The organism is Clostridium ragsdalei P11, assembly GCF_001675165.1.
Lineage (GTDB): Bacteria > Bacillota > Clostridia > Clostridiales > Clostridiaceae > Clostridium_B > Clostridium_B ragsdalei.
The window spans coordinates 1-47,592 of the sequence record NZ_LROS01000021.1 but is presented as its reverse complement, the minus strand read 5'-3'; the positions used below and the strand labels follow the sequence as shown (position 1 = coordinate 47,592).

The following is a 47,592-nucleotide window of genomic DNA, read 5'->3' as shown; positions in this document are numbered from 1 at the left end:
GGGAATTAGTATCAGATATTAAAATTCTTTTTGACGAACTTAATTCTAATTTTGCTAAGATTCATTCATTAGCTTATGCTAGAAGTTTCCTAGTATAAGTTAAATTATCACTTAGAAACCCTATAATATGTACCAAAATGGATATTTAACTTCTGCTTATGCAAATAAAATCAATGAAGATATTTGGAGTATACGATTATACGCATTGTATTCAGTTAATGATTATATGGATATGAAAGATAAGGTAGATGAATATGAAAAAGATATTGAAGAAAATATTAATAAATATACCACACTTCACGATTTAACCAATGAAGAAAAAGATTTAGTTGTTCAATTTAAAGAATCAAATAAAAAATATTCAAATAGATTAAATGAATTGCTTGGGAAGCTAAAAGAATCTAAAGCTATTACCAATGATGAAAAGAAAGAAATAATGAATTTAGGAGATAGAAGAATTGAACTAAGCAAAGAAATATTAAATTATTCAGACCAATATATAAAAAGTTTAAGTGATAAAAATGAAATTATAAAGGAAATCACCTTACGGGCAATAATTGCTATTAATTTTGCAATGATACTTTTGTTTAGTTTAATGATGTTTGTGGTTACTAAAATAAGTAAGAAGATGGATTACTATGCATTTCATAATTGTGTTACTGACCTTCCCAATAAGAATTATGTATTAAACACATTAGTTAAAGAAATTCCTAAAATAAATACCTATTCCATATTAATAAGTTTGGATATGGATAATTTTAAAGCTGTAAATGATACGCTGGGTCATATTTCAGGTGATGAATTTTTAAAACAGGCAGGGAGAAGATTTAAGAAGGTAATGCATATTCAAGACTACATTTGTCATAATGGAGGCGATGAGTTTCTATTTTTAATAAAGTCTGTTAAGAATAAAGATGAAGCAGAGGTAATGCTTAGAGAAATTTTAAATGTATTTAAAAAGCCTTTTAATATTTATGGAAAAAATGTTGATTATGTGACTGCAAGCCTGGGTGTGGCAGTTATTCCTAAAGACGGAAATAATTTTGAAACTTTGTACAAGCGTGCAGATGATGCTATGTATGAATCTAAAAGAATAGGCAAACATGTATATAGCTTTTATAATGACGCTATAAATGTTGGTATATATGAAGACACAATAAAGAAAAAGGCAATAGAAGATGGGATTAAAAATGGTGAGTTTAAAGTTTTTTATCAACCTAAAATTTCAAAACATGGTGAGGTATTAGGTGCGGAAGCGCTTGTAAGATGGATTAAAGAGGATAATAAGATTATACCTCCTTCAGAATTTATTGATTTTGCAGAAAGAGAAGGTCTTATAAAATATATAGGAGAATCAGTTATTATTGAGGTATGTAAAAATGTATCAAATTGGATTGATAAAGGTTATAAAAATTTTAAAATAGCTGTAAATTTATCTACAGAACAGCTCATTGACAGTAAACTATGTGACAACTTACTGGAAATAATAAAAATATTTAAAGTGCCTTTTGAGTATATAGAATTTGAAGTTACAGAAACAACAATAGCCAAGAATTTTGATGAAGCTGTAAATAATATAAATAAAATAAGAGCTAATGGAATCAAAATAAGCCTTGATGATTTTGGAACTGGATACTCATCATTAAATTATTTAAAAAATATGCCCATAGATATTATTAAAATTGATAAATCTTTTGTTGATGATATAACATCAAATGAAGCAAGTGTAGTAATGGTTAATACAATTATCTCATTATCTCATTATCTCATTATTTTGGATATGAAGTTGTAGCAGAAGGAGTAGAAGAAATAGAACAAATAAAATCTTTAAAAAGCTTAGGATGCGATATATTCCAAGGATATTATTATGGAAAACCAATGGAAGATATAAATTTTGAAAATGGATTCTTAAAACCTCATCGGATAAAGTAGATATTCTAAAAACTGGATAAAAGGATATGAAATATAAATTGACTAACATTTTTGTAATAAAAAACCTATGCTTTAACAACAGTTTTAGCATAGGTTTTACAATTATTTCAATAAGAATAATTTAGAAACATGTTTAAAAATATTATTATGTGCTAGAATGTTTAACAGGGATAAATTATTTTATTTCAGATGCCTAAACAGGAGTGAATAAATTTGTTTGAATTAAATGAAGGTATAATAAAAGATAGTTTAAATTTTGAAACGTATGAAAAAGGTATTACATGTTATGAAAGTGATCAAGTAGAAAACCTGAGTGTAAGTACTCAAGAAGAATTAGGGTGGAAAAAAACTACTATTGAAGGAAAAGTGAAGTCTTCTTCACAAATGCCTATAAAATATAATGTAAAAATAATATATCCAAATATCAATGAAAATATAAGTTGTCATTGTGACTGTAAGGCATATTATAATGCTCCATGTAAGCATATAGCCGCGGTGCTTATAAAATATGCTCGAGAAAAGAATAAATCAGGAATAAAGAAAAATAGCAAATTAATTCAACAATTAAAGAAAAGTCTAATATCACCTAAAACAAAGATGGAAACTAGGACTTTAAACCTGCAGTGTAAACTTCAATTTAATATTAGCCGTAGAGAAAGTGAAGCTTTTTTAGAATTAAAGGTGGGAGAAGAAAAGCTTTATGTAGTAAAGAATATGAAGAGTTTTTTAGAGGCAGTTATAGAACATAATGAGCTGGAGTTTGGTAAAAGCTTTACATATAACGCATATTTACACAGTTTTAAGGATGAAGACAAATTTATTCTGAGTATGCTTAAAGATCTATATGAAATAGATAAGGTTACAGATAATATGGTAATGTATGGTTACCATTACAATAAAACACCGAGATTTTTAAGCGGAAAAAGAGCAAGGCTTACGGAAAGTAACTTAAAAAAATTTCTTGATAATATAGGAGAAACAGCTGTAGATTTAGTAATAAATGATGATAACTATAGTGAAGTTAAAGTGGTAAGAGAAAATTTTCCTTTAGAATTTAAATTAGACAGTAATGGGAATAATATAATTTTATCTCAAATCTCAAAGCTGCCTAAAGCTTTAGTCAAAAGTGGAAATTATTTTTATTATAATAACAAAATATATGTGCCAACAAATGAACAGGTGAGGGTGTATAAAGCACTTTACAATACTTTTATTGAACAAAAAAACTCTGAAATTACTTTCCAGCAAAGTGAAAGTGAAGAAATAGCTTCTTATATAATTCCAGCCTTAAAAAAGATAGGTACAAAGGTAACAGTGAATGACGTTATTAAAGAGAAATTTTATGAAGAACCTTTAAAACCTTGTCTTTATTTTGATAAGGATAAAGATGCTGTAGTTTGTGATGTAATATTTAAATATGGAGATATAGATATAAATCCCTTAAAGGATGATGGTGCAAGGGAAGATGATGAGAAGGTATTGGTTAGAGATATTGAGGAAGAAGCAGCTATAGTAGATACCTTGACTGCCTTTCAATTTGAAAAGGGGAAATCTAATTTTATTTTAGAGGATGAGGATAAAATTTTAGATTTTGTGGGAGAAGGCCTGGAAAAACTTCAGGAGTCCGCAGAAATTTACTATTCAGATGCTTTTAAAGATATAAGAATTTATACCTCTAAAAGCTATAAATCCAATATAAGATTAAATGATGAGGATCTTTTAGAATTTACCTTTAATATTGATGGTGTAAATAGAGAAGAGTTAAAGCACATATTTGATGCATTAAAACAAAAGAAGAAATATTACAGACTTAAAAATGGAGGCTTTATTCCTCTGCAGGCTGGAGAACTTCAAAATATGTCAGATATGATAGATTATTTAAACATAAAGACTTCAGATCTGGAAAAGGATCAAATAGTTCTTTCTAAATATAATTCTATTTACATAGATACAAGTCTTAAGGAAAATAATATAACTTTCGTGCAAAGAAATAAGAAGTTTAGAGAACTTATAAATAATATAAAGGATATTGGTGACATTGATTATACAATTCCAGAAAAACTGGATAACATTATGAGAGGTTATCAAAAGTTTGGATTTAAGTGGTTTAAAACTCTTTCAAGCTGCGGCTTTGGAGGCATTTTAGCAGATGAAATGGGTCTTGGAAAAACTCTTCAGGCTATAGCTTTTGTAAAATCAGAGGTAGATGAAAATGAGGAAAAACAGCCTTCTTTGGTGGTGTGTCCTACATCCTTAGTGTACAATTGGGAAAGTGAAATAAATAAATTTCAATCGGATTTAAAATGTTTAGTTGTATCAGGCAGCAGGGATACAAGAGAAAGTCAGTTAAAAGAGATGAATGAGGCGGACATAGTTATAACTTCCTATGCACTTATTAAAAGAGATATAGAAGAATATAAAACTATAAAATTTAGACACTGCTTTTTAGATGAAGCTCAAAATATAAAAAACCCTAATTCTTTAAATGCCCAAAGTGTAAAATCCATTAAAGCTAGAAGTTATTTTGCACTAACAGGAACCCCTATTGAAAATTCTATTACAGAATTATGGTCAATTTTTGATTTTATCATGCCAGGATATTTATTAAGTCATGGAAAGTTTAGCCAAAAGTATGAAGTACCTATTATAAAAAATGGTGATAAAAAAGCTTTAGAGGAATTAAATAAACATATTAGACCTTTTATTCTTAGAAGGCTTAAGAAGGATGTCATAAAAGAACTTCCACCTAAAATTGAACATAATATGGTGATAGATATGACAGAGGATCAAAAGAAAGTATATGCAGCTTACCTTGGGCAAGCTAAAGAGGAATTGAATAATGAAATAAGAGATAAAGGCATTAATAAAAGTAAAATAAAGATACTTTCTATAATCACAAGACTTAGACAAATATGCTGTGATCCCTCTACTTTTATAGAAAACTATGAAAGTGATAATGGAAAAATGGAAGCTCTTATGGATATAGTACAGAATAATGTAGATGATGGACATAAAATATTGTTATTTTCTCAATTTACTTCTGTACTTAAAAATATTGGAAGTATGTTCAAAAATGAAAATATAAAGTATATGTATCTTGATGGCAGTGTAAAAGCAGAAAAAAGGGGAGAAATGGTTAGGGAGTTTAATGAAGGTAAAATCCCTATATTTTTAATATCTCTTAAAGCTGGTGGAACAGGACTAAATTTAACTTCTGCAGATATAGTGATTCATTATGACCCCTGGTGGAATCCAGCAGTAGAAAATCAGGCTTCAGATAGAGCTCATAGAATTGGACAGAAGAAAACGGTAGAGGTTATTAGACTTATTGCTAAAGGAACTATAGAAGAGAAAATACACAAAATACAGGAGAAAAAGAAAGAAATAATAAAGGATGTTATAGAAGAAAATACTGGAGAAGAAATTTTACTTTCCAATATGGAGGAGAAGGATATCGAGGAACTTTTCAGTTGAATAAAGATATATCATCCATGGTATAAAGCTCAACAATCTTAGAAATGGTAATAATGAATAGTAGGGGGGGTTGTATTGTTTTCAGATAAGTTAAAAAGATATAGAAGAGATTTAGGACTTACACAAAGGGATTTAGGTAGGAAATTAGATTTATCAAAAGCAACTATAGGCCAGCTAGAGACTGGTTTAAAGGAACCCTCTAGGATATTACTTGAAAAAATATATAAAATTAGTGGCAAAAATATGAATTGGTGGCTTGATAAAAATGAACAATTTGAATTTAATCAAACATTTAAATATACCATTTATCCAGCTAATAAATACAAAGCTATTTTTCCCATATTATTTTCAGCTATTTTTTCGATAGTGCTAATATTTGCATTAACTGATAGGTCTAATACTTTAGAAGTATGTATTATATTTATTGCAGTACTCTTATGCTTAATGTGTACTGCCTACTACACTGTGTTAGCCTACTATTTATTTAAAAATAAAATCTATATTACTATAGAAGACAAATATATAGAAATAAAAAAAATTTCTACAACCAAAAGGATGAACATAGCAAACATAACAGAAATAGAGTTTACAGTACGTTCTAGAGGCAGTTACCCAATGGTAGTAATTAAGTGTGATAATAGTACAAAGTATTACTATAACGATTTATATTTTCCTCAGTCATGGTTTGCTAAGAAAGATATTAATAGTATGGTAGACAACTTGAAGAAGAGTAACGAAAATATATGGGTTATTGGACGAGGCAATATGTAAGAGTAAGGTAGGTGTTAAAACACAAGTAATAGATTAATCTTATAATAGTTTCTACTATATTCTTTAAATGCTCAAAGTGTAAAATCCTTTAAAGCCGGCAGCTATTTTGCACTAACAGGAACCCCTATTGAAAATTCTATTACAGAATTATGGTCAATCTTTGATTTTATCATGTCAGGATATTTATTAAGTCATGGAAAGTTTAATATTTCACCTGGCATTAAAGTACTTCCATTATAACGTTTTATTTACTGATAAATTTAATTAGTGATATGTTTGCTATCACAATCTAGTTACAATTGTGAAAAATACCTTAGAGTATAATTTCCACGTTTTGATGCTAGTACTCCTTAATTTTCCTATTGCTTCTGGTGACAGCTATGTTATTTATACCGCATATTGTTAAGATATTTTACTTGTTTCACATATTTTATCTTTTTTGCACCAGGTTTCACCTTGCTTTAAAAAAAGCGATAAAATTAAAGCGATAATTATCAGAATCAGAGCAGCTGTGAAAGCCATGTCAACACCCGAAATGATTGCTGTGTGCTGCTGTAAAATATCGGGGTTTTTCAATTTTGAAAGATATTTTGTCTGTTTAGCTCCCATCAAACCGATAAACAAAGAAGAACCAATGGCTGCAGAAATTTGCTGCAAAGTATTTGTAATTGCCACACCGTGGGAATTATATTTTTTCGGCAGCTGATTTAACGTATTGGTTTGCGTTGGAGTATTAATCAGAGAAATTCCTAAAAATGTAAATAGATGCAAAACAATGATGGTCCTTAGATTAGTAGATCCGGAAATATGTGAAAAGCAGAACATGGTTACCGTTAAGATGCAAAATCCAGTAGTTACCAGTGACTTTGCCCCGATTCTGTCAAACAAATGGCCGGACAGCGGCGTAATAATCATGTTTAAAATACTTCCGGGCAGCAAGGCCAATCCTGCTGCAAATGGTGTCATGCCCATTGAACTTTGAAAATATGTGGGTAGAATAATATTAACGGAAAATGGAATCATGAATGAGATCATCAGAATCGCAGTTCCCAAAGAAAACATTGGAAATCGGAACAACCTTAGTTCAAGCATGGGCTGTTTCAGTGTTAGCTGACGTTTCGTGAATAAAATCAGCCCTCCAAATCCGCATAGCAGGGATATAAGCACTACTCCGTTTAAAAATCCAAGGCTTTCTATGGAACATATACCAAATATAAGGCCTCCAAATCCGATGGTGGAAAGTATAACGGACAAAACGTCAATTTGCGGCTTTGTTAGGTTGGAAACATTTTTAAGACTAATTAAACCTGTTATGATTGCAAACAGTGCAAATGGCAAAATGGAAAAAAACAACCAGTGCCAATTTAAGTATTGAAGCATCAGACCAGAAAGCGTTGGTCCAATTGTTGGTGCGAAAACCACAATGATGAGGCTAATACCCATTGCACTGCCTCTTTTTTCAATGGGATAAATGGTTAAAATCGTATTTGTCATGATTGGCATCAGCATTCCTGTTCCTGCACCTTGTACCATACGGAATATAAGCAGGGCGGTAAATGATTGTGAAAAGCCACAGCAAATTGTTCCCACCGTAAATAAACCCATAGCAGTAAGATACAGGGTTTTTGTTGTGAAAGTTTCCATAAGGAAGGCTACTACTGGAACCAAAATTCCGATAATCAGCATATAGGCGGTGGCCAGCCATTGGACGGTACTTGTGGAAACATGCAGCGATGACGTAAGCTGAGGAAACGCAACATTTAAAAGCGTTTCATTCAATAAAGCGATAAATCCTCCAATTAATAAAGGAATCATAATCAGTATTCGTTGTTTTTTAGTAAGATTTAATTCTTTTTCAATTGCCATTAATGACAACACCTCTTTCAGTTTTCTTTTCCAATTATTTTTGATAGACTTTTTTTATAGCTCCATAGACTTTATGAATGGTTTCAATCATTGCTCGGCAGTCGGATTCATCTAGAGTCGAAAACTCCTGATGCAAAAGTTCCTGATATTTAATAATATAGCTGTCTATGTATTGTTTGCCTAATTTAGTTGCGTGTACTAATACCACACGTTTGTCTATAGTCGAAGTGAATTTTTCAACAACTTTTAATTTAACCAGCTCATTAATAAATTTGGTTGTATTAGGAAGCAAAAAATCTAATGCCTTGTTGATATCGGTAACTCGTGAATTGCCAGCATCGTCGCAGATACTATTGATTGTGCTTAGGATGCGAAAGTGAACTGGTTTAATATTAGGTGGCAGCGGTGGCAGCAGGTCGTGTGCTTTTTTTGCTACTTCAAGTGCATTAAATATATCATCTATCATGTTTCTATTATAAATATGCAATTTATCACCTGATTTTTAAATAGTTATAAAATATAATTATATTTTATAACTATTTTTTGTGTATGTCAAAACTTATATTTCGGAACCTAGTTATGAAAATTGAAAATTCAGATAAAGCAAAAGCAGCAGGCTTGTACTCAAAAGATGGAAAACTATATCTTCAATTTAAAATTTAATTCCACCATATTTTGATAAAATATTCTCGATTCTTTTATTTTTACAAAGAGCCATGGGAGTTAGTCCTGAAGCATTTTTCAAGTTTATATCAAAACCGAAGTTTAAGAGTGCTTTTAAAAATTCTTCAAAATGTTCTTCAAAACAATTGATATAGTCGTCATGGAGGAGAGTATTTTCATATTTATCCCGGGCATTTATATCCGCACCGTATTTTACAAGGAGATTCAAAAGTTCTACGGAATAATTAAAGCTGCAGTAAAATATAGGAGTTTTACCAAGGCTATTGATTGCATTAACTTCAGCTCCTCTTTTTAGTATCATGGTTATCAAGTCAATATGGGGGGCTGCTCTTGCACAAAGTTTGTGCAGGGGAGTTTCCATGAGTTTACTTTGGCGGCTGTTGATATCTGCACCGCTGTTTATTAAAAGCTCAATTGTCTCAAAATAGTTGTTCCCGCAATTGTCGATAGCATAATGAAGTATACTCTGAATTTCAAAATCGGAATCCAAATCATTGTCTTCCTTTAAGTAATCTTTTATTTCATTTACATTTCCTTCTTCAATGGATCTATAAATTGACTTGTATTTTGAAGAAAATACATTGCTAAATATGCCCAAACTGCTACACCTCCTTAGAATTAAATGTTTTATTGTACTTATAATAATATTATAGCATATAAAAATAGTTCCTCCTGAAATTAGTATTTATTTTAATACAGTAATTCAGGAGGACTTCAATATTTAAAGATAAAGTTATAACTTTTGCCTTTTTATATAATGAGTGTGAAGGAGATCATGAGCTTTTTTTCCGCCTACATCTCCAATAAATTCTTTATATAGAGCTTGAACTTCAGGATTCTCATGAGATTTTCTGAGAGGTTTGTTTCTATCTTCTCTATATAAAGCGTCCATTCTTTTCTTTACAATATCTAAATCTCCAAAATGATACGGCTGACCTCCTCCGTCAATACATCCTCCAGGACATGCCATTATTTCTATAGCGTGATATTTTGATTCACCAGATTCTATTTCCTCAAGAAGTTTTCTTGCGTTGCCAAGACCGTGAGCTACGCCAATGTTTATTTCTTTACCACCAATATTTATACTGGCTTCTTTAAGTCCATCAAGTCCTCTTACACCATGAAATTCTACTTCTTTTAAAGTCTCTCCAGTAATCCATTCATAAGCAGTTCTAAGAGCTGCTTCAATTACACCGCCGGTAGTTCCAAATATTACAGAAGCACCTGTGGATTCTCCAAAAGGTTTATCAAAGTCTTCATCAGGAAGTTTATTAAAATCTATTCCTGCTTCCATTATCATATCTGCAAGCTCTCTTGTGGTAACTACAAGATCAACATTTTTATGACCTTCATATTGAAGTTCTTTTCTGCTTACTTCATATTTTTTTGCAATACATGGCATAACTGAAACTATTACAATTTTAGATGGATCAATATTTAATTTTTCTGCCATATATGTTTTAGCTAAAGTACCAAACATTATGTGTGGAGACTTACAAGTTGAAGGTATATCTAAAAGATCAGGAAATTGATGTTCTATAAATTTAACCCAGCTGGGACAGCAGCTTGTGAGTATTGGAAGTCTTCCGCCGTTTTGAAGTCTATCTATAAATTCATGAGCTTCTTCTAAAATAGTTACATCTGCTGCAAAATCGGTATCACATACCTTATCAAAGCCCAATCTTCTAAGAGCAGATACCATTTTGCCAGTTACAATAGTTCCAGGTTCCATACCGAATTTTTCACCTAAAGTAACTCTTATAGCAGGGGCAGTTTGAACTACTACATATTTATCAGGATCAGTTAGTACTTCCCATACCTTAGCTACATTACTAACTTGAGTTAATGCAGCAGTTGGGCATACGGATACACATTGACCGCAAAATGTGCATTGCGTGTCAACCATGGGACGACCAAATGCAGGGGATACTACAGTTTCGAAGCCTCTATCTACTGCAGAGTAAACCTGACAGGTTTGAACTTCATTGCACATGGTTTCACATCGTCTGCACATTATACATTTATCAAGATTTCTATATATAGCACCACTTGATGAATCCTTTTTGTAATTAGACATAGCACCTTTATATCTTATTTTTCTTATACCTAATTCAGCAGCGATTAATTGAAGTTGACATTGAGTATTCTTTTCACATACAAGGCAGTCGGTAGGATGATCTGATAATAAAAGTTCTACCATAGTACGCCTTGCTTTTATAGCTCTGGCACTATTTGTTCTAACTATCATACCTTCGAAAGCTTCTGTAGAACATGAAGGTGCAAGATTTCGCCTGCCTTCAATTTCAACAAGGCAGACTCTGCAGGAGGAAGTCCTATTTACCATTTTTATATCGTGAAGATCAAGATAGCAGAGAGTAGGTATATTTATGTTTACTTTTTTTGCAGCGTTTAAAATTGTAGTGCCTTCTGGGACAGAAACCTTTATATCGTTTATAGTTAAATTTACCATTTTTACAAACTCCTTTCTTTAAATTATTATTCTTTCGTAATAGCAGAAAACTTACAAATACTACTACATGCACCACAATTTATACATTTTGACTTATCTATTACATGTGACTTTTTTATTTCTCCGGAAATAGCTCCTTTAGGGCATACCTTTGTACAGGCTGTGCAGCCAATACATTTTTCAGAATTTATATTGTATTTTAAAAGTGCAGTGCAAACTCCAGCAGGACAGCGTTTATCTTTTACGTGGGCTATATATTCATCCCAAAAAAATTTCATTGTACTTATAATTGGATTAGGTGATGTTTGACCAAGACCACATAGGGCTGAATCCTTTATTACATAGGATAAATCTTTTAATCCTTCAAGATGTTCCATGGTACCTTTTCCTTTAGTGATATCCTCTAAAATTTCTAAAAGTCTTTTATTCCCGATTCTGCAGGCAGTGCACTTTCCACAGGATTCATCTACACTAAATTGGAGATAGAATTTGGCTATATTCACCATACAATTATCTTCATCCATAACTATCATTCCACCAGAACCCATCATGGAGCCTATTTCAGTAAGACTTTCGTAATCAATGGCAGTATCTAAATGATCTGCAGGAATGCACCCGCCAGAAGGACCGCCAGTTTGAACAGCCTTAAATTTTTTACCACCGCGAATACCTCCGCCTAAATTATATATTATTTCCCGCAAGGTTATACCCATAGGTACCTCAACAAGGCCAACATTATTGATCTTGCCTGCTAAGGCAAAAACTTTGGTTCCTTTACTCTTTTCAGTTCCTATAGAACTAAACCACTTAGAGCCTTTTAATATAATAGGGGGGATGTTTGCCAGAGTTTCTACATTATTTATATTAGTTGGTTTTTTCCAGAGACCTATTTGGGAAGGAAAAGGAGGTTTTACGGTAGGCTCTCCACGTCCGCCTTCTATGGAATTTATGAGTGCAGTTTCCTCACCACAGATGAAAGCTCCGGCACCATATTTTAAATCTATATGAAAGGAAAAATCAGTACCTAAAATATTATCACCCAGTAAACCTAAATCATAAGCTTGCTTTAAAGCAATTTTTAATCTGTTTATTGCAAGAGGATATTCAGCTCTGATATAAATATAACCCTTATTTGCACCTATGCAGTAACCTGCAATAGCCATAGCTTCAAGTACAGAATTTGGATCTCCCTCAAGTATGCTTCTATCCATAAAGGCACCGGGATCACCTTCATCAGCATTACAGATCATAAACTTTGTATCAGATTTGGATTTTCTTGTCATTTCCCATTTTACGCCTGTAGGGAAGCCGCCGCCCCCTCTGCCTCTGAGGCCGCTTTTTTTAATTTCATCAATTGTGCTGTCAGGTGTCATTTGTGTTAGAACTCTGCCTAAAGCTTCGTACCCATTCATTGCTATGTATTCTGTAATATCTTCAGGGTTTAAAAGGCCGCAGTTTCTAAGAGCAATTCTTTTTTGATTTTTATAAAATGGAATATCCGTTTGATTTGATATTTTTTCTTTAGTGATAGGATCTCTATATAAAGCTTCCTCAACTACTGTATTTTTGGCCATATGTTCATACACAATTAGCTTTGCTCTCTCGGTATTAACTTCAACATAAAAAATATTATCTGGTACAACTTTGACGATAGGTCCTTTCTCACAAAATCCAAAACATCCTGTAGAAATGACATCAACTGTATTTTCTAGACCTGCGTTTTTAATTTCAGTTTTAAGTATATTGACTATATCTAAGCTTCTTGAAGCACGACATCCTGTTCCACCGCATACAAGTAAAGTTTTTTTTATATTTTTATCTGCATTATCATAAGTACGGTTTGCTATCTTAGCTTTATACTTTTCTCTTAAAGCTTTTAAATCTTCAAAGGATTTTATCTTATCCATATATTTTCCTCCACATAAATTTCTGATATTTATTTTAAGGTATATTGACTTAATATTCCTTTAACATCTTCGACCTTTACTTTTCCATGGACTGTTCCGTCAACTACAACTACTGGTGCAAGGCCGCAAGCTCCAACACATCTTAAAATATCTATAGTGAACAATCCGTCTTCTGTGGTAAATCCATCTTTTACTTTAAGCTGATTCCTAAATTCTTCTAAAATGTTTTCTGCACCCTTAACAAAACAAGCTGTACCCATGCATATGCTTATTACATGTTTACCTTTGGGCTTCATTGTAAAGTATGAATAGAAAGTAACTACGCCAAATACTTTTGCTGCACTAATGTCAAGTTTATTTGCAATAAATGTTTGTAATTCTTCAGGAAGGTATCCAAATATATCCTGAGCTCTGTGAAGTACACTTATAAGTGAACCTTCTTTTTCTTCCAAACTATCTATATAGGAAGATAGTTCTTTTAGTTTTTCGTTATCTAATTTGCATACATCCATAATATTTCCTGCTGTGCCGCAGTTTTTTCACCATCTTTCATTTTATATTCTTAAGATAGTATTGGTAGTATGGGAGTTTTTTATTATATAGTCATCGGATAAAATAATAGACAATGTATTGACAAATATAAAAAATATCATTAAACTATAATTAGACAATATATTGACTAATGGAGGAAAATTTTTATGGATACATATAGAGAAATATTTTTAATGGAACAAACCTATGCCACCTTATTTTCACTGGCCAATAAACTTCAGGTAAGAGGAGATGAATACCTGGGAAATTTGACTTCAAGGCAGTATATGACAATGGTTGCAATTGCTCATTTATCTGAAGGTAAAACTACCCTCAATAATATTGCAAGAAAGCTTGGTTCCACTAAACAAAATGTAAAACAAATTGTTACTGTCATGCAGAAAAAGGGATATGTTGATGTTATACCTAATCCTGAAGATAGGCGTGCTGTCAATGTAATAATTACGGAAGCTGGAAAACAGGTATTGTATCAAGTTTCAGAAAAAGGAATATTGTTCATGGCACAGCTTTTTAAGGATTTTTCAACTGAAGAGTTAGAAACTATTTGGGGAATGCTTAAAAAACTGTATCAATTTGATGGTGAAGAACAAGATGGTTTTGAAGAACATAGTAATTTAAAAGTAGATGAAAGTCAGAAAGATGACGCAGCAAGAATATTAAAGGAGTTTGAAAATATAAGAAAAAATCAAAGAAAGGATAGGAAAAATTATGAGAAATAAAAACAACAGGTTAATATGTACTTCTGAATATGTAAGGATTAATGGAATAGATCAGTTCCTGTATCATCTAGGAACAAGCTTTGATAATCCTGTAATGCTATTTTTACATGGAGGGCCAGGTTCGGCAGAATCCTTATTTACAGGATTATTTCAAGATAGATGGGAAGAAATATATACTGTAGTTCATTGGGACCAGAGGGGTGCTGGGAAGACCCTCACGAAAAATCCAGATAAACTTCCTACAATAGATTTGATGCTTCAGGACTTATTTGAAGTTATCCAGTATCTTAAGAAAAAATATAAAAAGAAAAAGATTGTTATATTTGGCCATTCCTGGGGAAGTGTTCTTGGGTCGGTATTTATCAGAAAGCATCCGGAAGACGTAGAGTATTATATTGGTGCTGGACAGGTTATTGGTATGGTGGAAAATGAGCAGGTAGGCTATAACAAAGTTAAAGAAATGATCAAAAATGCAGATGATAAAAAATCATTAAAAAAGCTTGAAAGTATAGGTGAATATCCTGGCAGCAAAACTGTTTTTGATAAAGAGTTTTTAAGAAAATGTAATGTAGTTCGTAAGCTTCAGGGAAAATACAAATTAGGTATGGAGATAGGCATTGATATATGGATAGCTGTACTTAAAAGTCCTATTTTTAAGTTCTCCGATATTATAGCATTCATGAAGATTTTTAAAGCAAATTCAAAGGTTTACAGTTTTCTTGAGGACTTTAATCTACGCAGAGAATCCAAAGAATATAAGGTGCCGGTATATTATATTTTGGGGGAAAGGGATTGGCAAGCCCCACATGTTATAGCTGAAGATTATTTTAAAGATATAAAGGCGCCAAATAAAGATATATTCATAATTCCTGATGCAGGGCATTTCTTGATGATGGATCAGCCTGACCTAGTTTTTGATGCATTATCAAAAATAAGTAAAGAAGAAAAAAATGTACAATGTTTTTTATAATATAGGATGTGAAAAGTCCCACCTAAATAGAACAAAAAGGTGGGATTTTATACGAAAGTAATTTAGAGTTAAATAAGCTAATTACTATAAATTATGCTTACAATTATATTAGTAATTTCTGAAGTATTGTTAGAAAGCATAAATTCATGATTATGGCTTGAATTTACACAGTTAATTAAAATTAAATCATTTTTAACAGTTTCAAAAACTTTATCATTAATAGTAGAGACAAATCCACCATTTACAGTGTAAAAACAAATTGCCACCAAATCTTTATTTAATGGGGTTTTATGTTCAAATTTAAGTTGTTTGTTAGGACTAATATTAAGGTGAAGTAATTCACCATTATAATTTTCCCTTGTCATTAAATTAAAAACAGAAGCTTTACCATAAGTTTTAGTTTTCCAATCCCCCATAAAGTTGTCTTGATCGAAGGAGTTAAGTAGCTTCTTGTACCTATTTTCATGGTCGAGAGTTATTTTCCCTTCTATAACCATGAATTTACGCGAAACTTTTGGTAGATTACTAAAAGTAGATTCAGCTATATCAATTTTAGCAACCCCCAACCTCCATAAAAAGTTTTTGCTAGCATAATCAGAATTTAATGGATATGTTGTCAGTTCTGTAGCCATGCCTCCAGACCAAAATGTTGGTTTATAACTTTCTTGCCTTAGTAATTCTACATTATAGTTCATATGTTAATTGCACCTCTTCTTATATATCTTTTATGCTCATTATATTGTATTTACTAGTTTGAATTTATGTAATTATATCATTCATTTTGTTGCAGGGACAATAAATTGAAGTTAAAAAGTAAAAAATAAGATACTGCTTTTGATATAATGTATCATCAGCATGAAAAAAGTGATTTAAATTTCTATCCTTAAACTTAGTATTTAAGTTTTCTATATTATTAGAGATGCCTTATGGTAAAATGTATTTAACTGCGTTTATATAGGAGTTGATTTGCATAATGAAATGGAGTAACTACTAAAACTAATTATGACGCCATCAGCAACAAAGCAATGGGGGTATGTATTATGATCTCGAACGAATTGGTAATCAAAAGTATTGATTATATAATGCAGCATTTAGACGAGGAGATTTCAATTGAAGATGTTGCAAATTATTGCCATTTATCAAAATATTATTTCAGTAGAATTTTTAAGGCAGAAACAGGAGAAAGCATATATGCTTTTATCAAACGCTTAAAAATGGAACAAAGTGCTTTTAGACTTAAGGTTGAAAAGGACAAATTAATTACTGATATAGGCTATGATTATGGATATAGTCCGTCAAATTACAGTTCAGTATTTAAGAAGCACAATAATATTTCTCCGGCTGAATTTCGAAAGGGTAAGTATACAGAATGTGTACCAAATCCTTTTTGTGAGGACAAGGTTGCTAGATTTCAATCTTTTGAAGAATATGATAAGCAGGTCATTATACAAGAACTGGATGATTTTGTAGTTATATGTGAAAGGCATATTGGAAACTATATTGAACTTGGAAAAAACTGGCTTGATTTTATAGAAAAATATAAAGATCAATTAAAAGAAGATACACTTTTAATTGAAAGATCCTATGCTGATCCATCTGTTACACGTATAGACCAATGTTTATATGACATATGTATGACAGTTGATAAAGATTGTTCTTTTCATAATGTTACAACTATTCGAGGTGGTAAATTTGCGATTTATAGATTTGATGGGCTAGTACAGGATATTTTTACTACTTTTCAAGGCTTGTTTAATGTTTGGCTGGCAAATAGCGGTTATAAAATGGATGAAAGGTATGGACTAGATATTTATCATTCTATTAATTGGAAAAACATGTGTGTTGTGATGGATCTGTGCATACCGATTATTTGAAGATGACATAAATAGGGCAAGAATTCAGAAGTAAAAAAACAGACATTCTACTATAATAAGAACTGTAACAGAGATATAGTTCGAGTTGAAGGGAGTTCAAAAAATGTTTGATATAAGAAAAATTCAGGAACAAGTAATTTATGGAGCTGTCAAAAGTGCTAGTAATGATGAAACCGCAAAGGAAATAGTATATGGAAAAGATGAACTTGCAAAAACAGAGGATAATCCTACATGGGTGAAGTCCACAATGAAGAGATTAGAAAAGCATTTTGATAATTCTACTGTCAAGGAGATAAGAATGCATTGTCAGTGCGGATATGGAATGGATGAAAAATTAAAATTGGTGAAAGAACTGGTAGAAGCATCTTCAAATATGGACGAATTTGGAAGCTTAGACAAAGCAAAAGCAGCAGGCTTGTATTCAGAAAATGGACAACTATATCTTCAATTTTCTTTTTGTTCATGCCCAATGCTTGAAGGTGCTGATAGATTAGAGACAAATACCTGGTGTCAATGCACAACAGGTTATAGTAAAGTTCTTTTTGAAAAAGCCTTTGGGTGTAAAGTAGATGTGGAGTTGTTAAAAAGTATAAAAATGGGTGATGAGAAGTGCCTTATGAAAATAATCCCACAAGGGACTATATGGAAATAAAGATATGAAATAACGTCAACTTATTGTAATCAGTGAGTTGGCGCTTTTAATTTGCTAAAGGTATTTTGAAAAGTGTAAAATATAGTTAACTGCGTTTATATAGGAGCTGATTAATACAATGGATGAAAGTAAAAAACTTTATCAAATAGGACCGGTATCTAAAATATGCAATATTCCAATAAAAACACTCAGATATTATGATGAAATAAAACTACTTATACCAAGAAAGATCGATCCAGACAGTAATTATAGGTATTATTCAAATGATCAATTGGCTTTGGTACTTGTGATCAAGCATTTTAAGGAAGCAGGTTTTTCATTAAAGGAAATAAAGGTGCTTTTAGGCAGAGAAGATTTAGAGTATAATACAAGAAAAATCAATGAAAAATGTATGGAGATTGATAATAAAATTAGCGATTTAAAAATGTTAAAAACAAAATTGCAGTTCTTTATAAAAGAAAGTAAGAAGAAAAAACATGAGGACTTTAAAATTGAGATAAAAGAAATACCTGTATCTTATGTTGCTTATTTAAGGAGTAAGGGACCTTGCACTATTGAAGATTTTACAGTTCGGTATTGTAAGCTGATTTCATTAGTTGAAAGAAATAAATTTCATATTATAAAGAATGCTATGGCAGTATATTATGATACCTGTATTGATTATGAAGAAAAAGTAAAGGATGATTATGATATTGAAGTTTGTATATCTGTATCTGAAGATAGAGAAATAGATGGCTTAGTTAGAAAATTTGGAGGATTTAAAGCTGTTACTGCTGTTAACTATGGAAGTTATGACAATATGATAGATACTTATAGAAAAATATTTAAATACATTTATGAAAATGGATATGAAGTTTGCGGTGAGCCTATAGATAATTATCTTGTAGACATAATGAGCACAGTAAATGAAGAAAATTATGTAACTGAACTTATAGTTCCAATCAAATAATTAAAATAAGTATTGACTCTCCAGTTACTGGATGCATTATTCTTTCAAGTAGAAGTTTGAAAGAGGTGTAATATGAGTACTAAGCTTAGAGAACTTATAATAAATGAAAGTATTAATGAAGAATCTGAAGATAATATGATTGTTATAAAAGGTGCAAAGCATCATAATCTTAAAAACGTTTCTTTGAAACTACCCAAGAATAAACTCATTGTATTTACTGGAGTCAGTGGAAGCGGTAAATCTACTTTAGTATTCGATATAATACATGCTGAAGCACAACGAAGATTTATTAAAGGTTTATCCACCTTTGCAAAAAGAAGTGTGGGAAAAATTGAAAAGCCAAAGGTTGAATACATTTCAGGTTTAACCCCATCCCTTGCCATAGAGCAAAAAAGTATAAGCAGCAATCCGCGATCTACTGTTGGAACCTTGACGGAAATTTCTGATTACCTGCGTCTTTTATATTCCAGAATAGGGATTAGAACTTGTGAAAATTGTAAAACGGAAATAAAAATACTGCTTTATAAAAATAAAAAAAGTGAATGTCCTAACTGTCATACCTTTATTAAACCTCTCATGTCAGCACATTTCAGTTCCAATACTCCTCAGGGAATGTGTCCTCATTGTAAGGGGCTTGGCGTCACACAGGAAGTTGATCTAAAGCTTTTAATTGGTGATGAAAGTTTAAGCATTTTAGATGGGGCTATTAATTGGTTTGGAAATCTTAGAGAAAATAATAAAACTACATGGCCAACAGGACCTTTAGATATTGTATTTGATCATTATAATTTAGATATTGAAACACCCTGGAAAGACTTACCTAAGAGTTTTCAAAACGTAATACTGTATGGCTCAGGAGAAGAAAAGCTAGAGTATCCATCTATAATGGGAGGTAAAACTACGCTTAAACCTGTTAAAGGAATTGTTACGGAGTTAACTAGACTTTATTATGAAACAGATTCCGAAGTAACAAGAAAAAAGTATGCACAATTTATGAGCTTCGATACTTGCAGTGTCTGCAAGGGTACAAAGCTATCAAAAGAAGCAAATAGCGTCAGGATAGGAAAAAGAACAATATCGGAGGTTTCAAATATGTCTGTGAGAGAAGCTTTAAGCTTTATCAAAGATGTATATGAACATGTTCCAAATTCTATATTCAAGATGTCAAAGGAAATAATTTTAGAGATATATAAGAGATTATCTTTTTTAAATGATGTTGGTCTTCACTATTTATCTTTAAACAGGAGTGCACCTACCTTATCTGGAGGTGAAGGACAGAGGGTGAGGCTGGCTGCACAGCTTAGCAGTGAGATTACAGGTATAACTTATGTTTTAGATGAGCCATCAACAGGACTGCATCCGCGGGATTTAGAAAATCTAGTAGGCACACTTTTTAAGTTAAGAGATAAGGGAAATACAGTAATTGTTGTAGAACATGATGAAGAAATAATTAAGCATGCAGATTATATTGTAGATATAGGCCCTTATGCAGGGGTTTTAGGTGGAGAAATAATAGCACAGGGAAGCTTAGATGTTATTAAAAATAATAGTAATTCACTAACAGGAAAATATTTGAGTAAAACTTTAAAAGTCAATGATACTATGTATAACAATTTAGAAAATAATAGATTTCTTACAATAAAAGGTGCAAATTTAAATAATTTAAGAAGTATTACAGCACACTTCAGGTTAAATACATTAAATGTTGTAACAGGAGTCAGCGGCAGTGGAAAAAGCAGTTTAATAAGCAGAACTTTAAAACCTCTCTTAGAAAATTTATTAAACAAAGCAGATAATAAAATAGAACATTACAGTGAAATTTTAGGATATGAAGACTTGGATAAGGTCATAAATGTTTCACAGGAGCCTATAGGAAGAACGCCAAGATCTAATCCAGCTACCTATATAGGAGTGTTTGATAAAATACGAAAAGTCTTTGCAAATACAAAATATGCTAAAAAGCACCATATGAGCTTTGATTATTTCAGCTTTAACTCAGTAAAAGGAAGATGCCCCTATTGTGAAGGGCAAGGTCAGATAAAAATAGAAATGCACTTTTTACCGGATGTATGGATAGAGTGTGATGAATGCGGAGGCAGGAGATTTAAAGAAGAAGTGCTTAAAAATGAGATCAATGGAAAGAATATTGCTGATGTGCTGGATATGGATGCCAATGAGGCATCAGAATTTTTTAAAGATTACAAAGATATACATTTAGTTCTTGAAGTTTTAAAAGAAGTAGGACTTGGATATATAAAGCTTGGTCAAAGTGCCACAACCTTAAGTGGAGGAGAGGCACAAAGAGTAAAACTTGCAAAGGAACTCAGCAGAAAAGCTAAAGGAAAGACTGTATATATCTTTGACGAGCCTACAAATGGACTGCATTTTCATGATGTATCTCAGCTGCTTGTTATTTTTGATAAACTTCTTAGAGCAGGGCATACTCTTATAGTTATAGAACATAATTTGGATGTTATAAAAGCAGCAGGATGGATAGTAGATATGGGACCAGAAGGCGGAAAAGATGGGGGTAAAGTTATTGTAGAAGGCACTTTGAAAGATGTTATTAACTCAAAGGAAAGCTTTACTGGAAGAGCTATTAGGAAAACGGAAAGTATGAAAAATTTAACAAGGTGTTAAATAGACATCAGATAAAGATATGACATAACGTCAACTTATTGTAATCAGTGAGTTGGCGCTTTTAATTTGCTAAAGGTATCTTTAAATATTAAAATGCAAAATAATTTCTTGAATCAGGTGTATGAAATGTTGTATTATTAAATAAATATAGCAATTGAGTTAAGAAATTTACATATTTGCAATAATTTCCTAGAGAAGTGAAAAGTACAGGATAGTTTAGAGACGTTTATGGATTTTGTTATCTGGATAAAGCTTATAATCCTGTAAGGGAAAAGAGATGTGATGTTTTTGAAGGTAAACTATTTTTTTAGTTTGGTATTATTAATATCAGCATTAGTGATGGGCTTTATAGGGTGCCTTTCATGGAAAAGAGACAAGTTATATGTGGCGGTATCTTTGTTTCCTGTATCAATTTATGCGCTTGGATATGCATTTGAAATATTATGTACAAACATTGAGTGGGTAAAGCTTTGGGTTAAAGTAGAATATTTAGGGGGGGCTTTTCTAGGTGTACTATGGTTAATGTTTGCACTTAATTTTACTGGGTATAAAGAAAAAATTAAAAAGAGAACTTTGATGTTATTATATATTATGCCTGTTATTATATTAATAGTGAATTATACAAATGATTTCCATCATTTGTTCTATAAAAAAATGTATATGAATAATGATGGAATTTTTCCAATTTTAGAAGTAATACATGGTCCCTGGTATTGGGTACATACTGTGTATAACTATGTACTAATGGCTATAGGTTTAATAATTTTTATAAAAGCTTATTTAAAGGCAGTTACAATTATAAGAAAACAGATATTACTTTTAATAATAGCTTGGATAATTCCATGGATTTCAGATGTTTTTTACATTTTTGGATTACTTCACTTTGATGTGGATTTAGCTCCACTTGCACTTTCTATTTCCGCAATAATGTATAGTTTTGCTGTATTAAAATTTAAGTTTTTAAAACTTACGCCAATAGCACTGGAGAAAGTTTTTTCCAATATGCTGGATGGGGTTATAATATTAGATTCTGAAAATAATATAGTTAATTTTAACAACTCGTCAAAAAATATCATTCCAGAATTGAAAGATATAAAAGCAGGAGGCAAAAAAATTGATGAGGTATTTAAGGAATATAAAACAGTACTAGAAGCTTTAAATACTACTTCTAATAATGAAAGTTTAATAAGTATAAAAGATAAAGATCAGATAAGATATTATAAGATCAATATCAGCAATATATATGAGAATACTGGCAAAATCATAGGGAAGATAATAATATTGAACGATATTACTGAAATTGAGCTGCAGCGTGAAAAGTTATCTGAGCTCAATGCATTTAAGGATAAACTATTCACTATAGTTTCCCATGATATTAAATCTCCCCTAGGTGTTTTGTTAAGTTTGTTGGATCTTTTAGAAGATGAGGATGATATTTACAAAGAAGAAAATAAAGAGATACTATATCAGATTAAGGAGAATAGCAAAAGTACATATGAAATGGTTGAAAATGTATTTCAATGGTTTAGAAGTCAAATGGATGGGATGACCTGCAATAATCTTTCATGGACACTATTGGATATAGTGAAAAGTTCTATAACGCCTTTAATACAAAATGCGGAGTTAAAGAAAATAAGTATATCCTATGAAATATCGGAGAAGGTTGTTGTTTGTGTAGATAGAGATATGCTTGAAATTGTATTAAGGAACCTATTTTCTAATGCAATAAAGTTTACTAATAGTGGTGGAAATATAAAAATATCAGCGCAAGAATTTGAAGGAATGGTTAATGTAGCTGTCAGTGATAATGGTGTAGGAATGGAAGAGGAGAGGGTAGAAAAATTATTTAGTAATTTTAGTCGTTACACTACTTTTGGTACTTCAGGGGAAAAAGGAACAGGAATTGGATTAATGGTTTGTAAGGAGCTTATTGAAAAAAATAACGGTAAGATATGGGCTCAAAGTAGTGTAGGCAAGGGAAGTACTTTTGAATTTACAATTTTATCAGGTAAAAGTGCTTAAAAGCTTAAATAGGTTGGGGGTTGGATAAATATGAGGGTTATTATTATTGATGATGATAAAGCTATGCTTCTTATCCTTAAAAGGATTTTTAATAAAATTCAAGGAGTAGAGGTAATAAATATATTTAATAGTTCAAGCAATGTATTGGAATTTCTAAAAGAATTCAGTATAGATATGGTGTTTTTGGATATAAATATGCCAGGAGAAAATGGAGTTGAGTTGGCTAAGAAAATAAAAAAAGCAAATTCAATAATTGATATTGTATTTATTACATCTTATAGGGAATATGCTGTGGAAGCTTTTGATATATGTGCCTTTGACTATATTGTAAAACCAGTTTTATCAGAGCGGTTACAGCGTACTATAAGTAGGGCATTGAAAAAAAGATCATTATTAGTTGAAAAAGCGTTAGCAAAAGAAAAAAATATTTCAGTTTATCTTTTTGGGGGTATAGATGTAAGCAGCCAAAGATTAGGCACTGTAAAATGGCCTTCTACTAAGAGCATGGAGCTTTTTGCATATCTTCTTTTAAAGGAAGGGAGGAAAGTGCCAAAGAATATAATTATAGAAGATATATTTCCTGGCATGCCTTTAAAAAATGCTGAAAACTATCTGAAAACTGCTGTTTATCAAATTAGGAAAGTGCTTGAACATCATGATTCAAAACTATTGCTTACATCAAGTAATGGGGATTATAGGCTAGAATGTAGTGATTTTTATGTGGATTTCATGGACTTCAGAGAAAAAATTCAGAAACTTGAGAAAATAGATGCATCAAATCTTCAGAAAGCATTAGATGTAGAGAAAATGTATGTAGGAGATTTACTAGGAGATAGATCCTACTATTGGAGTATGTTAGAAAGAGAAAAATATTTAAATCAATATTTAAATTTAATCAAAAAACTAGGAAAATATTATTTTGATAATGGTGACATGGAGAAAGCCTCTTATATTTTAAAAAAATTAATTAAAATTAGTCCACTTCAGGAAGAGGCAAATTGTCTTTTTATGAAGGTACTTGCAGTGCAAAAGAATAAAAAATCATTAACGAAATATTATGAAGGTTATGTAAGAATGTTAAAAAGGGAACTGGATATATGTCCAGAGCCAGTTGTAATAGATTTGTATGGAAAACTTATGAATGGCTTTAGTAATTAAGTTTAGTAAATAGAACTGGGGCTGTCGCACTAAAAAATTAGTGCGACAGCCCCAGTTTTTTATTTAACCATAAATAGAGTAAAAAAAGGAAGAACAAGACTAGCTATGTAAGTAAAAAAATCTTTTACTTTTCTTTTACTTACATGTTGTAGAATAAAGTATATAATATTAAAATGTTCTTTTATTGTACAGATGGACCAAGAGTAGGACAATCAACGTTTTATCCGATGACTACCTGCTCTAATACTCCCACGCACTCTGTGAAAGCCTAATAAAAAATTATAATAGAGAAAAGAGGTAATAAAGTATGAAAGTTAAAAAAAGATCCTTTTTAAAAGTAGTTTCTATTAGTGCAGTACTACTTTTATTTACGCAGCTTTTTACCGGCATGAAAGCTAGGGCTGCGGATACGGATACTTGGGATACCGTAGGAACTGCAGAATTTTCAGAGGCGGCTACTAGTGTTAAAATGGCTGTAGATAGTCATGGCACTTGTTATGTAGCATATGATGATACTGCAAATGGCAGCAAAATAACAGTAAAAAAGTTTAATGGAGTAAGCTGGGAACCTGTAGGAAGTCCAGATTTTTCAACTGGTCAAGTTGACAATTTAAATATATGTATAGACAGTAAGGATGTGGTCTACGTTGCATATAGGGATGATTGTTATATAAGAGTAAAAAAATTTTCTTCAGGAGCTTGGCAAGATGCAGCAAGTGATAAGATATATACAGATTCTGTTGATTATGCTTGCCTGGCTATTGATAAAAATGATGTTCCTTATGTATTATATGATGTATATAATGAACAGGGTGACTCAGGTTATCCAGCTTGTGTAAAGAAATATAATGGGACTAGTTGGAATTTAGTTGGAAAAGAAGGAGAAATTTCACCGAGTCAAATTGATAATGTTTGTATGGCCATAAATCCTGTAAGTAATCAACCATATGTAGCAGCTATGGATAGCAATTCTAAAAAATCAATTGCAAAAATGTTTGATGGGACTAGCTGGAAAAGTCTTGGAACTATGGGTTTCACTAATTGCCCGAATTTTTGTAATAGTTTAGCTTTTGATAGCAGAGGTACTCCTTATTTGGCTTATGAGGATGGAAATTCAAGTGCATGGAATTCATATGTAAAAAAGTGGAGTGGAAGCACATGGGAAAGTGTAGGTAGCGATGCATTATCAAACCATCAAGGCGATCCTGTAAATATACTTTTTGATAGCAATGATAATCTTTATTTATCATATAGAAACTCAGATTTTAATGTCACGAATGCATTTATGAGAGCATTGGCAAAAAAGTATGATGGAACTAGCTGGAAAATTGTAGGTACTGCAGGATTTTCAGGAGGACAAATAAGTTATATTAGTTCAGCTATTGATAAAAATGGCAACTTATATGAAGCATATGTAGATAGAAGTAGTAACAAAATAACAGTTAAAAAGTTTAATTTGCCACCAGCACCAGCAGCGACAGAAATAACAAGCTTTGATAAAATAAATGATATATCAGCAGGAAATGCAGGAAGTGCAACTTATTCTGATGCAGCGAAAGTAATAGCAGCATTGCCAACAACAGTAAAGGCAAACAATGGTGCAGTAACAGTGCCAGTAAGCACATGGGTAGATACAGACCACTATAATCCTAATGCAGCAGGAAGCTATACTTTTACTGCAACTTTAGGAACAATGCCAGCAGGCTATAAAAATACTGGAAACTATACAGCAACAGTAGAAGTAATTGTATCACCAGCACCAGTACCAGCACCAGCATTGACAGCAGATACAATATCAAGTGATATTCATAATCCAATAGACATAACATTTACAGATGATGCAGCATGGAGAACAGCAATAACTGAAATAGATGCAGATTCAGTAAAAATAGATAAAAGTAAATATACAATATCAGATGGAAAGATAGAATTTAATGCAGGAGTATTAGGATATGGAACACATTCTATACAAATAAAAGCAAATGGATATACTACTGCATCAGTAACTCAGACAGTGAAGGGAGACCAGGTTGCAGCACCAACAGCAAGTCCAGCAGGAGGAGCAGTTGCGGAAGGAACAACTGTAAGTTTAAGTACTGCAACTGACGGAGCAGCAATATTTTACACAATTAATGGAAGAACACCAACAACAAGTGATACGTATTATAACGGACCAATAACAATAAATGCTTCAACAACAATAAAAGCAATAGCGGTAAAAGATGGAATGGAAAATAGTAGTGTAATGAGTGACAGCTATACCATAGGGACTGCACCAGCAGAAGTACAAGTATCTGTAACAAAATCAAATCCAACAGCAGGAGAAAATGACCAAATTGTATTAACTGCGAAAGATTCACATGGAAATATAGATACTCAGTTTAATGATTTAAAGAACGTTACAGTATCAGGTTACAGAGCAGCACCAGATGGCAGCTATGGAAGATTTTCACAATGTCCTATAGCTTCATTAGGTATGCCAGTTATTGGCTGTGGTGTTGGACTTGGCAGTATTTTAAGTTCAATTAATCCAGTAGGAAGCTTAGCAGCAGACTCTACAACACTGGGCTTCTACTTTGAACAAGGTGTAGCTTATGCAAACTTGGCGCTTAATAATGCAGCAGCACAAGATATAGTATTTACCGTAGAAGGAGTAGATACGCCAACAACAGCACCTAGTGCAATAACACCAGTACCAGCGGCAGCGACATCAATGAGTTTAACTCAGGATATAACAGCTCCTTCTTCAAATGGAAGACAGTTTGCAAAGCAGCCTCAAGTAACTCTTAAAGATCAGTATTTAAACATATGTACAAATGATAACTCAACACAAGTAACAGCGTCTAAAAATGATACTGGAACATGGATGTTAACTGGAACTGCAGCAGTAGCAGCAAAGGCAGGAATTGTAAGTTTCACTGACCTAGGTGCATCTAATGCAGAAGCAGTTACAGGAGCACAGTTAGCATTTAATGCTGCAAATTGTACACAGATAACTAGTGGTCTAGTAAATCTTCCAGCACCAGGACAAACCCCAGGAAGTACAGTAACAGTAGCAGAAGGTTCAGTAAGTGGAGCAACAGCAGGAGATAGCAAAGTAACAGGCTTAACTAAAGGAAACAAATACAAAGTAACAGTAGATGGAGCAGTTAAGTATGTAAAAGCAGATGGAACACTATCAGATAATGAATCAGATGCAGCAGCACTAACAGGCACAGAAATAATAGGCTTGACAAATGGAAAAACATATAAGGTAGAAGCATGCACACCTCCGTCTGGAAATTCATTTTCAGTACAGGTTACAGGAAAGCCAGTAGAAACAGTAAATAACTTAGATGTAACACCAAATATGACAGGCGGATATAAATTTAAACTTTCAAATGGAACAAGGGATGCTCTATTAAGTGATGTTAATTCAGTAAATACAGATAAAGTTGATGTAACTATAAGCAAAGGAAGCAAAAGTATAAGCGGAGAATTTCCAAAGACTAATATAACCAATGAAAATTTGATAGCTGGTGTAGTACTTCCAGTTACTGTATCAAGTCCTATTATTGTAGCTGGAAACACTATTACTTCAGGAAACTATAATGTAAGTATAAAAATGATTCCAGGAAGTACAGAAAGTGATTTTGATTTAGCTTTTACACCAATCCCAGATTCTCATAGCGGTGGAAGCTCTAGTAGTTCATCAGGAAGCACTTCAGCTCAAACTACTGTTACAGGATCTGTAGTAGATGGTAAGACAGGGACTCAAGTTTCTGGTATATCAGCTAAAGTAACAACTGATAGTAATGGTAATAGTGCAGTTTCAATGAAGGCTTCAGAGGTAGCAGCATTAAAAGCACCAGATGGAACTGTAAGTGGTTTAACAGATGTTTCAAAATTAAGTATTACCACAGATAAAGGAACACCAGTTACAATTGGGACTGACGGAACAGTTAAAATTGAAAGCTTAGCAAAAGGAACAACTAACAACTTTAATTTAACTTATGATTTAGGAAATGGACAAAAGATTGTTATAGGAACCATGGAAGTTAAGGTTGGAACAGATGGAAAAGTAGGCTTACAAAGTAAGTTAATTGACCCTTATGGAATAATAACAGATGCATCTACAGGAAAACCTATAGATGGAGCAAATGTAACAGTATATTATGCAAACACTGATAGAAATAAAGCTGCAGGGAAGAAAGCAGATACAGTAGTACCACTTCCTGGTATAGATGGATTTAAACCTAATAATAATAAGAATCCACAAGTAAGCGACAGCAGTGGAGCCTATGGATTTATGGTATTTCCAAATTCAGATTACTATGTAGTAGTAACTAAAGATGGGTACTATAAATATGTAAGTCCTACAATTTCTGTAGAACAGGAAATCGTAAAATGGGATATAAGAATGAATAAAGAAGATGTTTCAAGTAAAGTAACAGGAGTACAGCGTTTGTCCGGACAAAATAGGATAGATACAGCTTTAGATATTGCAAAGGCAACTTATCCAGGGAAAATTTCAAATGTAGTAATTGCCTCAGCACAAAATTACCCAGATGCTTTGTCAGGAAGTGTACTAGCATACAAACTAAATGCCCCAATGTTACTTGTAGGAAGTACAGATGAAAATCAGCAAAAAGTACTAGCTTATATTAAAACCTGCATGGATAATACAGGTTCGGTTTATATACTTGGAGGAAACGGAGCAGTAAGCAAAGAATTTGAAGATAAAGTTACAGCTAATGGTTTTAAGAATATTACAAGACTAGGTGGAGCAGACAGATATGAAACTTCAGAAAAGATAGCAGAAAAGTTAAATGTAAATAAAGAAACTCCTGTAGTTATAGTTTCGGGAGAAAATTATGCAGATGCAGTTTCAATATCCAGTACAGCAGCAGTAAACCAATATCCTATTTTATTAGCTAGAAAGAATGAAATTCCAGATACAATAAAGAAAGAAGTTTCAACTATAAATCCAACTAAGGTATTTATTATAGGATTGCAGGGATCAATAGGCCAAGAAGTTGAAAATACTATTGCACAGATTATACCAATAGAGAAGTCAAATATTACAAGAATAGGTGGATCAGACCGTTATGAAACTTCTCTTGAAATAGGAAAATATTTTAAGTTAGATGGAAATGAAGCATGCATAGCATCTGGTAATAATTTTCCGGATGCACTTGCTGGAAGCATATATGCTGGAAAGCATAATGCCCCAATCGTTCTAGTTAACACAGGATTGTCAGATAACGGAAAATTATATTTAAAAGATAGAAAGTTATCTGGAGCAACCATATTTGGTGGAGAGGGTGTAGTAGATAAGAATGTTCAACAACAAATCTATCAAGTAATTGGTAAGTAATTAAAAGATTCCCATTAACTTTTAAAAGGTTAATGGGAGTTTGAAAAAAATTTTGTTTAAATTTAATCAAAAATTACCAGTATATAATAAAGACAAAAAGGTTACTATAATAGCATAGGGTATATAACAGTTGAGTCAAGATTTATATGTGCTTCAATTAGAGGTATGTGTAAGTCGGCCGACGATTGTATATAGGTTATTGTATAAATAGCTTATATATAGTCAGAGGGAAGATTCTATATTGTGGGGAAAAGCTTTAATATAGTTGATTAAAGTTGATTATATTAAGGTTCCAACTTATGATATAGGGTCGAGCTAAAATTATATGAGGTGTTGAGATGGTTATATATAGCCAAGAGGTTATATATAGTTGTGTAGATATTTTATGTAGTCGAGGAAAACATGATTATTGGTAGTGACTTGCTTTATTGTGGTGGAAATATCATAATAAGGTGATGTATGTTATCTATAATGGTGCAACTTAGATTATTATGTGCTCTACTATATAAGAACTATAAGTGAATTTTTTATTAAATTCCTTATAGTTCTTTTTATTTTGTCTTTATATCAAGTATTTATGGCCGGTTTGATAGAGGAAATAAATAAGAGCAAACACATTGTTGCTGAAGCTGTAAATGGATTGCCCTTAGATATGAAAGTGAACTCTAATATAGGAGAAATAGCAGTATCATATAATAATTTAAAATAAAAAGAAAATCTAAATAATAGAAACGGAATTATTTTGCATATAGAGAATTTTAATAATTATACTGAAAAAGATATAGAGCAAGCTTTCTAAGGAGGAATTAAAGGAATTTTTATTCTTTTCTTCCTTTGCATCTTTATTCAACTCATAGTATTATAAAAATATAAATTGTCGAAAAAATATATAAAATCAACAATTATGTTATTTTGCAGAGGAGGGTAATAATGGAGAAAAAAATAATTAAACAAGGAGATATCAAATATTATATACTAGAGATAATGATATTTGTGCTGGCATCTTTACTAACTTGGTTTATATCACGTTAGATAATTTGATGGCAAGCTATTATAAACTTGATTATTTGTATCAAATGTTTATTGTCAAAATGCCCTATGACATCACCTAGAGTTGAAATGAAAATGGGTATAGATTTGTGTAAAAACCAAATCTATACCCATTATTTTTGTATAATGTAAGCTTATTAATGATAATATGTTAATGGATGAAAAAGGCAAAGGATCAGGGTTCTATAACTTTTTGGAGGATGAAAGAAAAATGGCATATCTCTTTGAAAATTTTGTTAGGAACTTTTATAAAAAGAGTTGAGGCATTCAAAGGTAAATAGAGACTTAGATTTAACTTATACTATGGAAAACCATGTATTGAAGGTATGTACAGTAAATTTAAATATGAAGTGGGATAATATAGAAACAAGATTAATTGAGATTGTTGCTTAAAGTACATCTTATCCTAGCGGATGTTTTTGTTGGCGAGAAAGTATAAAAAATATCTTTATATAAATATTTTAGTATGCTAAAATTTAGAAAAATACAATTGTACGGGAGTTGATATTATGAAATGGGAAGATGTAAGAAAGCAATATCCTAATACTTTTGTAAAGTTTGAGATAGTGGAATCTCATATCGAAGAAGACAAGGAAATAGTAGATGAGGTTGCCTTTATTAAACCTATTAAAGATGGAAAAGAAGCTATGAGGGAACATTTAAAATGCAAAATTGGTCAATATGTGTATAGTACAGTTAAAAATAGAGTTGATATTCAGTGTATTGAAAAATTGGAAGAGAAAAAGGTGGATTTTGATAACCTGGATAATAAAATATTAGAAAAACTTATGAGTGACAAAAGTATATTTTCAAAATCACTTAGAGGAAAATATCCTAAACTAGAAGTATATAAAATGACAGAAAAAATGAATTTTTATATGCAAAACCAATGAATTATCATTATGCTACCTGGGAAGCTGTAAATTCAGGAGAAGGAGATGCTCCAGAGGGCAGTGGGGGACAGACGTTATCCATAAATACTTTTGTAATCATGATGCTTATGAATTATAAGAAGAAGACCTTAGGAAATGAAAATCCCTGGACTGTATTGATGCTGGATAATCCTTTTGGGAAGGCTTCTGGAGCTCATGTATTGGACCCCATATTTACTATTGCAAACAAGCTTAATTTTCAAATTATAGCCTTTGCAGCACCAGAGATAATTAAGACAGAAATCAGTGAAAGATTTCCTGTGTTCTGGGCTTTGAACATTAACAATGAGGAAGAAAAGGGAAAATTAGGCAGTGTAGTTGGCAAGGTAGTACATGGTGGTAGAGTCAGGGGTTAAAAGTAATATAGACATGAAACTTAAGGTGTGAGGTACTTTTAGTTTCAGCTTAGGTTTCACGTCTGTCCAAATAAATTCATCTATTGTAAATTTACACGTTTTCAGCAATATAGTAAATTAAATTTTCTGTATCCTCCCAGCCTAGACATGGATCTGTTATGGATTTTCCATAAATATTATCATTTACGTCTTGTCTACCTCCTACAAGATAGCTTTCAATCATAAATCCCTTAATTAATTTTTTAAGTGTAGAATTATATTTCCTACTCATTAATACTTCTCTTGCAATTCTTGGCTGCTCCTTATAAAGCTTCATTGAATTTGCATGATTTGTATCTACAATAATAGCAGGATTTAATAACCCTTGTTTTTCATATTCGCTGGCAAGGTAAGTCAAGTTTTCATAATGATAATTTGGAATGTTTCTTCCATAAGAATCTACTGCTCCTCTTAAAACAGCATGTGCAAGAGGGTTTCCACTTGTTTTAATCTCCCAACCATCATAAATAAAAGAATGTCCAAGCTGTGCCGCTTTAATAGAATTTAACATTACATGGATATCTCCACTGGTAGGATTTTTCATTCCTACAGGCATATCAATACCGCTTACAGTAAATCTATGCTGTTGATCTTCTACTGAACGAGCTCCAACTGCATGATAACTTAACATATCTGAAAGATATTTATAATTTTCAGGATACAGCATTTCATCAGCAGCAGGCATATGATATTCACTTAACGCTTTTATATGCATCCTTCTAATTGCTCTTATTCCTTCAACTAAATCTGGCTTTTTATGTAGATCTGGTTGATGAGCCATTCCTTTATATCCTTCACCAGTGGTTCTTGGCTTATTTGTATATATTCTAGGTATAATGATAATACAATCCTTTACTTTTTCTTGAACTTTTGCAAGCTTTCCAATGTATTCGCAAACAGAATCTTCGTTATCTGCAGAACAGGGTCCTATTATAAGAAGAAATTTGTCATCTTCATTTTGAAAAATTTTTTTTATTTCAATATCTCTATTTTTTTTAATTTCCTTAATATGATTTGGCAGAGGCATTTCTTGTATAATTTCCTGTGCTGTAGGTATTTTTTTTATAAATTCCATACTCATATTTTTAAATCCTTTCTTTAGATATTTATATGATTTAAGTTTCAATTTATGTAATTATATCATCTAGTTTTTTTATGTCAATATAAACTTAAAGCTAAAATGCTATATTTGCACTTTAGCTTTAAATTTAGATATTTCTAGACCATTTCACTTTTTTCTTCAAGCTTGGAATACATTTTTTCTTGCTGCTTGGTCGTAAATTGAAAGTAAATTTCTGTATTAGTAACAGATCTATGTCCAAGCCACCATTGCAGCTCTTTTATATCCATATCAGATTCTGCTAAATGAACTGCTGTAGTATGCTTTAAAGAATGAAAATGATATTTACTTTTATCAGGAATATTAGAGTAAGAACAATATTTTTTCATAAGATAATCAAGAGTTTGCCTGGAAATAGGTCTATTTTTTTGACTTTTAAATATAACTTCAGAATTAGATGACAAATTGCTTTCATGTATATATTTATCTAATGCATCTTTTGTCTTATTATCAAGTCTTATGGTATTATTGCAGCTGCCTTTTAGTCTTTTACAGTAAAGTTCACCTTTTGAAGAGTTGTAATCTTCTAATTTAATTAAAGCAATTTCCGATGCTCTTAACCCACACCTATAAGCAACTCTAAAAATTGCTAAGTTTCTAACTGCATGTATATTATCTAAATTAATGATAGCGTTGAAAAGGCTCTTTGTTTCCTCCTGAGTAAGATATTTTATTTTTCTGTCACCATTTCTTTCCATTTAGTTTCCTCTTTTCAAAATAATTGTACAATATAAATATTTTGTATAATAAATTATAGCATAATGTTGAGTAAAATCCAATTATTATGAAAATAGTATTAAAATAATGTTGTAATTTACAGAATAATGAAGTGATAAATATCATAATTTTAAATTTATGGAGTTATATTGAAATAATAAAATGGAAAATAGGTATAAATTTTTCATTTTTCGGACAAAATATTTATTTCGTCTAAATAAATAATAATGTAGATAAAAAAATAAGTCAAAATATTAATCACATGGTGAGGAATGAGCATTTAAATAAACAAATACCAGTAGTGTTAAATAGTTTAGAAGAAAAATTATTTGCATAGATAAGGATTGTAAAATGTGTAGAAACGATAAATATAATTTGGAAAATGACAACGTGTATACATATGCACTTAATATGGGGAATCTTGGAGTCTGCAAATGGAATATAGATACAGGCGAAATGGTTGTTTCTGAAAAAATAACAGGATATGAATTTAACTCTATCAAAAGTATGAATGAATTTATTAATATTATAACTTATGAAAAAGACAAAATGATGGCAATACAAGATTTAGATGATTACATTAATGGATCTCTAGAATTTTATCGAAGTACATTTAGAATAAAGACTAAATGTGGAGAAATTAAATGGGTTTTACTTAAGGGGAAAATATTTAAAGATGAAACAGAAAGTTCTGGTGTACTAGGTGTATTAATATTTAATATTACAAATATGAAGTTTTATGATAGATGGGATAGTCTTACTAAGTTACCTAATAGGGAATTTTTTTTGATAAAACTCAATAATTCAATAAAAATGGCTGAAATTCATAATAAAAAAGGTGCACTTATATATATTGATATCGATAATTTGAAAATTATAAATCATAATTTTGGGCACCACCTTGGTGATTGGATTTTAAAATCATTTGCAAAATCAATTACTGTATTACTTGGTAAGCAAGGTGAATTATTCAGGTTAGAAGGGGACGAATTTGCAATACTAATTTATGAGTTTAATGATATAAAAAAAATAGAGAAAATGTGTAATAAAATTCATAAATGTTTAAAAAAGTCTTTTCGAATAATGGGTAAAGAAATTTATATTAGTACAAGTTTAGGGGTAACTGTTTTTCCAGATGATAGCTCTGATCCAGATGAGCTATTAAAGTTTTGCAATTTTGCAGTATATAAATCTAAGGGTAAGGGAAAAAATGAGTGTACTTTTTTTGATAAACAAAAGGCACAACCCTATTTTAGAAAAATTTTAATTGATAGTGAGCTGAAGAATTCAATTATTAATAACGAATTAGATATTTTTTATCAGCCTCAAATTAATGCTTTAAATAATAAAATTATCGGCTTTGAGGCACTTTTAAGGTGGAATAATAATAAACTTGGCAATGTACCTCCTGCTGAATTCATTCCTGTAGCTGAAGATAATGGATACATTGTACAAATTGGAAACTGGGTTTTAAATAAAGCCTTAGATACTGCTTGTGCATGGAAAGAAAAAGGTTATAAATTTAGTACGATATCTGTAAATGTATCTCCAATTCAATTAGAAAAAAGTGATTTTAAGATGAATATATTAAACATATGTGCAAAGCACAATGTAGAACCTTCTTTACTTGAAATAGAAATAACGGAGAGAACTTTAATTGAAATTGGAGAAGACAGAATTGAATTATTAAATGAGCTTATGGAAAGCGGCGTAAGCATTGCAATAGACGATTTTGGAACAGGATATTCTTCTTTGAGCTATTTAATTAATTTACCAGTTAATACGTTAAAAATAGACAAGTCATTTATTTCTAATATCCATAATGATAAAAACAAAGCTGTAATTGGCAGCATAGTTAAATTATCAAAGTATTTAAAATATAAAGTAATCACTGAAGGTGTGGAGACAAGAGAACAGTTAGATGAAATTATTGGTTTGGGATGTAATTTGATTCAAGGTTACTATTTTAGTAAACCGCTTAAAGAAAATAAAATGGAAGATTTATTAAAAAATCAAAGTAAATAGGGGGAATCAAGGTGAATTTTTTTGAAAATATTAAAGTAAGAACAAAATTGATGTTATCTTTTATTATAATGGCTTTATTAATTGCTGTAGTTGGTGCTATAGGTATAATGTCACTAAGGACAGTGAATGTAAATTCTGAAGAGATGTACAGCAATAGATTACAGAGTGTTTATATGCTTACAGATATGGAACAAAATTTAACGGAAATAAAAAGCGATATGCTGCAATTAGTTTATGTGAAAGATGCTTCAAAAAAAAGTGATTTAGAAAAAGATATCCAACTAAATAAAGATGAAGATGAGAAATATATAGAAAATTATGAAAAGCTTCCTAAGAATGACACAGAAAAACAAATGTGGTCTACATTTAAAAGTTACGTTAATAAGTACATAACTTTAAGGGAAAATACTATTAAGCTTATTGATGCAGGAAATTTTGATAAGGCAGTTAAACAATACGGGCAGATAGCAACTACAAGAGATGCCATGTTTTCAAGTCTTGATAAGCTAATTAGTGTAAACACTGACAATGCAAAAATCAAAAATTCTAATAACCATGCTGTATTTTTAAGCAGCAATAAGATTATGACTATACTAATAATAGTTGGACTAGTATTTGCTATAGGCTTATCTTTATTGCTAAATTCATGTATAGCAGGTCCTTTGAAATTAGCTGTAGAAAATATAAAAGTTATAGCCAAAGGAGATTTTACTACAGTTGTACCACTTGGACGTAAAGATGAAATAGGAGAACTTGCCGACGTAGTATATATGATGCAGAAAGATTTAACTGAGCTAGTTAAAGGAATAATGTCAAATTCACAGGAGATTAGTGCATCTAGTGAAGAACTTTCTGCTACAGTAGAAGAGTTATCAGCAAAAGCAGAGGAGATAGATGGTGCAGTAAAGAATATAACATCTGGAATTGAAGAAAATAGTGCGTCATCAGAAGAAATAACAGCATCTATTGAAGAAGTGAATTCGAGTATTAATGAACTGTCTGGTAAAGCTGCAGAAGGAAGCAATAATGCAAACCAGTCTAAAGAAAGAGCTGTTAAAGTTAAGAAAAAAGGTAAGGATGCAATAAAAGAAGTACGAAACTTATATGAAGAGAAGAAAAATCATATGCTGCAGGCAATTGAAGAGGGAAAAATAGTAGATGATATAAAGATTATGGCAGACACTATTGCAGATATATCAGGGCAGACAAACTTACTTGCCCTAAATGCCGCTATAGAGGCTGCTAGGGCTGGAGAACAAGGCAAAGGATTTGCAGTAGTTGCAGAAGAGGTAAGAGAACTTGCAGAACAATCTTCACAAGCAGTAACAGGTATTCAAGATACTATTGTAAAGGTTCAGGATGCATTTAAAAATATATCTGAAAATGGTAATGATGTATTAAAATTTATAAATGAAGATGTAGATCCACAATTTCAGGATTTTGGAAACATGGGGAGTCAATATTACAGTGATTCTGATTTTGTTAGCAGAATGTCTGAGGAAATTGCATCTATGTCTGAAGAGCTTACAGCCACAGTGAGTCAAGTAAGTAATGCAGTGCAGAATATGGCAGAAAATTCACAGAACTCTAGTGAACATTCAGAAGCAATAAAGGCAAGTATTGATGAAACAACAAAAGCAATAGTAGAGGTATCGAAAACTGCACAAAGTCAAGCAGAACTTGCTCAAAAACTTAATGAGATGGTTCAAAAATTTAAGATATCAAGTGATTCTTAGAGTCAGATAAATATTCCAAAAAACATTTGACAATCTCAAAAAAAAATAATATACTTAATACCATAAACTGTGATGGAGAAAGAAATATTTAATGTATTAACTTAAGAGAGCCAGCGTTTGGTGCAAGTTGGTGTTAATGAAAATATGCAAATCACTCCGGAGTTTCCAAGTAGAAAGGCTTTTGCCAAGTAAATGAGGACGTATACCAACGATATATGGTTAGGGTTCATGATTAAATAAAGTTTTTTATTTAAAGTTGACCTGAATTGAGAGGCAATTGGTATATCTAATTGCAAATAAGGTGGTACCACGGAAATATATCTTTCGTCCTTATGAACATATTTAAAAATGTGTTTATAAGGATGAAAGATTTTTTTATTCATTAAAATATGTGTAATAGGAGAGGAGGATAAATTAATATTAGAATATTAGAAAAATTGGGGCAAATTACAATATAGAAATATGATTATACAGGAGTAAAAGAAGGGGGCTTTATCTTATGAATATTAAAGGTAGTGTTACTAAAAGAAAATATTTAAATGTTATTTTACCATTGTTTATCGCATCTATGCTGGCGTATATTGACAGACTCAATATATCCTATGCTGCTTTGACGATGAATAAAGATCTGGGATTTACTGCTCAGGTTTTTGGAATGGGAGCAGGAATTCTATTTTTTGGGTACGTAGTGTTTGAGGTACCTGGAACTGTATTTGCAGAGAAGCGAAGTCCAAGTAAATGGGTTGTTAGAATCATGCTTACTTGGGGTATAGTTACTGCTCTTATGGGTTTTGTACATACGGAACTTCAATTTTATATTGTTCGTTTTTTAGTAGGAGCTGCAGAAGCAAGTTTTTATCCAGTTTGTTACTCAGCTATTGTTCCTCGTTGGTTTAATGCAAAGGAGAGGCCTAAGGCACTTTCAATACTTTTAACTTCAATGTTGGTTTCAAGTATTATTGGTTCTCCTTTAGCGGGCATAATATTAGGTATTGCAGCTTTTGGATTTAAAGGTTGGCAGATGTTATTTATTTTAGAAGGAACTATGGCCTTTATTTATGGAATCATTCTTATTTTTTGGCTCAAGGATTCACCTGAAGATGTCAATTGGTTAACTTCAGAAGAAAAAAAGACAATAAGAACAGAATATGAAAGAGAAATTGCTGTAAAAAATTCAATAAAGAAATATACATTATGGGAAGCCTTAAAAGATAAGACCGTTCTCAAATTATGTTTTATATATTTTATGTGGGTTACAGGATTTTGGGGATTTGGATTTTGGCTGCCAACAGTACTCAAATCAGTATCAGGATTGAGTAATTCTAGTGTCAGCTGGCTAATTATAATACCAATGACAGCAGCACTTATTGGTTTCATAATTAATGGTAATTCTACCTCAAAGACAGGAGAAAGAAGATGGCATGTAGCTATTCCACTTTTTATTGGTGCTGTAGGTATGGCATTAGGAGCTTTGGTTTCTAATCCTGTATTAAGCTTTATATTCACTTGTGTTACTGCAATTGGTGTATATGTAGGAATGGGAGTATGGTGGGCAGTACCTACGTCATTTTTATCTGGTCCTGCAGCAGCTGGTGCTACTGGCCTAATTAACTCTATAGGAAATTTAGGAGGCTTTACTGGACCTTATTTTGTTGGCTTTGTAAAAACTAGTACAGGCTCTTATACAGTGGCATATATGTGCTTGGCTGTATCGCTGGTAATTGCAGGTGTTACTATGCTTACACTTAAGAAAAAGGTTCCAGCTGATATGCTAGAGCAGGACAATGATAACCAAAATAAAATTGAAATAGGATAAGTTATATAAAAAGCACTATCATTTATAATGAACTGTGCTCTGTCAAGTAGACAGGGCACAGTTCAAATTATATGGCAGTGCTTTTTCAATTTTGAATATGAAAACATATTGACAGCATATGATTACAAATGACTAGATCCTAAAGGTATTGAGTAATTCTACAATAAATAATAAAAAACAAGGCCAAGGCAGTTTTAAATGGAGCAATGGAGATAGTTATACTGGAAAATCTAATGATTTTTATCATAGCTAGGGAACATCCATAGGTTTGTGTAAAATAGAATAGATGGGATAAAATAAAAATTACTATAGGATTAAGTTCCTGTAGTGATTTTTTACTTTATATAGTAGAAAATGTTAGTGTAGAAGTTTAATAAATCTGATATACTTATAAAAAATGTACTATTTTGATATCAATGAATCTTACTTAGTGGAAGTTTGTTTCTCTCACTAAGTTTAGATGAATTATCTAGGGGCGTAGCTACTGTTATGCACAGCATAAGAACTCTAAATCGCTGAAGCTCAAGAGTTCTAATATCTCCCACTTTGATAGAAGTGGGAGTGTTACAGTAGGTAGCCATCAGATAAAAAATAAATGTAAAAACATACATACTTTTCAATGCAACAGTAAAATGTAAATGACTGTAAAGGAAAGGGGGCATGATTGGAATAAAACTTAAAGTATTTATTATAGTAGTTATTGCAATATTAACTTGCTTATTGGGTAATAATTATGGAAAAGCAGTGTTTGCTGATAATAGGGAAAGTGTGGATCCTAATAAAGAAACTATTTACAAGGTGCTAAGTAATGATGAAAAAAAAGCAGACAGAACAATAATAATAGGTGATGATAAAGATTATCCACCATATAGCTTCATAGATGAAAATGGTAATCCAACTGGCTTTGATGTAGAACTTGCTAAGGCTGCAGCAGAGGCTATGGGATTTAAGGTAAAGATTAAATTAGGTGTCTGGAGTGAAGCTATGGATGAACTTGAAAGCGGTAAAATAGATGTCATAGCAGGTATGTTCCATTCTAAAGATAGGGAAAAAGAGTATTCTTTTACAACAAAGACTACAATAACTGGTGCTGATGTATTTACGAAAAATGGCAAAAGTATAAGAAATATAAGTGAGCTAAGAGGAAAGACAGTAGTAGTTCAAGCTAAAGAGATATCAGAAGAATATCTAAAAAAGCAAAATCTTAATATTAACTTTATTGAAGTTCATTCATCTGAGGAGGCACTTAAACTTGTCTCTATGAACAAATATGACTATGCAGTAGTTTCAGCTGTAATAGGCCACTATTTTATGAAAAAAGATAAGATTTCAAACATAAAGGGTAATGGGTTAGTTATTAACCCTGATGATTACTGCATTGCTGTAAAAAAGGGAAATGATAATTTACTATTTGCTCTTAATGGTGGTTTGCAAGTACTTAAGGCTACAGGAAAATATGATGAAATATATAATAAGTGGTTGGGGGTTTATGAAGAAAAAACCTTCTATCAGACAGTAATAGAGTATAGAGGCTTAATAATGGTATCAGTGGCAAGTATGCTTCTATTAATATTATGGAATAGAACTCTTAAAAAAAGGGTTGCTGTACGTACAAAGGAACTATTAGAAGCAAATGAGGCTTTAAAAAAGAGTAAACAGGAGTTGCTGGTATCAAATGAAGAAATAGAGGCTTCTTATAATGAATTAGTTGCAATAGAAGAAGAACTTCGAAGTCAATATTATAGGCTAATGAAAAGTGAAGAAAATTTAAAGAAAAGTGAAGAACGAAATAGAGCAATAGTAACCGCTATTCCAGATATTATCTTTATTGTAGATGAAAATGCTGTTTTCAAAGACTGTCAAATAAAAGATACTTCTGTGCTAATAATGCCTAAAAATGAGTTCATAGGAAAAACTCTTTGGGATGTACTTCCACCTAAAATAGCTGAAGCTGGTTTTGAGAAAATTAAGGCTGCTCTTAAAAATAATTCTTTGGAAAGTTTTCAATACGAAGTTGATATGCCAGTAGGTAAGAAATATTATGAACTTCGGATAGTCAAATGTAGAGAAAATGAAGTTATTGCAATAAGCAGAGATATTACAGATGAAAGAAAAAATCAAAAGAAAATTGAATTCCTAAGCTACAACGATCAACTTACAAGACTATACAATAGGAGGTTTTTTGAAGAAGAGCTTGAAAGATTAAATAACAAAGAAAACCTTCCTCTTACTATCGTTATGGCCGATGTTAATGGATTAAAGCTAATAAATGATTCATTTGGACATGCTGCTGGTGACGAATTGTTGAAAAAGGTTTCATCGGTAATGCTTAATGCCTGTGGTGATAAAGGTATAATATCACGTGTAGGAGGAGATGAGTTTGTAATACTGCTTCCAAAGACAAATGAACTTGAAGCAGGCAAAATACTTAGGCGTATTTCTGAATTAGCTTCAAAGGAGAAGGTAGAGTCAATAAATCTTTCAATTTCTTTTGGATTTGCAGCAAAGTACCATGAAGAGGAGGATGTATTTGAAGTACTGAAAAAAGCAGAGGATTTTATGTACAAAAAGAAACTTTTTGAGAGCCCAAGTATGAGAGGAAAAACAATTAGTGCTATTATAAATACATTGCATGAAAAAAATAAAAGAGAGGAACAACATTCTCATAGGGTATCTGAATATTGTAATCTTTTAGGAAAGGCTATGAATTTACCAGATGGTGAAATACAAGAACTAAAAACTGTAGGGTTGTTACATGATATAGGAAAAGTTGCCATAGATGAGAACATTTTAAATAAACCAGGTAAGCTTATCGATGAAGAGTGGGAAGAAATTAAACGCCATCCGGAAATAGGCTATCGTATTTTAAGTTCTGTTAATGATATGGCGGAGATGTCAGAGTATGTTCTAGCACATCATGAAAGATGGGACGGAAAGGGCTATCCTAAAGGACTTAAAGGAGATCAAATTCCATTAAAATCAAGAATAATTGCAATAGCCGATGCTTTTGATGCTATGATAAGTGAAAGGGCTTATAGAAGTGCTTTATCAAAAGAGATAGCTGTAGAAGAGCTTGTTAAGAATGCAGGTATTCAATTTGATCCAAAACTTGTAAAGATATTTATTGAAAAGGTAGTATAATTCATTTTTTATTGTCAATCACACTTGGAGATCCGGAGACTTTAATCTTAGCTTCCTCCTTTTTTAAGGTTTCTTCAATATGATGGATTTCTTCAATTTGTTGTTTATATATGGATACATCTTTTAAAATGACTTTATGTTTTGAAAAATCCACCTGTTCCTCACTCAAAGGGATGCGTATAAATTCAGTAGAAATATTTTTACGTTGTACATCAGCTGAGGCAAAGGTCTCTTTCTCAATTACAAGTTCTTCGTGTACAACAGGTATAGTAAAATTTTTTTCTTCTGTGAAAGTCTCTTTATGAATTTTTACGTTTCCTGTTTGTATCCACTTTTTTGCTATATCAAGTTGTTCTTTTTTAATTTCAAGAGTTGTACTATTATTTGTATTTACCATAAGTTTTGTCCTCCAATTGTTTAGAAAGACACCTCACGAATTGTGTACAATTTGTGAGGTGTCTCAAATTTAACTAGATCTGGTTACTTGTACTGTCAACTACATTAGGATCGCCAATTTTATTTACTTTAACTTCTTCTCGTTTAAGAGTTTCATCTATATGCTCTGTATTTTCTATGGCACGCTTATGAGCTGAAACTTCTCCTGATACCACTGTGTGCTTATTTACATCAACTTTTTCTTCACTGACAGGAATTTTAATACTTTCCTCATCAGTTATAGGAGAATCGGAGGCTTCATTGTCTAGATTTCTTCTTTCAATTACGACTTCTTCACGTGTTACAGGGACATCTACACTTTTTTTCTCTTCTATGATTTCTTTGCTAAGCTCTACTTCACCTTTTTGAACTTTATTTTTAGTAATGTCAAGTTCTTCCTTACGGAGACGAAGTTTTGCTTCATCCTCGTCAGTATCTCTTTTATTATCATCATTGTTTCCCCAAAATCCATTTAATATACTCATATATAGACACCTCCTTAAATAATGACCATTTATATATTGCCCTTTGCAAAGTATATTATCCTGTCTGAATGTTGGAAATATGTTAAAGAAAAGGTTCGAGAGTAATTAAAAGTGTCATAGATTTTCATAAAATTTTTACTAAGACTTATGTACAAAATATTTAAATGAACTTTATTATTGTAAGAATATGTATCCATATAAGTTGATTTTTAATTTATAAAGTTTATATAATAGTATTGTTACTATTTATATACAATATACGAAGGAAGTGAAAAAAGTAAATAAACAGTAGCTAAAATTTATAATTTCTACTAAATAGAGTGGTTAAATTTAAAAATGTAAATTTATAGCAAAATTAAGAATCGAGGAATGCATATGAAAAAATTTTATCGAGGAATGATGTACTGTATCGGACTTGTGATACTTGCATTAGGAATTATTTTGAATACAAAAACAGGTCTCGGAGTATCACCTATAATTTCCATACCATATTCTATCTCAAAAATTTGGAATATAAACTTGGGAAATGCAACTATGTGTATTTACATACTGTGTGTAGCTGGACAAGCAGCCCTGCGTGGAAAGGAATTTCGTCCATTTGACTTACTACAGGTTCCCATGAGTATTGTATTTAGCCGTATAATTAATATTTTTAATGATATAATAGTTATAAATTGTGATAACTTAATAATGAATTTGCTTTTGCTTGCAGCAGCAATTATGCTCACTGGAATTGGAGCATATATTACAGTTCAAATGAAGATTGTTCCAAATGCTGCAGATGGTTTTACACAGGCATTAGCAGAGCGAACTAAGAAAGGACTTGGACTGGCAAAAAATATAACAGATATATCAAGTGTTATAATCACTGTAGTTATTGGTTTGGTGTGTGCTGGAAAAATTGTTGGAATTGGCGTTGGAACTTTAGTGGCAGTTATCGGTGTTGGACGAGCTATTGCCTTAACTAATATGTTATTTGGAAAGAAAATGATTGCACTTGTAGATTAAGAAAATCATATGAGCATTGACAGAGAAAAAGCACAATGATATATTAATGGTAAAGTTATATAGAATATCCTTCGGGGTTGGGTGAAATTCCCTATCGGCGGTACAGCCCGCGAGCCATATGGCAGATTCGGTTAGATTCCGAAGCCGACAGTATAGTCTGGATGAAAGAAGGTGGATAAACAAGATGGACATGTTTATTATGTTTACAATCCCCTAGGAGAACCTAGGGGTTATTTTATTTTGCTTAAAATTAAACGTTAGATAGTATGATAAAGAAAAGAGGCGAATTTTAGGGGGAGGTTGCAATTTCTATGTATCTCTCACTAAATATATAAAATGGAACATTATTATCTTGCTTTTGATGCAGGAACTCAAAGTGTAAAGGTTGCTGTATATGATAAAAATATGAAGTGTGTAGCAAAATCGTCAAATAAGACAACTTTAAAATATCCTCATCCAGGATGGGTTGATATGGACGCAGATGAATATCTTTTACTTACAAAGCTTGGCATGAAGCAGTGCGTAGAACAGTTAAAAAAACAAGAAATTGATCCTAGCTTAATTAAAGCAATTATGGGGGATGGAATTATTTGTGGAATTGTGGGTATAGATGAAAGTGGAAAGGCAATTACACCTTACATAAACTATTTGGATTCAAGAACACAGAGTGATGCTGAAGTCCTTAAGAAATTGAATCTTGATATTTGGGGAAAGGAAACAGGAAATGCTGATCCAAACTGTATGTTTCCAGCACTGCATGCAAGATGGATCTTAGCAAATAATAAAGAATTTCAAAAAAGAGGCAAAAAATTTGTCCATAATGCTCCCTATATTTTGATGAATCTTGCAGGTTTAGAGAGTGAGGATGCTTTTGTTGATTGGGGAACTATGTCGGGATGGGGCCTTGGATATTGTGTATATGAAAAGGAATGGTCTGATAAACAGCTTGATATATTAGGGATAGCTAAAAGCTATATGCCTAAGATTGTAAGGCCCTGGAATATTATTGGTACATTATCGGAAAGTGCGGCAAAGGAAACGGGATGTCCTCATGGCATACCAATTTGTGCTGGTGCAGGTGATACAATGCAGTCCATGCTGGGAAGTGGAATTCTTGAAGCAAATAAGGCTGTAGATGTTGCAGGAACTTGTGCCATGTTCTGTGTCTCTACAAATGGGATTATTCCAGAGCTTAGTCAAAGAGGAAGTGAATTGATTTTTAACAGCGGTACTTTAGAAAATACATATTTTTACTGGGGATTTGTTAGAACTGGAGGTCTGGCACTGCGTTGGTTTAAGGATAACATTTGTCAAAAATCTGATGATGATAGCTATTATAAACTGCTTAGCAGAGGAGCGGAAAAGGTTGTACCGGGATGCAATGGTGTGATTTTCTTACCATATTTAACTGGTGGATATGGTCAATTTTCAAAGATAAAAGGCTGTTTTTTCAACATGACCTTGGATACAGATCAATTTGTTTTATGGAGGTCTGTTTTGGAGGCCATTGCTTATGATTATATGGAAATTACAAATGATTATAGAAATGCTGGTATCAAAATAGACAGAATTACCGTTACCGAGGGTGGAAGTAGAGATGATTTGTGGAATCAAATTAAAGCAGACATTATGCAAAGTGAAACAATTACACTAGAAGTCTCAGGAGGTGCTGTACTTACAGATTGTATTATTGGTGCATACGCAGCAGGTGATATAGAGGACTTAAAGAAGGCGCTTGTCAGCAATCTAAAAATTATCAATAAATATAGTCCAAATGCCAACAATTCAAATATATATAAGGAGCAGTATGCAATTAGAAAAAGTGTATTAAATGGTGTGGTTAGCAACATAAAGTGATAAAAAGGGGTTAGCAGTTAATTGCTAATCTCTTTTTCATAATGAGCTGACTGATACTAATTGAGGGTTAATACTTATTTTCAGCAAACTATGTCAGGTGTGTCACTATATGAATTATTGGGTATATAGAAGAATAATGAGGTATTGCTGCAATATTGTATGGTAAACACCGAATATTGCTAATTGCTTATATCTGCATATATGATAAGATATGACTTGTCGCTTCGAGAAGCGGCCAGTACAACCAAGGATAGTTGTTAATATAAATGTATAATGACGCGGGGTGGAGCAGTTGGTAGCTCGTTGGGCTCATAACCCAAAGGTCGTAGGTTCAAGTCCTGCTCCCGCAACCAAGAGTATTACAGCAATTCAGTTTGCATAGTACTATATAAAAGTTATTAATTATATTACTAAAAGAATATATAATGTAATAAACAGCCTGGAAATAAATTACTAATTGACATGATAAAATAGATGTGATAAGATATAATTCCTGTCGCAACTGAACGATAACTTAGAAAGTTTAATTCATAGTAAATTACTAGTTGACAGGTTGAAACAAAGATGATATACTATAAAAGCTGTCGAAGTGAGACAGCAAAATGATCCTTGAAAATTAAACAGAGGAAGATATAAGTATAACTTATTTAGAATAAACCAGCAATTCTTTTGAGCTGCGAGAGCAGCTAAAAAAGTAATTTCGTAAGAATAATGTATTATATTTTGCTAACAAGCTGAAATGTAATATATTAAAAATTGGTAGTAGCGAGCAAGACAAGGAAAAGTTTGAATGAGGAGCGGAGTTTACTTAAGTAAATGAGCACCGCAATGAAAACTTTGACGCAGTATTGCGAAGCTAATAGCAATTTTCTAAAATCA

32 protein-coding genes, 1 tRNA gene, 1 pseudogene, 1 riboswitch and 1 other annotated feature are annotated in these 47,592 nt (G+C 31.9%); of the genes and pseudogenes, 23 read left to right on the top strand and 11 right to left on the bottom strand.

Annotated elements, in window-relative coordinates; all coding sequences use genetic code 11:
- Nucleotides 1–127: 127 nt before the first annotated feature.
- The 5 genes and pseudogenes from CLRAG_RS10145 to CLRAG_RS21395 form a co-directional block, all read left to right on the top strand.
- A complete protein-coding gene (locus CLRAG_RS10145) occupies nt 128–1,792 on the top strand; it encodes a putative bifunctional diguanylate cyclase/phosphodiesterase (RefSeq protein ID WP_065078333.1) in 1,665 nt (554 codons plus the stop codon).
- The gene (locus CLRAG_RS20185; RefSeq protein ID WP_083985662.1) at nt 1,753–1,932 is read left to right on the top strand and encodes an EAL domain-containing protein; all 180 of its coding nucleotides are present in this window, start codon (nt 1,753–1,755) and stop codon (nt 1,930–1,932) included. Before CLRAG_RS10145 ends, CLRAG_RS20185 begins: the two co-directional genes overlap by 40 nt.
- A gap of 213 nt (nt 1,933–2,145) precedes the next feature.
- Entirely contained in the window at nt 2,146–5,406 is a 3,261-nt protein-coding gene (locus CLRAG_RS10140; RefSeq protein WP_154104972.1) for an SNF2 helicase associated domain-containing protein, read from the top strand.
- A gap of 75 nt (nt 5,407–5,481) precedes the next feature.
- Nucleotides 5,482–6,177, top strand: coding sequence for a helix-turn-helix domain-containing protein (locus CLRAG_RS10135; protein WP_065078332.1), 696 nt, complete (start codon nt 5,482–5,484; stop codon nt 6,175–6,177).
- Nucleotides 6,178–6,237: 60 nt separating this feature from the next.
- Nucleotides 6,238–6,381: pseudogene (locus CLRAG_RS21395) on the top strand (SNF2-related protein); the annotation flags it as partial.
- A 198-nt stretch (nt 6,382–6,579) separates the two neighbouring features.
- On the opposite strand, the gene CLRAG_RS10130 reads toward CLRAG_RS21395, so the two are convergent.
- The 6 genes from CLRAG_RS10130 to CLRAG_RS10105 form a co-directional block, all read right to left on the bottom strand.
- The gene (locus CLRAG_RS10130) at nt 6,580–8,043 is read right to left on the bottom strand and encodes an MDR family MFS transporter (protein ID WP_065078331.1); all 1,464 of its coding nucleotides are present in this window, start codon (nt 8,041–8,043) and stop codon (nt 6,580–6,582) included.
- A gap of 34 nt (nt 8,044–8,077) precedes the next feature.
- The gene (locus CLRAG_RS10125) at nt 8,078–8,530 is read right to left on the bottom strand and encodes a MarR family winged helix-turn-helix transcriptional regulator (protein WP_065078330.1); all 453 of its coding nucleotides are present in this window, start codon (nt 8,528–8,530) and stop codon (nt 8,078–8,080) included.
- Nucleotides 8,531–8,695: 165 nt separating this feature from the next.
- Nucleotides 8,696–9,325, bottom strand: coding sequence for an ankyrin repeat domain-containing protein (locus CLRAG_RS10120; RefSeq protein ID WP_065078329.1), 630 nt, complete (start codon nt 9,323–9,325; stop codon nt 8,696–8,698).
- Between the two features lie 135 nt (nt 9,326–9,460).
- Nucleotides 9,461–11,197, bottom strand: a complete 1,737-nt coding sequence (locus CLRAG_RS10115; protein ID WP_065078328.1) for an NADH-dependent [FeFe] hydrogenase, group A6 — start codon at nt 11,195–11,197, stop codon at nt 9,461–9,463.
- 26 nt (nt 11,198–11,223) lie between these two features.
- The gene (locus CLRAG_RS10110) at nt 11,224–13,104 is read right to left on the bottom strand and encodes an NADH-quinone oxidoreductase subunit NuoF (RefSeq protein WP_065078327.1); all 1,881 of its coding nucleotides are present in this window, start codon (nt 13,102–13,104) and stop codon (nt 11,224–11,226) included.
- 29 nt (nt 13,105–13,133) lie between these two features.
- Entirely contained in the window at nt 13,134–13,616 is a 483-nt protein-coding gene (locus CLRAG_RS10105; protein WP_013238137.1) for an NADH-quinone oxidoreductase subunit NuoE family protein, read from the bottom strand.
- A gap of 186 nt (nt 13,617–13,802) precedes the next feature.
- On the opposite strand from CLRAG_RS10105, the gene CLRAG_RS10100 reads away from it, so the two are divergent.
- Both CLRAG_RS10100 and CLRAG_RS10095 read left to right on the top strand, forming a co-directional pair.
- Nucleotides 13,803–14,375: a MarR family winged helix-turn-helix transcriptional regulator gene (locus tag CLRAG_RS10100; protein ID WP_065078326.1), complete on the top strand. Its 573-nt coding sequence runs from the start codon at nt 13,803–13,805 to the stop codon at nt 14,373–14,375.
- Nucleotides 14,365–15,345: an alpha/beta fold hydrolase gene (locus CLRAG_RS10095; protein WP_065078325.1), complete on the top strand. Its 981-nt coding sequence runs from the start codon at nt 14,365–14,367 to the stop codon at nt 15,343–15,345. Before CLRAG_RS10100 ends, CLRAG_RS10095 begins: the two co-directional genes overlap by 11 nt.
- A 77-nt stretch (nt 15,346–15,422) precedes the next feature.
- Here CLRAG_RS10095 and CLRAG_RS10090 read toward each other — a convergent pair whose 3' ends face one another.
- On the bottom strand, nt 15,423–16,040 hold the full coding sequence (locus CLRAG_RS10090; RefSeq protein WP_065078324.1) for a HutD family protein: 618 nt from the start codon (nt 16,038–16,040) through the stop codon (nt 15,423–15,425).
- Nucleotides 16,041–16,385: 345 nt separating this feature from the next.
- On the opposite strand from CLRAG_RS10090, the gene CLRAG_RS10085 reads away from it, so the two are divergent.
- From CLRAG_RS10085 to CLRAG_RS10040, 9 genes are all read left to right on the top strand, one after another.
- On the top strand, nt 16,386–17,219 hold the full coding sequence (locus tag CLRAG_RS10085) for an AraC family transcriptional regulator (protein ID WP_065078323.1): 834 nt from the start codon (nt 16,386–16,388) through the stop codon (nt 17,217–17,219).
- Between the two features lie 103 nt (nt 17,220–17,322).
- A complete protein-coding gene (locus CLRAG_RS10080) occupies nt 17,323–17,871 on the top strand; it encodes a DUF6144 family protein (RefSeq protein ID WP_065078322.1) in 549 nt (182 codons plus the stop codon).
- Between the two features lie 118 nt (nt 17,872–17,989).
- Nucleotides 17,990–18,820: a MerR family transcriptional regulator gene (locus tag CLRAG_RS10075; protein ID WP_065078321.1), complete on the top strand. Its 831-nt coding sequence runs from the start codon at nt 17,990–17,992 to the stop codon at nt 18,818–18,820.
- 135 nt (nt 18,821–18,955) lie between these two features.
- A complete protein-coding gene (gene uvrA / locus CLRAG_RS10070; RefSeq protein ID WP_065078334.1) occupies nt 18,956–21,460 on the top strand; it encodes an excinuclease ABC subunit UvrA in 2,505 nt (834 codons plus the stop codon).
- Nucleotides 21,461–21,742: 282 nt separating this feature from the next.
- Entirely contained in the window at nt 21,743–23,482 is a 1,740-nt protein-coding gene (locus tag CLRAG_RS10065) for a sensor histidine kinase (protein WP_065078320.1), read from the top strand.
- 30 nt (nt 23,483–23,512) lie between these two features.
- Complete coding sequence (locus tag CLRAG_RS10060) at nt 23,513–24,640, top strand: response regulator (protein ID WP_065078319.1); 1,128 nt, start codon at nt 23,513–23,515, stop codon at nt 24,638–24,640.
- 307 nt (nt 24,641–24,947) lie between these two features.
- A complete protein-coding gene (locus tag CLRAG_RS10055; RefSeq protein ID WP_065078318.1) occupies nt 24,948–29,996 on the top strand; it encodes a cell wall-binding repeat-containing protein in 5,049 nt (1,682 codons plus the stop codon).
- Between the two features lie 1,559 nt (nt 29,997–31,555).
- Nucleotides 31,556–31,939, top strand: coding sequence for a hypothetical protein (locus tag CLRAG_RS21310; RefSeq protein WP_065078316.1), 384 nt, complete (start codon nt 31,556–31,558; stop codon nt 31,937–31,939).
- Entirely contained in the window at nt 31,936–32,334 is a 399-nt protein-coding gene (locus tag CLRAG_RS10040; protein WP_065078315.1) for a hypothetical protein, read from the top strand. Before CLRAG_RS21310 ends, CLRAG_RS10040 begins: the two co-directional genes overlap by 4 nt.
- A 91-nt stretch (nt 32,335–32,425) precedes the next feature.
- On the opposite strand, the gene CLRAG_RS10035 is transcribed toward CLRAG_RS10040, so the two are convergent.
- Both CLRAG_RS10035 and CLRAG_RS10030 read right to left on the bottom strand, forming a co-directional pair.
- Entirely contained in the window at nt 32,426–33,454 is a 1,029-nt protein-coding gene (locus tag CLRAG_RS10035) for a 3-deoxy-7-phosphoheptulonate synthase (RefSeq protein WP_065078314.1), read from the bottom strand.
- 137 nt (nt 33,455–33,591) lie between these two features.
- Entirely contained in the window at nt 33,592–34,191 is a 600-nt protein-coding gene (locus tag CLRAG_RS10030; RefSeq protein WP_065078313.1) for a tyrosine-type recombinase/integrase, read from the bottom strand.
- 370 nt (nt 34,192–34,561) lie between these two features.
- On the opposite strand from CLRAG_RS10030, the gene CLRAG_RS10025 reads away from it, so the two are divergent.
- From CLRAG_RS10025 to CLRAG_RS10010, 4 genes are all read left to right on the top strand, one after another.
- On the top strand, nt 34,562–36,235 hold the full coding sequence (locus CLRAG_RS10025) for a bifunctional diguanylate cyclase/phosphodiesterase (protein ID WP_065078312.1): 1,674 nt from the start codon (nt 34,562–34,564) through the stop codon (nt 36,233–36,235).
- A gap of 11 nt (nt 36,236–36,246) precedes the next feature.
- Complete coding sequence (locus CLRAG_RS10020; RefSeq protein WP_065078311.1) at nt 36,247–37,971, top strand: methyl-accepting chemotaxis protein; 1,725 nt, start codon at nt 36,247–36,249, stop codon at nt 37,969–37,971.
- Nucleotides 37,972–38,031: 60 nt separating this feature from the next.
- Nucleotides 38,032–38,306: a binding site (T-box leader), on the top strand.
- Nucleotides 38,307–38,470: 164 nt separating this feature from the next.
- Complete coding sequence (locus tag CLRAG_RS10015) at nt 38,471–39,787, top strand: MFS transporter (RefSeq protein WP_065078310.1); 1,317 nt, start codon at nt 38,471–38,473, stop codon at nt 39,785–39,787.
- Nucleotides 39,788–40,447: 660 nt separating this feature from the next.
- On the top strand, nt 40,448–42,928 hold the full coding sequence (locus CLRAG_RS10010) for an HD domain-containing phosphohydrolase (RefSeq protein WP_065078309.1): 2,481 nt from the start codon (nt 40,448–40,450) through the stop codon (nt 42,926–42,928).
- 1 nt (nt 42,929) lies between these two features.
- On the opposite strand, the gene CLRAG_RS10005 is transcribed toward CLRAG_RS10010, so the two are convergent.
- Together CLRAG_RS10005 and CLRAG_RS10000 are read right to left on the bottom strand one after the other, a co-directional pair.
- Nucleotides 42,930–43,325: a YsnF/AvaK domain-containing protein gene (locus CLRAG_RS10005; protein ID WP_065078308.1), complete on the bottom strand. Its 396-nt coding sequence runs from the start codon at nt 43,323–43,325 to the stop codon at nt 42,930–42,932.
- A 73-nt stretch (nt 43,326–43,398) separates the two neighbouring features.
- Nucleotides 43,399–43,848 (bottom strand): YsnF/AvaK domain-containing protein, encoded by a 450-nt coding sequence (locus CLRAG_RS10000; RefSeq protein ID WP_065078307.1) that lies wholly within the window; start codon nt 43,846–43,848, stop codon nt 43,399–43,401.
- Nucleotides 43,849–44,223: 375 nt separating this feature from the next.
- Between CLRAG_RS10000 and CLRAG_RS09995 the strand changes: the two genes are divergently transcribed.
- From CLRAG_RS09995 to CLRAG_RS09985, 3 genes are all read left to right on the top strand, one after another.
- Entirely contained in the window at nt 44,224–44,856 is a 633-nt protein-coding gene (locus CLRAG_RS09995) for a YczE/YyaS/YitT family protein (protein WP_065078306.1), read from the top strand.
- Between the two features lie 63 nt (nt 44,857–44,919).
- A riboswitch (FMN riboswitch) is annotated at nt 44,920–45,033 on the top strand.
- Between the two features lie 159 nt (nt 45,034–45,192).
- The gene (locus tag CLRAG_RS09990) at nt 45,193–46,713 is read left to right on the top strand and encodes an FGGY-family carbohydrate kinase (protein WP_065078305.1); all 1,521 of its coding nucleotides are present in this window, start codon (nt 45,193–45,195) and stop codon (nt 46,711–46,713) included.
- 277 nt (nt 46,714–46,990) lie between these two features.
- Nucleotides 46,991–47,066: transfer RNA gene (locus CLRAG_RS09985), tRNA-Met, on the top strand.
- The last annotated feature ends 526 nt before the right edge of the window (nt 47,067–47,592 follow it).

Bases quoted from the DNA above. Each gene is read 5' to 3' on its own strand.
- CLRAG_RS10080 (WP_065078322.1), top strand. From the start codon at position 17,323: ATGTTTGATATAAGAAAAATTCAGGAACAAGTAATTTATGGAGCTGTC.
- CLRAG_RS10130 (WP_065078331.1), bottom strand. From the start codon at position 8,043: ATGGCAATTGAAAAAGAATTAAATCTTACTAAAAAACAACGAATACTG.
- CLRAG_RS10100 (WP_065078326.1), top strand. From the start codon at position 13,803: ATGGATACATATAGAGAAATATTTTTAATGGAACAAACCTATGCCACC.
- CLRAG_RS09990 (WP_065078305.1), top strand. From the start codon at position 45,193: ATGGAACATTATTATCTTGCTTTTGATGCAGGAACTCAAAGTGTAAAG.
- CLRAG_RS10055 (WP_065078318.1), top strand. From the start codon at position 24,948: ATGAAAGTTAAAAAAAGATCCTTTTTAAAAGTAGTTTCTATTAGTGCA.
- CLRAG_RS10110 (WP_065078327.1), bottom strand. From the start codon at position 13,104: ATGGATAAGATAAAATCCTTTGAAGATTTAAAAGCTTTAAGAGAAAAG.
- CLRAG_RS10010 (WP_065078309.1), top strand. From the start codon at position 40,448: ATGATTGGAATAAAACTTAAAGTATTTATTATAGTAGTTATTGCAATA.
- CLRAG_RS10015 (WP_065078310.1), top strand. From the start codon at position 38,471: ATGAATATTAAAGGTAGTGTTACTAAAAGAAAATATTTAAATGTTATT.
- CLRAG_RS10040 (WP_065078315.1), top strand. From the start codon at position 31,936: ATGAATTATCATTATGCTACCTGGGAAGCTGTAAATTCAGGAGAAGGA.
- CLRAG_RS10145 (WP_065078333.1), top strand. From the start codon at position 128: ATGTACCAAAATGGATATTTAACTTCTGCTTATGCAAATAAAATCAAT.
- CLRAG_RS10090 (WP_065078324.1), bottom strand. From the start codon at position 16,040: ATGAACTATAATGTAGAATTACTAAGGCAAGAAAGTTATAAACCAACA.
- CLRAG_RS09995 (WP_065078306.1), top strand. From the start codon at position 44,224: ATGAAAAAATTTTATCGAGGAATGATGTACTGTATCGGACTTGTGATA.
- CLRAG_RS10030 (WP_065078313.1), bottom strand. From the start codon at position 34,191: ATGGAAAGAAATGGTGACAGAAAAATAAAATATCTTACTCAGGAGGAA.
- CLRAG_RS10005 (WP_065078308.1), bottom strand. From the start codon at position 43,325: ATGGTAAATACAAATAATAGTACAACTCTTGAAATTAAAAAAGAACAA.
- CLRAG_RS10000 (WP_065078307.1), bottom strand. From the start codon at position 43,848: ATGAGTATATTAAATGGATTTTGGGGAAACAATGATGATAATAAAAGA.
- CLRAG_RS10060 (WP_065078319.1), top strand. From the start codon at position 23,513: ATGAGGGTTATTATTATTGATGATGATAAAGCTATGCTTCTTATCCTT.
- CLRAG_RS10105 (WP_013238137.1), bottom strand. From the start codon at position 13,616: ATGGATGTATGCAAATTAGATAACGAAAAACTAAAAGAACTATCTTCC.
- CLRAG_RS10025 (WP_065078312.1), top strand. From the start codon at position 34,562: ATGTGTAGAAACGATAAATATAATTTGGAAAATGACAACGTGTATACA.
- CLRAG_RS10065 (WP_065078320.1), top strand. From the start codon at position 21,743: ATGTTTTTGAAGGTAAACTATTTTTTTAGTTTGGTATTATTAATATCA.
- CLRAG_RS10035 (WP_065078314.1), bottom strand. From the start codon at position 33,454: ATGAGTATGGAATTTATAAAAAAAATACCTACAGCACAGGAAATTATA.
- CLRAG_RS21310 (WP_065078316.1), top strand. From the start codon at position 31,556: ATGAAATGGGAAGATGTAAGAAAGCAATATCCTAATACTTTTGTAAAG.
- CLRAG_RS10115 (WP_065078328.1), bottom strand. From the start codon at position 11,197: ATGGTAAATTTAACTATAAACGATATAAAGGTTTCTGTCCCAGAAGGC.
- CLRAG_RS10085 (WP_065078323.1), top strand. From the start codon at position 16,386: ATGATCTCGAACGAATTGGTAATCAAAAGTATTGATTATATAATGCAG.
- CLRAG_RS10095 (WP_065078325.1), top strand. From the start codon at position 14,365: ATGAGAAATAAAAACAACAGGTTAATATGTACTTCTGAATATGTAAGG.
- CLRAG_RS10075 (WP_065078321.1), top strand. From the start codon at position 17,990: ATGGATGAAAGTAAAAAACTTTATCAAATAGGACCGGTATCTAAAATA.
- uvrA (WP_065078334.1), top strand. From the start codon at position 18,956: ATGATTGTTATAAAAGGTGCAAAGCATCATAATCTTAAAAACGTTTCT.